The following is a 43,813-nucleotide window of genomic DNA, read 5'->3' on the forward strand; positions in this document are numbered from 1 at the left end:
GAGCGACGAGAAACGCCGCCTCGCGCAAAAACAGGCCCGGCCCTTCGGGTTGCGCGAGAAATGGCCCCCGCTGTTGTTGCAGGACTTGGCAAGGGAATAACCATTACCTGCGTCCTGCGCCTAACCGGGGGCCATTTCTCGTGGCAACGCGGCTCGTGATGAAACGTCAACAGACCCTAGGGATTAATAAAATAATGAGTGTGGTTCTTGGCGTGCGTGCGCGGGCATTTAGCCTGGTGTTGCTCCTGACGGTATTGGCTGGTGATGTTATGGCGGCTACCAGCGAGGTGCGCAGTGTGCGCCTGTGGCGTGCGCCGGATAACACCCGGCTGGTGTTTGACCTGTCCGGGCCGGTGCAGCACAGCGTGTTTACCCTGGCGGCGCCTGATCGGATTGTGATTGATATCGCCGGTGCCCAGTTGGCGACCAAGCTCGAGCAGTTATCGCTGAGCAATACGCCGATCACCAGCATTCGCTCGGCGCAGCGCAGCCCTACCGATTTACGTTTGGTGATCGACCTGTCGGCGTCGGTGTCGCCGAAAAGTTTCAGCCTGGCGCCGAATCAGCAATACGGTAATCGACTGGTTATCGATCTGTACGATCAGGGCGATGCCGCGCCCGCCACCCCGACCGCACCGTCCGACAAGCCTGGCGATAAGCCCGGTACGCCAGTGGCACCGCCCACCACTGCGGTGGTGGTGGCCACGCGCTCTGCGCCAACCCCGATGCCAACTGAGCCGCCACCGGTCAGCCTGCCGCCGATGCCCAGTGGCAAGCGCGCCATTGTCATCGCCATCGATGCCGGTCACGGCGGTGAAGACCCCGGCGCCCTGGGGCCGCAAGGCGCGCGGGAGAAAAATGTAACCTTGTCGATTGCCAAAGAACTGCAACGGCAGATTAATGCCGAGCGCGGCTATCGCGCCGAGCTGGTGCGTACCGGCGATTACTTTATTCCACTGCGCCGACGCACCGAGATTGCCCGCAAGCAGGGCGCCGACCTGTTTGTCTCGATTCATGCGGATGCTGCGCAAAACACCTCGGCGTTCGGTGCCTCGGTGTTTGCCTTGTCTGATCGCGGCGCCACCTCGGAGACCGCGCGCTGGCTGGCCGACAGTGAAAATCAGTCGGACTTGATCGGTGGCGCCGGCAACGTCAGCCTCGATGACAAGGACAAAATGCTCGCCGGTGTGCTGCTCGACTTGTCGATGACCTCCTCGTTGTCATCCAGTTTGAATGTGGGCCAGAAGGTGCTGCAGAACGTCGGCCGGGTCACCCCGCTGCATAAACGGCGGGTCGAGCAGGCCGGCTTTATGGTGCTGAAATCGCCGGATATTCCCTCGATTCTGGTCGAGACCGGATTTATCTCTAATCAGTCTGAGGCGAAGAAGCTCTCTACTGTCAGCCATCAGCAGGCGTTGGCGCGCTCGATCCAGACGGGCGTGCGGCAGTTCTTCCAGCAAAATCCGCCGCCAGGCACCTACATCGCCTGGTTACGTGACTCGGGCAAGATTGCCCCCGGTCCGCGTGAGCATCGTGTGAGCTCGGGTGAGAGCTTGGCGTTGATCGCGCAGCGTTATCAGGTCGGTTTGGCAGCGCTGCGCAGTGCCAATAATCTTAAGGGTGACACCATTAAAGTTGGGCAAAATTTGAGCATTCCGGCCACCGCTTTGGCGGCGCAACCATGAGTGAACAGCAGGCAGTAGCGCTGGCCAGCGGGCGCATTCAGCTGCTGAGCCCGCGCTTGGCGAACCAGATCGCCGCCGGCGAGGTGGTCGAGCGACCGGCGTCGGTGATCAAGGAGCTGCTGGAGAACAGCCTCGACTCTGGCGCCCGACGCATCGACGTCGAGGTCGAGCAGGGCGGCAGTAAGCTGCTGAAGGTTCGTGATGATGGCAGTGGTATCGCCGCCGATGATCTGCCGCTGGCCTTGGCGCGACATGCCACCAGCAAGATTCGCGAGCTGGAAGACCTCGAGCAAGTCATGAGCCTGGGTTTTCGCGGTGAAGCGCTGGCCTCGATCAGCTCGGTGGCGCGCCTGACCCTGACCTCGCGCACCAAGGACGCCGAGCAAGCCTGGCAGGTGGAAACCGAAGGCCGCGACATGGTCACCCTGGTGCAGCCGGCGGCGCACCCGGTCGGCACCTCGGTGGAAGTGCGCGACCTGTTCTTCAATACCCCGGCACGTCGCAAGTTTTTAAAAACCGAGAAAACTGAGTTTGACCACCTGCAAGAGGTGATCAAGCGCCTGGCCTTGGCGCGTTTCGATGTGGCCTTTCACCTGCGCCACAACGGTAAAAGCATTTTAGCGCTGCACGAGGCGGTCGATGACCTGAGCCGCGCGCGAAGAGTGGCGGCGGTCTGCGGTCCGGGGTTTCTGGAGCAGGCGCTGCCGATCGAAATCGAGCGCAATGGCTTGCGGTTGTGGGGCTGGGTGGGCTTGCCGACCTTCTCGCGCAGCCAGGCGGACTTGCAGTATTTCTACGTCAATGGCCGTATGGTCCGCGACAAGTTGGTCAGTCATGCCGTGCGTCAGGCCTATCGGGATGTGTTGTTTAACGGCCGCCATCCAACCTTTTTGCTGTTCCTGGAAATTGACCCGGCGGTGGTCGATGTCAATGTCCATCCGACCAAGCATGAAGTGCGTTTTCGCGACGGGCGCATGGTGCATGACTTTCTCTACGGCACCCTGCACCGCGCCTTGGGCGACGTGCGCCCGGAAGACCACTTGGCAGCGCCGGCGGCCTTGGCCGAGGTGGAGCGCCCGACTGGCCTTGCGGCGGGCGAGTTTGGCCCGCAGTCGGAGATGAGCCTGGCGGGCGCCTTGCTGGAGCGCTCGGCGGGGCTTGAGCGGCCCGTAGGCTCGGTTTGGCAGTCGCCGGGAGCCGGCTATCAGGCGCCGCGTACTCAGTCAGGCTTGCCGACTGCTGAAGCGCAGGGCGTCTATCGCGAGTATTTCGCCCCGTTAAATAGTGCAGCCGAAAGCCTGCCCGAGCAGCAAGGCGACGTGCCGCCGCTGGGCTATGCGCTGGCGCAACTCAAGGGTGTTTATATCCTCGCCGAAAACGCCCAGGGCCTGGTGCTGGTGGACATGCACGCCGCCCACGAGCGGATCATGTATGAGCGGCTGAAGACCGCCATGGCCACCGAGGGGCTGCGCGGCCAGCCGCTGTTGGTGCCGGAATCCTTAGCGGTGAGTCAGCGCGAAGCCGATTGCGCCGAAGAGCACGGCGAATGGTTTCAGCAGCTGGGTTTTGAGTTGCAACGCATGGGCCCGGAAAGTCTGGCGATTCGTCAGACGCCGGCGCTGCTTAAGCAGGCCCAGGCGCCGCAGTTGGTGCGCGATGTGTTGGCTGACTTGCTCGAATACGGTAGCAGCGACCGGATCAAGGCGCATATCAATGAGTTGCTCGGCACCATGGCCTGTCACGGCGCAGTGCGCGCCAATCGGCGCCTGACGTTGCCGGAGATGAATGGCCTGCTGCGCGATATGGAGCAGACCGAGCGCAGCGGCCAATGCAATCACGGCCGGCCGACCTGGACCCAGTTGGGGATGGATGATTTGGACAAATTGTTCCTGCGCGGACGCTAAGGGACGTTTATGTCGAAACACTTACCCCCCGCCATCTTCCTGATGGGCCCGACCGCCGCCGGCAAAACCGATCTGGCCTTGGAGTTGGCGCGCACGCTGCCGTGCGAGCTGATCAGTGTCGACTCGGCGCTGGTCTATCGCGGCATGGATATCGGCACCGCCAAACCGTCCAGGCAGCTGCTGGCCGAGTTCCCCCATCAACTTATTGATATTCGCGACCCGGCCGAAAGCTATTCGGCGGCCGAGTTTCGCAGCGATGCCTTGCAGGCCATGCAGGCGGCTACTGCGCGCGGACGTATCCCGCTGCTGGTCGGCGGCACCATGCTTTATTACAAGGCGTTGCTGGAGGGCTTGGCCGAGATGCCGGCGGCCGACGCTGGGGTGCGCGCCGAGCTGGAGGCGCAGGCCGCCCGCGACGGCTGGGAGGCCTTGCACCGCGAGCTGGCTGCGGTCGACCCCGAATCGGCGGCGCGTATCCATCCCAATGACCCGCAGCGGCTGACTCGCGCGCTGGAGGTCTATCGTGTCAGCGGCCGGAGCATGAGCGCTCATCGGCAACGCCAGCAGGCGCAAAGCCTTGAATTGGCGGCCGCTGGCATGGGGCCGCTGCCTTATAACGTGGTGCAGCTGGCCATAGCGCCAGCGGACCGGCAAGTACTGCATGCGCGGATTGCCCAGCGCTTCGAGCAGATGCTGGCGCAGGGATTTATCGAAGAAGTTGAACTGTTGCACGGTCGTGGTGACTTGCAGGCGTCGATGTCGTCTATAAGAGCAGTTGGCTATCGACAGGTCTGGGATTATTTGGACGGTCGCTTGAGTCGTAGCGAGATGCAGGAGCGCGGGGTGATTGCTACTCGGCAATTGGCCAAGCGGCAGTTTACTTGGCTGCGCAGTTGGGCGGATTTGCATTGGTTGGATAGCCTGGCCTGTGACAATCTGCCGCATGCCTTGAAATACCTGCAGGCGAACGCCATATTTGACTGAGAGTTTATCGCGTTGCCGTCTATCCTTGTGGGTGATGGCAACTGGCCGTTTTTTGTTTGCAATAATTATTGGATCTTTGATCCTCACAGGAGTGCGGCACATGTCAAAAGGGCATTCGCTACAAGACCCTTATCTCAACACCTTGCGTAAAGAACGCGTCCCGGTGTCGATTTACTTGGTTAACGGGATCAAGTTGCAGGGGCAGATTGAGTCATTCGACCAGTTTGTAATTTTGCTGAAGAACACCGTCAGCCAAATGGTTTACAAACACGCCATCTCCACTGTGGTGCCAAGTCGTCCGGTGCGTTTGCCGAGCACTGAGACCGATGCTGAAGAGTCGGGTGATGCTGAACTCGGCAACGCCTGATAGGAGTCTGTTTTGTTCTTCGAGCGTCATGAAGGTGGTGAACGGGCCATTCTGGTTCATTTGGATGGCCAAGATCCCGAGGCGCGTGAAGATCCTCAGGAATTTCAAGAGCTGGCCCTTTCGGCAGGTGCCGAGACGGCCTGCTTCGTCGTGGTGCCGCGGCAGCGGCCGACAGCCAAATACCTGATAGGTAGCGGCAAGGTCGCCGAACTGCGTGAGTTAGTGCAGGCCGAGCAGGCCGATCTGGTGATTTTCAATCACGTCCTCACCCCCAGCCAAGAGCGCAATCTGGAGCGTGCTTTTGAGTGCCGGGTGCTGGATCGTACCGGTCTGATTCTCGATATTTTTGCCCAGCGCGCCCGCACCCATGAAGGCAAGTTGCAGGTCGAGCTTGCCCAGCTCGGGCATATGAGCACGCGGCTGGTGCGTGGCTGGACTCACCTTGAGCGGCAGAAGGGCGGTATTGGTCTGCGCGGGCCGGGTGAGACTCAGCTGGAAACCGACCGCCGTCTGTTGCGGGTGCGCATCAGCCAGATCCAGCAAAAGCTCGAAAAAGTCCGCAGTCAGCGCGAGCAGGCCCGTCGTGGGCGTAAGCGCGCCGATATTCCGGCGGTGTCTTTGGTTGGCTATACCAATGCCGGCAAGTCGACGCTGTTCAATGCGCTGACCGACTCGGACGTGTTTGCCGCCGATCAGCTATTTGCCACCCTCGACCCCACGTTGCGCCGGCTTGAATTGGCCGACTTGGGGCCGATAGTGCTGGCCGATACCGTCGGTTTTATTCGGCACTTGCCGCATAAGCTGGTGGAGGCCTTTCGGGCCACGCTCGAGGAGTCGAGTAATTCGGACTTGTTGCTGCACGTGATCGACGCCCATGAGCCTGAGCGCTTGGCGCAGATTGAGCAGGTGCTGGTGGTGCTCGGCGAAATCGGTGCGCAAAACCTGCCGATACTCGAGGTCTACAACAAGGTCGACTTGCTTGAAGGGGTTGAGCCGCAAATTCAGCGCGACGCCGAAGGGCGGCCGCAGCGGGTTTGGCTGTCTGCCCGCGATGGTCGTGGCTTGGACCTGTTGCGCCAAGCCCTGGCGGAGTTGCTCGGTCACGATATGTTTGTCGCCACCCTGTGTTTGCCGCAGTCGTTAGCGCGACTGCGGGCGCAGCTGTTTGCCTTGGGTGTGGTGCAGAGTGAAAGCCATGATGAGCACGGCAGCAGTTTGTTAGTGGTCAGTGTGCCGCGCAGCGAGTTAAATCGGTTGGTTAGCCGCGAAGGTTGGCAGCCGGACGAGTTTATTTTGCAACACACTTTGCAATAAAGCCTGTGTTTGCGGCTTTGCCGCAGGCAGCAGGCATTCTGTAGCATTGGTAGACGTACCGCGGGTACGTCTTGGCTTTATTTAGTATGGAGAACGCTATGGCTTGGAATGAGCCGGGTGGCAACTCGAATAATCAGGATCCTTGGGGTGGACGCAAAGGCGGCGACCGCAAGGGGCCGCCGGATCTCGACGAGGCTTTCCGTAAGTTACAAGAAAGTCTTGGCGGGCTTTTTGGTGGCGGCAACAAGCGCGGCGCTGATAGCGACGGCAGCGGTGGCGGCATGCTGCTACTGGGCGTGGGTCTGTTGGTGGGTGCGGTGCTGTGGTTGGTGAGTGCGGTGTACACCGTCGATGCCCAAGAGCAGGCGGTTATTTTGCGTTTAGGCAAATACCAAACCACTGAAGGCAATGGCTTGCATATTTACTTCCCGCCGTTTGAGAAGAAGTATCAAGAAAACGTCACCCGTGAGCGCTCCTACACTCAGCAGGGGCAGATGCTGACGCAGGACGAGAACATCGTCGAGGTGCCGCTGACCGTGCAGTACAAGATCAGCAACTTGGAAGATTTCGTCCTCAAGGTGGCGAATCCAGAAATCAGCTTGCAGCAGGCCACCGAAAGCGCCTTGCGCCACGTGGTCGGCTCGACGGCGATGGATCAGGTGCTGACCGAAGGCCGTGTGCTGATGGCCAGCGAGATCAAGGAGCGCTTGCAGCGCTATCTGGACAACTACAAGACCGGTATCACTGTGACTCAGGTGAACGTGCAAAGTGCTGCGGCGCCGCGCGAAGTGCAGGAAGCGTTTGATGACGTGATTCGTGCGCGTGAAGATGAGCAGCGCGAGAAGAATCAGGCTGAAACCTATGCCAATGGAGTGGTTCCCGAGGCGCGCGGTCAGGCGCAGCGGATTTTGGAGGATGCCAACGGCTATCGTGAAGAGGTGGTGTCGCGCGCCAAGGGTGAGGCGGATCGCTTTACTAAGTTGGTGACCGAGTACCGCAAGGCGCCAGAGATTACCCGTCAGCGTCTGTATCTGGACACCCTGCAGGAAGTCTTCAGCAATACCAGTAAGGTCTTGGTGACTGGCGATAAGGGGCAGAACAATCTGCTGTATCTGCCGCTGGATAAAATGATCGAAGGCCGCGGGGCTAATGTTTCGCCGGCGGTGCCGGCGGCTAATGCTGGCAGTGATAGTGGCGCGCGGATGCCGGTCGAAGCAGCGGCGCGTGATTTGCGTTCGCGGGAGAGTCGCTGATGAGCAATAAATCGCTGATTTCCCTGATCTTCGGGGCGGTCTTGGCTGTCGTGGCCTGGAATAGCTTTTATGTCGTGTCCGTGACCGAAAAGGCTGTGTTGCTGCAGTTCGGTCGTATCGTTCAGCCGGATGTGCAGCCGGGCTTGCACCTTAAGATTCCGTTTTTCAATCGGGTGAGCAAGTTTGATGCGCGCCTGCAGACCTTGGATGCGCCAACCCAGCGGTTTCTGACCCTGGAGAAAAAAGCGGTAATGGTCGATGCCTTCGCCAAGTGGCGCATCGCCGATGCTGAGCGCTTCTATACCTCCATTTCCGGGCTTAAGCAGATCGCCGATGACCGCTTGTCGCAACGGCTGGAGTCGGGGCTGCGCGATGAGTTTGGCAAGCGCACCCTGCATGAAGTGGTGTCGGGTGAGCGCGATGCCCTGATGGCGGATATCACTGCCTCGCTGAACAAGCTGGCGATGAAGGAGTTGGGTATTGAGGTGGTCGATGTTCGCGTCAAAACCATCGATCTGCCCAAGGAGGTCAATCGCAGCGTGTTTGAACGCATGAGCACCGAGCGTGAGCGTGAAGCGCGTGAGCATCGGGCTAAGGGTAAGGAGTTGGCGGAAGGTATTCGTGCGGACGCCGATCGCCAGCGCCGGGTGTTGTTGGCTGAAGCTTATCGTGGCTCAGAAGAGGCGCGCGGTGATGGCGATGCCTTGGCAGCGGCTATTTATGCCAAGGCGTACGGCATGGATCAGGAGTTCTACGCGTTCTACCGCAGCTTGCGGGCGTACCGTGAGAGTTTTGCCAGCAAGAGCGATGTGCTGGTACTTGACCCTAGTAGCGAGTTCTTTCGCTACCTGCAAAAGTCCAAACCGTAAGCTCGGTCCCGGTGGACGCACGTCGTCCGCCGGGGTGACCGTCGAATAAAACGTGTTATCATGAATCAGCCGGGATATTCCCGGCTTTTTTGCGTCTGCGACACGCATGTGGCGAGGTTTTGCGGCTTTTTTTGTGCTGCTTTACAGTGCTTGCTCATGCTCTGGGGCGTGACGTTTGTTCAGGCAAGACCGGCATATTGCCGGGAACCACCACCTTTACTGCTTGACTGTTGGCTTGTCGCCCAGTTCAAGAGGGAATGGCGAAATGGCTACGCTAGACCGCTGGCTGCTGCCAGATGGCATTGAGGAAATACTGCCGCAAGAGGCTGCGCTGATCGAAGCGGCGCGCCGTCAGATGCTGGATCTGTTCCAGCGCTGGGGCTATGAACTCGTTGTTACCCCGCATATTGAATACCTTGAGTCGCTGCTCACGGGCGCGGGTCAAGATTTAGACCTGCGCACCTTTAAGGTTATCGACCCTAATTCCGGTCGGCTGATGGGCTTTCGGGCCGACATCACGCCGCAGGTTGCGCGCATAGATGCTCACAGCTTGCACCGCGAAGGCCCGAGTCGGTTGTGTTATGCCGGCAGCGTGCTGCACGCGCAGCCGCGGGCTTTGACCACGTCGCGCAGCCCGATTCAGTTGGGCGCCGAGCTGTACGGCGATGCCAGTCCAGCCAGCGATGTTGAAGTGATCAGCTTAATGCTGGATACCCTGGCACTGGCCGATGTGCCTGATGTGCACATGGACCTTGGCCATGTCGGCATCTACCGTGGCTTGGCGCGTGCCGCCGGGTTGTCGGGCGATTTGGAGCAGCAGTTGTTTGATGCGCTGCAGCGCAAGGCGATTGATGAGATTGACACGCTGACCGCTGATCTGCCGGCCGGCCCGCGCAAAATGTTGCAGGCGTTGGCTGAGTTGTGTGGTGATCGTGATGTGCTGGACTTGGCTCAGGCTTGTTTGGTCGAGGCCCCCGATGATGTGCACGAGGCGCTGGATGAGCTGATGGCGATCGCCGACACGCTGAGTCTGCGTTATCCCGAGTTGCCGCTGTATTTCGACCTTGGCGAGTTGCGCGGCTATCACTATCACACGGGTGTGGTATTCGCCGCGTTCGTGCCGGGTGTTGGTCAGTCGATTGCCCAGGGCGGTCGCTATGATGATATAGGTGCGGACTTTGGTCGTGCCCGTCCGGCCACCGGTTTCTCTACCGATTTAAAAAGCCTCGTCAGTCTTGGTCGCCTGCCGGCCATTGAGCAGCCGCTCGGAGTTTGGGCTAGCGATAGCCATGATGTTTATCTGTGGCAGGCCGTGCAGCGGTTGCGCGCCGAGGGCGTGCGCGTGGTGCAGGCGTTGCCAGGGCAGGAGTTGTCGGCGGCGCGCGCGGCGGGTTGTGATCGCCAATTGCAGTTGCTCGACGGACGTTGGCAGGTAGCGCCGCTGGCGCTCTAGCTGTTGGCGCAATGAATTGTTTCCGCCGGCCTGCGCCGGCATCTAGCTTTCGCAAAGAGGACAAGTGTTATGGGTAAGAATGTCGTAGTCCTGGGCACTCAATGGGGTGATGAGGGCAAAGGCAAGATCGTTGATCTGCTGACCGAACAGGCTGCTGCTGTGGTGCGCTATCAAGGTGGCCATAACGCCGGTCATACCCTGGTGATCAATGGCGAGAAGACCGTTCTGCATTTGATCCCGTCGGGCATTCTGCGCGAAGGCGTGCAGTGCCTGATCGGCAATGGTGTGGTCGTTGCGCCGGATGCCTTGATGCGCGAAATCATCAAGCTCGAAGAGAAGGGTGTGCCGGTGCGTGAGCGTCTGCGTATCAGCCCGTCTTGCCCGCTGATTTTGTCTTATCACGTGGCGCTCGATCAGGCGCGTGAGAAGGCTCGTGGCGATGCCAAAATCGGCACCACGGGGCGCGGCATCGGGCCGGCCTATGAAGACAAGGTGGCCCGTCGCGGTCTGCGCATCGGCGATCTGTTTCATCCAGAGCGCTTTGCTACCAAGCTTGCCGAGCTGCTCAAGTATCACAACTTTGTCTTGGTTAATTATCACCAGGAGCCGGCCGTCGACTTTCAGCAGACCTTCGATGAGTGCATGGAGTACGCCGAGCTGCTCAAGCCGTTGATGGTTGATGTCACCGCAGTGCTGCACGACATGCGTCGTGATGGCAGAGATATCATGTTCGAGGGTGCGCAAGGCTCGCTGCTGGACATCGATCACGGTACCTATCCGTACGTGACCAGCTCCAGCACCACGGCCGGCGGCATTGCGACCGGTTCGGGTTTTGGTCCTATGTACCTGGACTACATTCTCGGGATTACCAAGGCCTACACCACGCGCGTTGGTGCGGGGCCGTTTCCGACCGAGTTGTTTGATGAGGTTGGCGCCTTCTTGGCTAAGCGCGGCCACGAGTTCGGTTCAACTACTGGGCGTGCGCGTCGTTGCGGCTGGTTTGATGCGGTCATCCTGCGTCGTGCCATCGAAATCAACAGCATCTCGGGCCTGTGCCTGACCAAGCTCGACGTGCTGGATGGTCTGGAGACTATCCGCATCTGTGTCGGCTATCAGGATGCTAATGGCGCGGTCATTGACGCGCCTACCGATGCCGACAGCTATATCGGCTTGCAGCCGGTGTACGAGGAGATGTCAGGCTGGACTGAGTCGACCCTGGGCGCCAAGACTCTGGAAGAGTTGCCGGCCAATGCTCGCGCTTACATCGCGCGCATTGAAGAGCTGGTCGGTGCGCCGATCGATATCGTTTCGACGGGCCCGGATCGCAACGAAACCATCGTGTTGCGCCATCCGTTTGCCTGAGTAACAGCTGCTGCGCAGAAGAGGGTCGCCATTGGCGGCCCTTTTTTTGTTGTGCTCGAGGGTGTGGATGATGCGTGGTTGCGGTGCTGATTTGACGCTGCTAAGTCGCGGGCACAAAAAAACCGGCCTAAGCCGGTTTTTTTGTCGCTAAGCAATGGTAGTTGCTTAGCTTGTAATTGGTGCCCAGAAGAAGACTCGAACTTCCACGATGTTGCCACCGCATGGACCTGAACCATGTGCGTCTACCAATTCCGCCATCTGGGCGCTGAGTTTGATGATCGCTCATCGGTCTCAACTACAACAACGTTTGCCGTTGTTGTGGGGCCGCACTATACGTATCAGGTTTTTACTTGTAAACACTTCAGGTAAAATAAATCTTATTGAGTCGGTTAAGCTAACCTAAGCCGACGATTCGCGCTTCAATAGGCGCAAGGCAAATACTATTTATGCAAAATAAGGTGAACTCTTTCTAATGGCCGATTGGCAATCCCTCGATCCAGAGGCCGCGCGTGAAGCGGAAAAATACGACAACCCGATCCCTAGCCGTGAGCTGATCCTAAAGCAGCTCGATGATCGTGGCTCGGCAGCCAATCGTGAGCAGTTGGTGGAAGAGTTCGGTCTGACTACCGAAGAGCAGGTTGAGGCGCTGCGGCGTCGACTGCGCGCCATGGAGCGCGACGGTCAGCTGATCTATACCCGTCGCGGTACTTACGCGCCGGTGGACAAGCTGGATCTGATCCTCGGTCGGGTGAGTGGCCATCGTGATGGCTTTGGCTTTCTTGTCCCCGACGATGGCAGTGATGATCTGTTTCTGAGCCCGGCGCAGATGCGCCTGGTGTTTGATGGTGATCGTGGTTTGGCGCGGGTTTCCGGGCTGGACCGTCGCGGTCGTCGTGAGGGTGCGATTGTTGAGGTGCTGACGCGCGCCCACGAAAGCATCGTTGGCCGCTACTACGAGGAAGGCGGCATCGGCTTCGTGCTGGCCGACAACCCGAAAATTCAGCAAGAGGTGCTGGTAACGCCGGGCCGTGCGGCCAATGCCAAAATTGGTCAGTTCGTTGAAGTGAAAATCACCCATTGGCCGACTGCGCGCTTCCAGCCGCAAGGCGACATCGTTGAGGTGGTTGGTAATTACATGGCGCCGGGCATGGAAATTGACGTCGCCCTGCGCAGCTATGACATTCCCCACGTTTGGCCGGAGGCGGTGCTCAAAGAAGCCGCCAAGCTCAAGCCGGAAGTCGAAGAAAAAGACAAAGAGAAACGCGTTGATTTGCGGCATCTGCCGTTCGTGACCATCGACGGTGAAGATGCGCGCGACTTCGACGACGCTGTGCTTTGTGAAAAAGCTGGCGGCAAGTGGAATCTGTTCGCCGGTGGCTGGAAGCTCTATGTGGCCATCGCCGACGTGTCCCATTACGTCAAAATCGATTCGGCGCTGGATGTCGAGGCGACCGTGCGCGGTAACTCGGTGTACTTCCCTGAGCGCGTGATACCGATGCTGCCGGAGGAATTGTCCAACGGCCTGTGCTCGCTGAATCCGCATGTCGATCGGCTGGCCATGGTCTGCGAGATGACCATCTCGAAAACCGGCAAGATGACCGACTACCAGTTCTACGAGGCGGTGATTCACTCCCATGCACGGCTGACCTATAACAAGGTCAGCTCCATGCTGGAGCATCCGAAAACTGCTGAGGCGAAAAAATTAAGCGGCGAATACGCCAATGTGGTGCCGCACCTCAAGCAGCTGTACTCGCTGTATCAGGTGCTGTTGGCAGCGCGCCAAGAGCGTGGCGCTATTGATTTCGAAACCCAGGAAACTCGGATTATCTTCGGCGCCGATCGCAAGATCGCCGAAATCCGCCCGACCATCCGTAACGATGCTCACAAGCTGATCGAGGAGTGCATGCTGGCCGCCAACGTGGCCACTGCGGAGTTTCTCAAGAAGCACGAAATCCCGGCACTGTATCGCGTGCACGACGGCCCGCCGCCAGAGCGCGTAGAGAAGCTCAAGGCATTTTTGACCGAGTTGGGTTTGTCGCTGCATCGCGGCAAGGCCAAAGAGGGCCCGTCGCCAAAAGACTATCAAGCCTTGCTGGCGAGTATTCGCAATCGCCCGGACTTTAATCTGATCCAGACGGTGATGCTGCGTTCGCTGAGTCAGGCGGTGTACAGCGCCGATAATCAGGGTCACTTCGGCCTGAATTATGAGGCCTATACCCACTTCACCTCGCCGATTCGGCGTTACCCGGACTTGCTCACCCATCGAGCTATCCGCAGCGTGATTCGCTCCAAGATAGATACACCGCACGTTAAGCGTGCCGGCGCCATGACGATTCCCAAGGCGCGTATCTATCCCTATGACGAGCCGGCACTGAGCCAGTTGGGCGAGCAGTGTTCGCTGTCTGAGCGGCGTGCCGATGAGGCCACCCGTGATGTGGTGAACTGGCTTAAGTGCGAGTTTATGAAGGATCGTGTTGGCGAGACCTTCACCGGGGTGATCACCGCAGTAACAGGTTTCGGTTTGTTTGTTGAGCTGAAAGATATCTACGTCGAAGGCCTGGTGCATGTCACCGCGTTGCCGGGCGATTACTACCACTTCGATCCGGTCCATCACCGCTTGGCGGGTGAGCGCACCGGGCGCAGCTTCCGCCTCGGCGATAGCGTCGATGTGCGAGTGATGCGGGTTGACTTGGACGAGCGCAAGATCGATTTCGAGATGGCGCAAAGTGTGTTGGACGCGCCTATCGGCCGCAAGGGGCGTGACTCGGCCGCAGCTCCGCGTCCGCGTGCGGCAAAGGGCGCGGCAGCCAAGGCTGATCTGTCGTTTGGCAATACCGATGTGAAGCGCAGTCGCGAAGTTAAGCAGTCGCTGCAATCCGACGCTAAGGGTGCCGGTCGCTCCAAGGCTGGCGCTGCGGCGCCGGCTAAGCCGGCAGATAAAGCCGGTAAGCCAGGCAGTCATCGCAAAGGGCCGGCCAAGTCTGGCGCGGCGCGTAAACCTAAGGCTAAGCCATGAGTGCCCTGGAGAAGATCTACGGCGTGCACGCCGTAGAGGCCTTGCTGCGTCATCACCCGAAACGAGTCAAGCAAGTCTGGCTGGCGGAAAACCGCAGCGATCCGCGCGTTAAGGTGCTGGTTGAGCTGGCCGCGCAATCGCGCGTGCCGGTCGGTCAGGCTGAGCGCCGTGAGTTGGATGCATGGGTGGATGGCGTGCATCAGGGGGTAGTGGCTGAAGTCAGCCCGAGCCAGGTGTGGGGCGAGGCGATGCTCGAGGAGTTGCTTGATCGCGCCGAAGGCCCGCCCTTGCTGTTGGTGTTGGATGGTGTGACCGATCCGCATAACCTCGGTGCCTGCTTGCGTAGCGCCGATGCGGCCGGTGCACTGGCGGTGATTGTGCCCAAAGACAAGTCGGCCACCCTGACGCCGGCCGTGCGTAAGGTTGCCTGCGGCGCTGCCGAGGTTATTCCCCTGGTGGCGGTAACCAACTTGGCACGCACCCTGGAGAAACTTCAGCAGCGCGGTCTGTGGATAGTCGGCACGGCCGGTGAGGCCGAGGTGGAAATTTATCAGCAGGACATGACTGGGCCAACCGTGCTGGTGATGGGCGCCGAAGGCAAGGGCATGCGTCGGCTGACCCGCGAGCACTGCGATTATCTGGTGCATCTGCCGATGGCGGGTAGCGTCAGCAGCCTCAATGTCTCGGTGGCCACTGGTGTTTGTCTGTTTGAGGTGCTGCGTCAGCGCCGCGCCAAAGCCCTGAAGTAACCCCTCAAGTGGCCGGGTCGGCGCCTTGGGGCGTTTCGAACCGGCCAGTCGCTATTGATCAAATAATCACCAATTTCCTTGCGCATGGTCGGCGGCTTCTCTAGAATTGCCGGCCTTGTTGTCAGCCGAGGTGCTTTTGCACCTTGCTGATGGGCAAGACACACAGTGTTATTCACTCCTTGTCTGACCGCTCTGGTGGCAGGCTAAACCCGTAAGGAGCATTTATGCGTCATTACGAAATCATCTTTTTGGTTCACCCGGACCAAAGCGAGCAAGTCGGCGGCATGGTTGAGCGTTACACCAAGCTGATCGAAGAAGACGGCGGCAAAATTCACCGCCTGGAAGATTGGGGCCGTCGTCAACTGGCCTATGCAATCAACAATGTTCACAAGGCTCACTACGTGATGCTGAACGTTGAATGCACTGGCAAAGCCTTGGCTGAGCTGGAAGACAACTTCCGTTACAACGATGCCGTGATCCGTAACCTGGTCATCCGTCGCGACGAGGCCGTTATCGACCAGTCCGAGATGCTCAAGGCTGAGGAAAATCGTAGCGAGCGCCGCGAACGTCGTGACCGTCCTGAAGGCTCTGAATCCGCCCATGGCGATGACAGTGATGACAGCGACAGCGACCACGCTGACGAGTAATCCACGGATCTATTGAGGAGCCACTCTCATGGCACGTTTCTTCCGTCGTCGTAAGTTCTGCCGTTTCACCGCTGAAGAAGTGAAGGAGATCGATTACAAAGATCTCAACACTCTGAAAGCTTATGTATCTGAAACCGGCAAAATCGTTCCTAGCCGTATCACCGGTACTAAGGCTCGTTATCAGCGTCAGCTGGCTACCGCTATCAAGCGCGCCCGCTTCCTGGCCCTGTTGCCTTACACCGACAGCCACGGCCGCTAAGACCAGGCAGTTGACAAGCAGTAAAGGATAGATCGCATGCGTGCCTTAGCAGAGTTCATTATGCGCGGTCGCATGCAGGCCACCTTAACGGTGGTGGGTTCGGCGGCATTGCCGCTGTTGTTCTGGTTAAGTGCCGCAGCGGGCAGCCTAGTGCTGCTCAGGCGTGGCATGAATGACGCTTTCCCGATTGTTATCTGGGCGTTGTTGCCGGCGGTGTTTTGGTGGTTTCTCGGTGATCCGAGCATTCTGCTGATCATGCTGGGCACATTGATACTGGCGCAGGTGTTGCGCGTCAGTGATTCCTGGACTTGGGTGTTGTTGGCCAGTGTTGTACTGGGCGTGCTGTTTGCGCTGGTGCTCTGGGCTACTTCTGCGGAACTGATTGCGGCATTGGCGGACGCTGTTCGCCAAGTACTCCAGCAGTTTGCAGCTGAGGCTAAGGTGCCGGCTGAGCAAATGGCCAGTTTGCAAGAATCGTTGAATGCAACCGTGACGGGTTTGCTCGCTTCCTCATTGCAGGTGACGAGCGTGCTTTGTTTGGTGCTGGCGCGATACTGGCAAGCGGCGTTGTACAACCCTGGTGGCTTCGGCCAAGAGTTTCGGGCGGTGCGTTTACCGTCGACAGTGGCGTTACCCCTGCTGGCAGGTGTCCTGGTGACACCGCAGCTGGGAGTGCCGGCCGCAGTATTGGCACCGATCTGCATGGTGCCGCTGTTTTTCGCCGGATTAGCCTTAGGGCACGGTCTGATCGAAATGAAGCGGCTTTCCAGTTTCTGGAAAATCGGCCTGTATATCGCTGTGTTGCTACTCGGGAACTTGATCTGTCTTTTGGCTGTGGTTGACAGTCTGTTTGATTTTCGTGGTCGTCTGGCGCGCAAAAATGGCGCCGGCCCTGCGAACGGTGAAGGTTAAAAGTTAAAGAGGTTTGAACCAAATGGAAATTATCCTGCTGGAAAAAATCGCCAACCTGGGCAACCTGGGCGATAAAGTGAATGTTAAGGCCGGTTACGGTCGTAACTACTTGCTGCCACAACGCAAGGCTACCGCTGCAACCGCCGCCAATGTGGCTGCGTTTGAAGTGCGCCGCGCCGAGTTGGAAAAAGCTGCTGCTGAGAAGAAGGCTTGCGCCGAATCTCGCGCCGCTCAACTGGCTGAGCTAGAAGTCACCATCACCGCTACCGCGGGTGATGAAGGCAAGCTGTTCGGTTCCATCGGTACTCACGACATTGCTGACGCCCTGACCGCCTCTGGCGTGGAAGTGGCTAAGAGTGAAGTGCGTCTGCCGAATGGCACTATTCGCGCTACTGGCGAATACGACGTTGCTGTGCACTTGCACACCGACGTTGAAGCTACCGTCCGTGTGATCGTAGTAGCCGGCTAAGCGTCGCCGTGAGCTTGCGTGCAAACGCAGGCTCGCTAACATTGGGCACGTCATTGTGAAAACGATGACGTGCCTTTTGTCTTTGTGCAGCACCAGAATTTGCGGGAACCCATGAACACTATCGCCGCCCCAGAGCAGTACGATCTGCAAACAGCCGCACTCAAGGTGCCGCCGCACTCCATCGAGGCCGAACAGGCCGTGCTGGGCGGCTTGATGCTGGATAACGATGCCTGGGAGCGGGTGCTGGATCAGGTTTCCGATGGCGATTTTTATCGCCATGACCATCGCCTGATCTTCCGGGCGATTGCCAAGCTGGCCGACCATAACCAGCCGTTTGACGTGGTGACCCTGTCGGAGATGCTCGACAAGGAAGGCCAGACGGCGCAGACCGGCGGCCTGGCCTATCTCGGCGAGTTGGCCAAGAACACCCCGTCGGTGGCCAACATCAAGGCGTATGCGCAGATAGTCCGTGAGCGCGCCACCTTGCGCCAGTTGATCGGCATCAGCAGTGAAGTGGCCGACAGCGCCTTCAATCCGCAAGGCCGTAATGCTGCCGAGATTCTCGATGAGGCCGAACGCAAGATCTTCCAGATCGCCGAGGCACGGCCGAAAACCGGCGGCCCGGTGTCGGTGAATGCCTTGCTGACCAAGGCCATTGATCGTATCGACACGCTGTTTAATACCGGCGGCGGGATTACCGGGCTGTCCACCGGTTATACCGACTTGGATGAAATGACCAGCGGCCTGCAGCCGGCCGACTTGATTATCGTCGCCGGCCGTCCGTCGATGGGTAAAACCACCTTCGCCATGAACCTGGTGGAGAACGCGGTGCTGCGCAGCGACAAGGCGGTGCTGGTCTACTCGCTGGAAATGCCCGGTGACTCGCTGATCATGCGGATGCTCTCGTCTCTGGGGCGCATCGACCAAACCAAGGTGCGCGCCGGTCGCTTGGACGACGATGATTGGCCGCGCCTGACCTCGGCGGTCAATCTGCTCAACGACCGCAAGCTGTTTATCGACGATACCGCCGGCATTAGCCCCTCGGAAATGCGCGCCCGTACTCGCCGCCTAGTGCGCGAGCACGGCGAGCTGGCGTTGATCATGATCGACTACCTGCAGCTGATGCAGATCGCCGGCTCCAGCGGCGACAACCGCACCAATGAGATTTCGGAAATTTCCCGTTCCTTGAAGGCCCTGGCCAAAGAGTTCAACTGCCCGGTGGTGGCGTTGTCCCAGCTCAACCGCTCGCTGGAGCAGCGGCCAAACAAGCGCCCGATCAACTCCGACTTGCGTGAATCCGGCGCCATCGAGCAGGACGCCGACGTGATCATGTTCGTCTACCGCGACGAGGTGTATCACCCAGAGACCGAGTACAAAGGCATCGCCGAAATCATCATCGGCAAGCAGCGGAACGGCCCGATTGGTACCACGCGGCTGGCCTTCCTGGGCAAGTACACCCGCTTCGAAAACCTGGCACCGGGCAGTTATCAGTTCGACGACGAGTAATCGCGTCGCAACATTACAGGCCTTTGTAGGATGGGTGGAGCGTAGCGATACCCATCGATCATCCCGCTGCGATTAGTCCCACTTTCAGCTTCTCGCCTTTGGTGTGATGGGTATCGCTGCGCTCAACCGCATCCTACGGCCTCGCTACGGTTTGCCAGGCAACGACGCGCCGATTTAGATCAATAATAAAAACGGGCGCCCAGCGGTTAAGATGGGCGCCCGTTTTGTTTTAGGGCTGTGTCCATGCGTCCTCTTGTTGCCACTATCGATCTTGCCGCCATCCGCCATAACTATGCTTTCTCCCAGCGTTGTGCGCCGGGCCGCTATGCCTTTGCGGTGGTCAAGGCGAATGCCTACGGCCACGGCGTGCGTGAAGTAGTCGAGGCATTGGCGGCGCAGGCCGATGGTTTTGCCGTGGCCTGTCTGGAAGAGGCACTGGTGGTGCGCGAGGTAAATGCCAGCGCGCGGATTCTGTTACTGGAAGGCTGCTTCGAAGCCAGCGAATACCAGCTTGCGGCGCAGCTGGGGCTGGATGTGGTGGTGCAGGACGCCGCGCAGGCCGAGGCGTTGCTGGCCTGTGCGCTGACAGCTCCGCTGCGGGTCTGGCTCAAACTCGACAGCGGTATGCATCGCCTAGGTTTCAGTCCCGAGCAGTTGCGCGAAGCGCATGAGCGCTTGCAGGGCGCGCCGCAGGTGGCGGAGCTGAACTTGCTCAGCCATTTTGCCTGCGCCGATGAGCGTGGCCATCCCTTGACCGAGCAGCAGGTCGAGGTGTTTCTCGATCTGCTCGACTTGGATTTCGCCCAGCGTTCCCTAGCCAACTCGGCGGCCATCCTGTGCATTCCGGCTGCGCATATGGACTGGCTGCGCCCCGGTATCATGCTCTACGGCGCCACGCCCTTTGCTGACTTAAGCGTCGCCGAGTTGGGCTTGCAGGCGGCGATGAGCCTGACCGCGCAAATCATCGGCGTGCATGAAGTGCCGGCCGGCGACACCGTCGGTTATGGCGCCAGTTGGACGGCGCCCCGTGATTCGCGCATCGCCACCGTCAGCTGCGGCTATGCCGATGGCTATCCGCGCCACGCGCCGAGCGGCACGCCGGTGCTGATTGCCGGGCAGCGCGCGCCGTTGGTCGGGCGGGTTTCCATGGATATGTTGAGCGTGGACGTCACCGACCTGCCGCAGGCGCAATTGGGCGACGCGGTGGAGTTATGGGGCGCGCAGTTGCCGGTCGATGAAGTGGCCCAGGCCTGCGGCACCATTGGTTATGAGCTGCTGAGCAAGGTTACGGCGCGGGTGCCGCGGCGTTATCGGCAATCCTGAGCGGGCGCCGCACGGCTATTCGGTCGGGCTGGCGCGACAGGGGTTAAACCCAGCGCTATAGTCGGGATTGATCATTTTTTGTGCTATATTGCGCGCCGCCAAATTCTTTAAGAACCAACCGGTTCTCTTAACTTCTATCGGTCATCGCCATGCAAGCAGCCAAGCCGTTATTTGACTATCCCAAGTACTGGGCCGAGTGTTTCGGTCCCGCACCTTTCCTGCCCATGAGCCGGGAAGAGATGGATCAGCTGGGCTGGGACTCGTGCGACATCATCATCGTCACCGGTGATGCCTATGTCGATCACCCATCGTTTGGCATGGCGATCATTGGCCGGCTGCTGGAGTCGCAAGGCTTTCGCGTCGGCATCATCGCCCAGCCGAACTGGCAGTCGAAAGACGACTTTATGCAGCTCGGTGAGCCGAACCTGTTCTTCGGCGTTGCGGCCGGCAACATGGATTCGATGATCAACCGCTACACCGCCGACAAGAAAATTCGCTCGGATGACGCCTACACCCCCGGCGGTTTGGCCGGCAAGCGCCCGGATCGGGCCAGCCTGGTCTATACCCAGCGCTGCAAAGAAGCCTACAAGAATGTGCCGATCGTGCTCGGTGGCATCGAGGCCTCATTGCGCCGCATCGCCCATTACGACTACTGGCAGGACCGGGTACGCAACTCGATCCTGATCGACTCTTGCGCCGACATCCTGCTCTACGGCAACGCCGAGCGGGCGATTGTCGAAGTGGCGCAGCGCTTGTCTTACGGGCACAAGATCGAAGACATCACCGATGTGCGCGGCACTGCTTTTGTGCGCCGCGATACACCGAAAGACTGGTTCGAGATCGATTCCACCCGCATCGACCGGCCGGGCAAGATCGACAAGATCATCAACCCCTACGTGAACACTCAGGACACCCAGGCCTGCGCCATCGAGCAGGAAAAAGGCCCACAGGACGATCCGAACGAGGCCAAGGTGGTGCAGTTGTTGCCGCACCCCAAGCTGACTCGCGACAAGACCGTGATCCGCCTGCCGTCGTTCGAAAAAGTCCGTGGCGACTCGGTGCTCTATGCCCACGCTAACCGCGTTCTGCACCTGGAGACCAACCCGGGCAATGCCCGCGCCCTAGTGCAGAAGCATGCCGACGTGGATGTGTGGTTCACGCCGCCGCCGATTCCCATGACCACCGAAGAAATGGACTACGTGTTCGGCATGCCCTACGCGCGCATTCCGCATCCAGCGTATGGCAAGGAGAAAATCCCAGCCTACGAGATGATCCGTTTCTCGGTGAATATCATGCGTGGCTGCTTCGGCGGCTGCACCTTCTGCTCGATCACCGAGCACGAAGGGCGGATCATCCAGAACCGCTCGGAAGAGTCGATCATTCGCGAGATCGAAGAAATTCGCGACAAGGTGCCGGGCTTCACCGGGGTGATTTCCGACCTCGGCGGGCCGACCGCCAACATGTACCGCATCGCCTGCAAAACCCCGGAAATCGAGTCGGCTTGCCGCAAGCCGTCCTGCGTGTTCCCGGGTATCTGCGAGAACCTCAACACCGATCACTCGGCGCTGATTCAGCTGTACCGCAGCGCCCGCGCCTTGCCGGGGGTGAAGAAGATCCTGATCGCCTCGGGCCTGCGCTATGACCTGGCGGTCGAGTCGCCGGAGTACGTCAAGGAGCTGGTCACCCACCACGTCGGTGGCTACCTGAAGATCGCCCCTGAGCACACCGAAGAAGGCCCGCTGACCAAGATGATGAAGCCGGGCATCGGCAGCTATGACAAGTTCAAGCGCATGTTCGAGAAGTACAGCAAGGAGGCGGGCAAGGAGCAGTACCTGATCCCGTACTTTATCGCCGCCCACCCGGGCACCACCGATGAAGACATGATGAATCTGGCCCTGTGGCTGAAAAGCAGCGGTTTCCGCGCCGATCAGGTGCAGGCGTTTTATCCCTCGCCGATGGCCACCGCCACCGCCATGTACCACTCGGGCAAAAACCCGCTGCGCAAGGTGAGCTACAAGAGCGATAACGTCGAAATCGTCAAGAGCGAGGAGCAGCGCCGGCTGCACAAAGCTTTCTTGCGCTATCACGACCCCAAGGGCTGGCCGATGCTGCGCGAAGCCCTGACCCGCATGGGCCGCGCCGATTTGATCGGGCCGGGCAAGAACCAGCTGATCCCGCTGCATCAGCCGGCCACCGAAGGCTACCAAAGCGCGCGGCGCAAAAACTCTACCCCGGCCGGCAGCCCTAAAGCCGGCAAACCCATGTTGACCCAGCACACCGGCTTGCCGCCGCGGGCCACCGAGGCCACGGGCAATCCGTGGGACAAGCGCGAGCAAGCCAAGGCCGCCGCCATGCAGCGCAACAAGGAGGCCAGCAAGGCGCGCCTGGATGCCAGCAAAGGCAAAGGCCCGAAGTTTGTTAAGCCGCCGGCCGTGCCGCGTTAAACATCCCGCAGTACGCGCAAACGCCAGCCATCGAGCTGGCGTTTTGCATTCTGGCCGAAGGCTCAAGAGGGGTGGTTGCAGGCCGGCGCAAATTTAGTCTTGACGCCCGGGTCGAAGGTTAGTAACAATCAGTTACGTTACTTGTACTATCGTGCCATATCGCGGGGCGATAGATGTTCTACCGCGCGCCACAAGTGCGCCCTTAGCAAGACTTCAAAGGTTGTGGTCGACGGCTAATCGCCAGGCTCGCAACCGTTGCAAACAAGAGATAACAACAATAGGCCGGCCGCCAGCGCTGGCTAGATCTTGGGCGTTAAAAAGGTAAGCCGCGATGAGTGTGCACGTTCGTTCTATGCCGTTGTGTTTCCGCCCCTTGCAAGCCGGTGCAACCATGGGGCTGTTGGCCCTGTTGGTGGCGGGCGCTGCGCAGGCAGTCGATATCAGCTTGGCTGATGATCAAGTCAGCGGTTCGCTGGATACCACGCTGTCCTATGGCAGTGTGTGGCGGGTCAGCGGACGGGATGATGTTTCCGACATCAACACCGATGACGGCAACCGCAACTTTGACACCGGCCAGGTTTCGCAGGTGTTTAAGGTGACCTCGGAGCTGCTGCTCAACTATGAAAACTACGGCGCCTTTGTGCGCGGTACGGCGGCCTATGACACCCAGATCATGGACCAGCACAACGACTATTACGCCACCACCGGTGGAGTCGAGCGGCCCAGCCAGGCCTTCCCGCAGGATAATCACTTCACCCAAGATACCCGCGATGCCGCCAGCAACGCCGAGATTCTTGACGCCTATGTGTTCGGCAATTGGGATGTGCTCGATCATCCCCTGAGCGCCCGGGCCGGTAATCAGGTGTTCAACTGGGGCGAGGGGGTGTTCTATCGTGGCGGCATCAACACCACCAACCCAGTGGACGCGGCCAAGTTCCATATCCCAGGGTCCGAGTTGAAAGAAGTATTGGTGCCGCTGCAGGCCCTGAGCTTCAACCTGGGCCTGACCGACAACCTGTCGATGGATGCCTATTACCAGTGGAACTGGAAGGAAACCACCCTGGATGCGGTGGGCAGCTATTACGCAACTACCGACTTGTTTGGGCCGGGCGGAAATGCGGCCTACACCATTGAGCCGCTCTTGGCGCCCGCCATAGCAGGCTATCAGGGGGTTGCAGCGGGCTTTCCGGGGTTCCTAGGCAACGGCGCTTATGGTCTTAACTCTTACTTGGATCCGGCGACCGGCACGTTCAAGGTGGCCAATATCGGTAACGACATTGCTGCTCGTGACGGCGGCCAGTGGGGCGCGGCGTTCCACTATATTGCCGAGGAACTGAACTCAACCGAGTTCGGCTTCTACTTCGTCAACTACCACACCAAAGAGCCAACGGTTGCTATCGATCTGAGCGGCTACCAAGGGGTTGATACAACCACGCTCGGCGGGGTCGTTGGGCAGCAGGCCGCCTATGCCATCGCCACTCTGGACATGGCTGGTAACGCGGTTGCCAAGCGTGACTATGTGGAAGACGTGCGTATGTTCGGCACCAGCTTTAACACCACAGTAGGCAATGCGTCGGTATCGGGTGAAGTGTCCTACCGGCCGAATGCCCCCATCAGTATTTCGGCGACCGATGACCTGCTCAGTGATGTATTGCTGCAAGGTCTTGGTGGCAGCTCCATCACCGATAGCTCCGTCGCGGCCTCGCAAGCTTGCGCCGATCTCTCGGGCAAGCAACTCTGCCGTGCAGGGCTGTTCGAGAACTACCGGCGGGTAGAGATGTTCAACACCTCAGTGTCGACCATCTACAACTTCGGGCAGGTGCTCAGTTTCGATTCGCTGTTCGGCATTGCCGAAGTAGCATCTCAGCATCTGCGTGGAGACAGCCTTAAATACACTGCCTATGACGGTTCTACCCGCAAACTGGTCAGCACCCGCGACAAGGCCTACAGCGGCGCCAACAGCAAGGGCAACCAGATCAGCGCCGACAGCTACGGCGCCACTGTGATGCTGGGCGGCAGTTGGAATAACGTCTATGCCGGGGTCAAGCTCTCGCCCTATGTCGCCTATCAGAATGACTTCAAGGGCAACTCGGACCTGACCGGCAATTTCAGTGAAGGCAGCAAGGCTTACACCCTGGGGATGGACGCCAGCTACCTGAACAGCTTTGAAGTGGGCCTGGCTTATACCGACTACCTGGGGATTAACAGCCTCTATGATCGCGATATTGTCTCGTTGACCGGTAAGTACGCATTCTGATGCCGCAGTCCTGGCCGGCGCGAGCGGGCCAGGGCATTGCGCTTATGGAGATTCATTGCATGACCAAGACTCTTTCCCTGCTGGCCCTGGCCATTTCCATCAGCCTCGGCGCGAGCCCGGCCCAGGCCGCCGTGTCGGCCGCCCAGGCCGGCGCGCTGAAAACCACCCTCACCCCGCTCGGTGCGGAACAAGCCGCCAATGCCGGCGGCAGTATCCCGGCCTGGACCGGTGGCCTGAGCAAGCCGCCGGCGAACTATCAAGGTGCTGGCAGCCACCAACCGGACCCATTTGCCGCCGATAAGCCGCTGTACAGCATCAGCAAAGCCAATCTGGCGCAATATCAGGCGCATCTGACACCGGGGCAAATTGCCTTGCTGAATGCCTATCCAAGCAGCTTTCGTATGCCGGTTTATACCTCCCGACGCACTGGCGCGGCCCCGCAGTGGGTGTATGACAACACCTTCGCCAATGCCACCAGTGCCAAGTTGCTCGAGGGCGGTAACGGCTTTAGTGATGCCTATGGCGGCACGCCTTTCCCTATTCCGCAAAGCGGCGTCGAGGCGTTGTGGAACCACATTGCCCGCTATCGCGGCAGCTATCTGGTGCGCCGTTCCAGCGAAGCCGGGGTACAGAGCAATGGCAATAAATCCATCGTCACCTCCCAGGACGAAGCGCTGTTTCACTTCTACGACCCCAAGGGTAATTACGCCGGGTTAAACAACAGCCTGTTTGATTACATGGGTTTCAGCACTTCGCCGGCGCGCCTGGCCGGTGGTGGACTGCTGGTGCATGAGACCCTCGATCAGGTCAAAGAACCGCGCCAGGCTTGGGCTTACAACGCCGGTCAGCGGCGGGTGCGGCGCGCGCCAACGGTCGCTTATGAAACCCCGGTAGAGGCGGTGGATGGCCTGCGCACCGTGGATGACACCGACATGTTCAATGGCTCACCGGATCGCTACAACTGGAAGCTGCTGGGCAAGAAAGAGATCTACATCCCCTACAATAACTACCGCATCGGCAACCCCGAGGTGAAGTACGACGATCTGCTGACCCCCGGCCATATCAACCCCGATTACACCCGCTACGAGCTGCATCGGGTCTGGGTGGTTGAGGGCACTTTGAAGCCGGGTATGCGTCACGTCTATTCCAAGCGTGTGCTCTACCTCGATGAAGACAGTTGGGGCGCGGCGGTGGTTGATCAGTACGATGGTCGTGGCGAATTGTGGCGGGTGTCCCAGGCGTACCTGAAAAACTACTACGAGCTGCCGACCACCTGGAGCGCTCTGGATACCTATCACGACCTGCAGGCGCACACCTACAGCGTGCAAGGCCTGGACAGCGAGGAGCGTGGCTCGGTCGATTTCAGCCAGCCATCCCCCGGTGATGGCGGCTTTACCCCTGCCGCGATGCGCCGCAAGGCCAGCCGCTAACTAGGCTCAAGGACCGCTGCGGTAAATGCCCAGGCCCCGTTTATCCGGGGCCTGGGCATTTAGGGTGATTAGTAAGGCGCTGTCCCAGTTATGTGTTGATCCCCGCCAAGTTGTTAACTGCCTGAGACCGGGCATTCGTAGGTTGGGTTAGCGGCAGGTGGTGTGACCTAAGCGGCGCAACGGTTTAAGCCGCCGCGTAACCCAACATGGGCCTATGCAGCGCTAATTCAGTAAAGAGTCTGAAATCGCTCGGTGGGTTACGCGGCGCACTGACTGCGAGCTGAGGCTTTGAGCCTGCGTGGCGCCGCTAACCCACCCTACGAAAGTTGCCTTAATACTCGCCACCATAGTGGAAGGTGTAGGTGTTGCGGCCGCTGTTTTTCGCGCTGTACATGGCGCTGTCGGCGAATTGCAGCAGTTGCTCGGCGCTGATGCCGTCGCGCGGGTAGAGGCTGACGCCGATACTGGCGCGGATGTTTAGCTCATGGCCATCAATCAGCAGGCTGCTTTGGAAGCGTTCATGGAGTTTTTGCACGATCTGCAGGATGTCTTTGGTCTGCTCAAAATGCTCCAGCAAGATTACAAACTCATCACCGCCCAGGCGTGCCACGGTATCCACCTCGCGGGTGATGGAGCTCAGTTGGCGGGCGATGGTTTGTAGCACTTGGTCGCCAATCCCGTGGCCGAGATGGTCGTTGATCTGTTTGAAGTGGTCCAGGTCAACGAACAGCACGGCCAGCGGTTTGCCGCTGCGGCGGGCATTGGCGATGGCGTGCTCCAGGCGCTCAAAGAAGCAGCGGCGATTGGGCAGGCCGGTCAGGGGGTCATGCTGGGCCAGGTGGACGAGGGCGTTGCGGCTGGCTTGCAGTTCGTTGAGCTGCTCAAGGATTTTCAGCTGCATGTCATGAAAGCTACGCGCCAGCTGGCCGAGTTCATCGCTGCGCAACACCGGCAGCTCAAGGACGCTGCGATCACGGGCGAAACCCTTGATTGAGACCATCATCTGGTGCAGTGGGCGGGTAATTGCGCGCGCGGTCAACGCCGCCAGCAATACCGTTAGCAGGCTCAGGATGGCGACAACCTTGGCGATGCCCCAGCCCAGTTGGTGCGCATCGCTGACGATAAATGCCGCGGGTTGCGCCAGGCCCAGGATCACGAAACGCTGAGTGTCGTGTTCATCCAGCTGCAGGCGCACAAAGCTGGCCACTAGGCTTTGGTCCTGGGTTGATCGACTCTTGATGGCCAGCTGGCTGCCGAGCAGTAAGTCGGCGACGGCCGGAAAGCTGTCTTGCAGCAAGATGCGCCGGCCACCGTCGAAGCCAAAGGTTTGGCTGGCATCCGGGTGAATCAAGATATCGCCCAGTTCGTTGCTTAAAAACACCTGATAGTGCGGCGGCAAGTCACTTTGCAGCTGTTGAAATAGCTGGTTAAGACCGATGTTTAACACCATCAGGTCGCTGGTGCTGTTGGGGTTGGCACTGCTGGCGAGTGGGCTGGAGAGGGTGATGGTCGGCTGATTAAGACCTGAGTGGGCACCGAGCTCATGGTTGATGGTGATCGGCGATAAATACACGCTGCCAGGCGGCAGTGTTCGCGCTTGAAAGACGTAAGGTAGGTGGGCTTTCTCTTGCAGTTGCGCGGCGCTGCTGCGCACTAACTGCTGGCCATCGCGCTCCACCCGCACGCGCTCCAGCCCATGCTCAGCGGTGCCGATCAGGCGAATCTGCAAGTACTGCGGATGCAGCTTGAGCAGGTTGCTAAAGGTCTCGGCTAGCTCGCTAGCCTCTTCGGCTGCCCGGTTTTTGCCGGCGCGTTCAACCAGGTTACGGGTCTGCGGCAGGCTGTAGAGCAGGCGCAAGTCTTGGGTGGCGTTGGCCAGGCTTGACTGCAGGTTGCGCCCCAGCACTTGGGTGGCGGTCAGCAGATCCCGTTCGGCAGCGCTCAGCAGCATGCTGCGGCTGGTGGCATAGGCGTAGTAGCCGATCAGCACCGTGAGCAAAATGCCGAACAGGGTAAAGGCGCAGCTGAGCTTAAAACGGATGCTGTAGTTCATGGCTGGCTGTTCATCGGGGCCGACTCTGGGCCGGAGAGTGTTGGCAGCCGCTCGCCGGAGCGAATGCGGCTCCAGAGTTGCGCGCGGCGGGCGTCATCTTCGGCCGGCTCCAGCCAGATTATTTTGTCCAGATTGCTGTTTTCAGTGCCCGCTTCGAGGGTGTTGGAGAGCCCTTGACGGCGGCTCAGCTCCTGACTGATGCGCGGCTCGAGGGTGAAGTTGATCCAGTCTGCGGCCAGGCGTGGATTTTTGGCGCCGCGACTGACGGCCCAGCAATCGAGCCAAGACAGGGCGCCTTCTTGGGGGATGACATAGCCCGCGTCGACGCCGGCCTCCAGCAGGAGTTTGAGTTGCTGACGACCATAGTTGGCGTACAGCAGGGCGATCTTGTGCTGGCGAAAGAGTTCTACCGACTCTTGTGGCAGGGTGTAGAAGGTCAGCACGTTACGGCGCAGTTCAAGCAGCTTGGCACTGACGGCGGCAAACTCGGCGTCCTTGATTTGAAACGGCGCGCCGCCGAGCAGCAGGTTGGTGATGGAAAAATTATGGGTGGCGCCATCGTAGGCCAGTACCCGGCCCTGGTACTGAGGGTCCCACATACTGGCCAACGAGCTGGGCGGGCTACTGAACTGGGCGCGATCATAGATCAGGCCCATCTCGGCGAAGGTGTAAGGCACGGCGTAAATAGTGCCGTCGCGGCTAATGCCGGGAATGCTTTGCAGGTTGCGAAAGCGCCAGAGTTGGCGTTTGGTGTTGGGGATGTCGGCCAGCTGTAGCGGTTGCACTAACTGTTGGTCGATGTAGTGCTGCATCTCGGCGGTGTTGGCGGCAAATACATCGTAATCGCCACCCTGATGGCGGCTTATCTTGGCCCGCAGTACTTCGTCGGTGTCGATAAATGTCACCTCGACCTTGACTCCGTAGCGGCTGGCAAACTCCTCGACCAGATCGCTGTCGGCATAGCCTGGCCAGGTCAGGATGCGCAAGGTTTCCTGAGCGTGCAGCGCGGCGACCGGCAGCGCGGCAAGCAGGCTAATCAGCAGCAAACCAGTCAGGTGGCGCAAGTGCATGGGGCGGTACCAAAAACGCAGCGGTTAATTGGAGTGTATACGCTGTTGGCATAGGCGCTGGCCGCCGGCCAAGTGGTCGCACGGCGGGGTAGTTGTTTGCCTTATGTAATTGTAGTGGCCTAGCGCCAGTGGTGCGCGGCGCGATAGAGGCAAAGCCTGCAGCATGCTAGTTTTGCCCGCTACTTTACCCACTAAGGAATCTGTTATGGATCAAACAACGCTGGTGAATGCAGGGACTGAAAAAGCCAATGCCTTGATGATGCTGGTCACTCAGTACGGCGCAGAGTTTGGCGTCAAGGTATTAGCTTCGCTGGCTTTTTGGCTGATCGGCCGCTGGCTTATTCGGTTTTCCGTGGGGTTGGTACAGAGCTCGTTAGGTCGGCAGAACGTTGATCCGACAGTGCTGCGTTATGTCGGCTCGTTTATTACCGTGACCCTGAATATCCTGCTGGTTATTGGTGTGCTCGGTTATCTCGGTGTGCAGACCACCACTTTTGCCGCCTTGCTGGCCGCCGTAGGCCTGGCGATTGGTCTGGCGTGGTCGGGGTTGTTGGCCAACCTGGCGGCTGGCGGTTTTATTATCGTGTTGCGCCCGTTCAAGGTAGGCGATGTGATTTGCGCGGGAGGGGTTACCGGCACAGTGACCGAAATTGGCTTGTTTGTGACCGCGATTAATACCGCCGACAACATCCTGACGCTGGTGGGCAACAATAAGATTTTTGCCGACAATATCCAGAACTTAAGCCACAACGCCTATCGCCGGGTTGATCTGCTGGCCCAGTTATCCAACGCTGCTGATTACCAGGCCGCCATTGACTTGCTCAAAGCCCGCCTTAGCGCGGTGCCGAATGTCTTGGCAGAGCCTGCCGTGGATGTCGAGATTCTCGAGTTTAATCTGCTCGGACCGGTGCTGGCGGTGCGTCCCTATTGCCAGCCAAGTAACTATGGCCAGGTGTTTTTTGCCAGCAACAAGGTGATTAAAGATACCTTGGGCAGCGCTGACTTTCCGGCGCCGATGGCCACGCAAACGCTGATCATGCAGCAGCCCTAAGAACCTGCGGCGCCTAGGGCTATTGCACTGCGTGCCGCTAATAGCTGCGGCAGTTACTGCTCGGTTAGCTGTTGGCGCATGCGCTTGTTCTCGCGATGCAGCTCGCGCAGCTGGAAGGCCTCGCGCAGCTGGTTGCGCAAATCGTCCTGCTCCCAGGGTTTGGTGAAGAAGCGATACATAAGGCCCTCATTGATCGCCCTGAGGATGATGCCGATTTCGCTGGAGCCACTGAGCACCATGCGGACGACGTCGGGGTGAATGATTTTGATCTGGCGCAAGAAATCCAGGCCGTTCACATCGGCCAGACGCACGTCGCTCAACACCACATCAATGGCGTGGGTGGCCAGCAGCTTGAGCGCCTCGTGACTGCTGCTGGCGGAGATGATCCGGTAGTTCTCCAGCCGCAGTGCCCGCTGCAAGGCGCTGAGAATGGCGGGTTCGTCGTCGACGATAAGCAGATAGCGCGGGCTGTCGTCGAGAATATTGGTGGGCAGCGTGAGCAACGAACCCTCCTGTTGCAGAAACTGCAGGCACGCCTGGGGCGGCAGCGGTGGCGAATAAAAATAACCCTGCAGCTCATCGCAACCGGCGGTGCGCAGAAAGCCCAGTTGTTCGGCGTTTTCCACCCCTTCGGCAATCACCTGGATGCCCAGGTTATGGCCGATGGCGATCATCGAGCGGGTCAGCGAGGCGCTGTCGGGGTCGGTGATGATGTCGGTGATAAAGCTGCGGTCGATCTTTAGCTGGCTGAAGGGGAAGCGCTTCAGATAGCCCAGCGACGAATAGCCGGTGCCGAAGTCGTCGATGGAGAAACGAATGCCCTGAGCGCAGAGCTGCTGCATCTTGTGCAGAACGTCGTCGGCATTGGTCATCAGAATGCTTTCGGTCAGTTCGATCTTGATCCAGCGCGGTGAAATTCCATGGGTCTGCAAGATCGCCAAAATCCGCTCGACGTAGTCAGGCTCGGCGAAACTGATGGCCGAGAAGTTAACCGCGATACTCAGGTCCTGGTTGAACAGTTCACGCCAGATCGTCAGCTGCTGGCAGACCGCCGCGAAGACATAGAAATCAATGGCGACTATCCAGCCGCTCTCCTCGGCGAGCGGGATAAAGTCGTTGGGTTGCACCATTTTGCCCTGCCGGTTCCAGCGCACCAGCGCTTCGAAACCGCAGAGACGGCCGTTGTGCAGATCGAGTTGCGGTTGATAGACCACCAGGTATTCATGGTTCTGCAGGGCGTGGCGCGTCTCGCGCTCGATCAATAAGCGCTTCTGCACCTGTTCGTTCATGGCCGGCATAAAGGCGCAGATACGGTTACGTCCTTGATGCTTGGCCTGGTACAGCGCCGTGTCGGCATTGCGCAGCAGGGTGCCAGCGTCGCGGCCATCGCTGGGGAAGCAGCAAAAACCAATGCTGCAACTAACGGCCACTTCCTGCTCGTCGAGCATCAGCGGGGTGGCAATACTCTGCTTGAGTCGTTCGAGCCAAGCGAGCTGTTCACCGAGCTGATCGGAGTTGGCCAGCAGAATGATGAACTCATCGCCGCTCAACCGCGCCACAGTGTCGATCTTGCGCGCGCAGTCGCGCAGGCGCGCCGCGATCTGGATCAGCAATTGGTCGCCGGCGTTGTGGCCGAGGCTATCGTTGATCACCTTGAAGTTATCGATATCCATAAAGGCCAGGGTGAACTGGCGGTTGGTGTTAGTGGCAAAGGCGATGGCCTGGCTGATGCGGTCATTGAGCAGGTTGCGGTTCGGTAGCCCGGTCAGGCTGTCATGGTTGGCCTGGTGTTCGAGTTCTTCCTGGTAGCGTTTGCCTTCGGTGATGTCGTGCAGGATGCCGACGAAGTGGCTGACCTTGCCGCGGTCATTGATCACCGGGGCGACCTTGAGGTCGTTCCAGAACGGCGAGCCATCCTGGCGATAATTGCGCAGCAGCGCGCCACCTTCTTCCTGGGCCTGCAGCGCCCGGCGGATATGGCTGAGCCCGGCTTGGTCGTGATTGTCACCCTGCAGAAAGCGGCAGTTACGGCCGAGCACCTCGCAGGCGGCGTAGCCGGTGATGCGCTCGAAGGCTGGGTTAACGTAAACAATGGGTTGGTCGGGCTGCTCATTGTCGGTGATTACCACCGCATTGACGCTGGCCTCCACCGCCCGCGTGCGGGTGCGCATTTCCAGGTCGCGGCGGCGCTGTTCGGTGATGTCCTGGATCACCACTATGGCACCCTGGATCACCTCATGGGTGTCGAGGAAGGGCACCGCCGAGTTAAGGATGGTCTTGCGCACGCCCTCGAACGTCTCGATATCGATGACTTCGTTGCGCGACACTTGGCCATGCTGCACGGCGCGCATCATCGCCCAGTCTTGTCCGGCAAGCGGCTCGCCGCTTTCCGCCCACCAGCCGCGGTACTGGTTGTAGCCCTCGCTGCCGACCGGGTGTGGCCCGCCCCAGATCAAGCTGCTTTCGGGGTTGCTCATGATCAGCCGGCCCTGTGGGTCGGTGACCAGTACGCCGACCGGCAGGCTGTCGAGCACTTTGCGCAGCAGCGCCTCGCTCTTGGCCAAGGCCGCGGTGCGCTGCTCCACCAGTTGCTCCATGCTCTCGAACAGCCGGGCCCGGCCCAGGGCCATGGCCAACTGGCGGCCGATCGAGGCCAGGGCCAGCAGGGCTTCGTTAGACCAGGCCCGCGCATGGTTCTGCACCACATTCAATAGGCCGATGGTTTCACCGCCGAGCAGCAGTGGTATGCAAGCGTGCACAGACTCCCCAGCTTGCTCGGTCAAGGCCGGACACTCAGCGATATTGCAGGGCATGCTCAGCTTGTCGCTCAACCAGGCGTGCCGGCAGGGGCAGTTCTTTGCGCAGTTGCTCAGTTGTTCGAGGCCGTAGGCGCGGCCACGTCCGCGCGCACCGACCACCTGGGCCGGCTCACTCGGGTCGTCGGCGTCGGCCATCAATAACCAGGCGCCCTGGGTGTCGGGGAACTCCAGGATGCGCTGTAGCGCGGCATCGATGACATGCCGTTCGCTCTTGGCATCGCTCAGGCCGCTGGTGAAGTGAAACAAGCAATTGAGCAGCGTGTTGCTGCGGGTCAGTTCGTCATGCTTGGCCTGTAGCTGGTGATTGAGGTGCACGCCCTGCTCATAGGTGGAGATCAGCAGATCGAGAATCTGCTGGCGGCCGGCGGTAATGAAGTGCCGCTCGCCCTCGAGCACCACCTCGACGCCCATCTGCACACGTTCGTGACCGCGCAATTCGAGATTGACCAGGAAGTAGCGGATGCGCGACATCAGGTACTTCTCATCGTAAGGTTTAACGATGAAGTTATCGGCGCCGCACGCCAGCCCGTGCACCACGTCCCGCGCATCGGCCAGGGAAGTCACCAGAATCACCGGAATGCCTTGGGTCGCGGGGGTGTTTTTCAGTTGGCGGCACAGCTCATAGCCATCCATTTCGGGCATCACAATATCGCTGATGATGATGGTCGGCCGCTGCTCGGCGAGCATCGCCAGCGCTTCGATGCCGTTGCGCGCGACGCGCACTTTGCAACCGGCTGACTCGAGTATGTATTGCAGCTCGGTGGCCTGGGTCGGACTGTCCTCGACGATCAAAATCTCGGCGTCGGTGTACATGGCTTATTCCCTCTTGCCTAGCGAATTTGGTGGCACTAGTTGTGTGGCTATCAGGTTCAGCAATAATCCTATGTCTTCCGGCGGCAACACCTGTCGCGCCGCCTGCAGGTCGATGGCAGCTCTGGGCATGGAGTCGATCACCGCGCTGCTGGGCTCCTGGACCAGGGTCAAGGCGCCGGTTTTGTACAGTTCGGCCAGCCCTTGGGCGCCGTCGCGGCCCATGCCTGATAGCTGGATGCCGATCGCCTGTTTACCAAACTGCTGCGCCACCGAGCGAAACAGGTAGTTGGCCGAGGGGCGCAGATGTTCCTCCGGCGGCCCCGTGTGCAGGCGCACGCGGCGCTCTGCGGAAAAACCCAGGTGCACGCCGTCAGGGGCGAGATAGAGCACCCCTGGCGTGAGTATCTGGCCCTCTTCGGCCACCGCGACCGGCAGGGCCGACAGGCTGGCTAACCAGTCACGAAAGCTCAGCAGAAAGCCGTTGGCGATGTGCTGGACCAAGATCAGTGCCCAGGGTTGTGGCAGCAGCAGGGTCTGCAGCAAGGTTTTGAGGGCCACCGGTCCGCCGGCTGAGGCGGCGATGGCGACCAGTTGAGGCGTGTTGTTAACGGTGTTGTTAACGGTGTTGTTAATCAGTTGCGGGACGCTATGCTGCTTGCCGGATGCGCCCTCAAGCTTGCGCGGGCGCCGGACTATTTTGACCTGGGCCATGTTGCGCAGCACTTGCAGCACTTGCAGCACTTCGTGCATACGCTGGCTAAAGTCTGCTGCCGCGGGACCAGAGGGTTTTTCCAGCACCGCCAGCGCGCCCGCCTCCAGGGCGCGCATGGCGGTTGCGGTGGCATAGGGGTCGGCGCTGGCAGTTATTACCACCACCGGCAGAGCGTGCTTTTCGAGTATCCGTGCGGTGGTTTCATAGCCATCCATGTCGGGCATATGCACGTCCATGGTGACTATGTCAGGGGTGTAATCTTCCAGTATTTTTAGGGCCTGCGCCCCGCTGCTGGCCTCGCGTACCTGGTAGCCCTCGGCCTCGAAGACGCTGCGCAGCAGCAGGCGCGTGACCCCCGAGTCGTCGACTATTAGTATGCGCATGCCGTTACTCCTCAGTTAGAGCCGGCTCATGATCGACTGCGCGCGCCACGATCTTGAGCCGGGTTTTAGATTAGTCGGCGGATGGCATCCAGCAGACTCTCCTGCTCGAAACCACTTTTCACCAGATAAGCATTGGCGCCGGCCTCCAGCCCGCGCGCGCGGTCTTCGGCCGAATGCAAGGCGGTCACCAACACCACGGGTAGATTGGCCAGGTCGCGGTCGGCGCGAATCCGGCTGGTCAGGGTGAAACCATCCAGGCGCGGCATCTCGACGTCGGAGACCAGCAGATCGAATTGCCCCTGCTTCAGTGCATTCCAGGCCTCCAGCCCGTCGTTGGCGGTGGCCACTTGATAGCCGGCGGTCTCGAGAATCGCCTTCAGCAGGCCCCGCGAGGTGAAGGAGTCTTCGGCAATCAGTAGTCGCTGTTGCGCCACGGCACTGCGCTGCTGATTTTGTTGGCTGAGGCTGGAGCCGGAGGTTTCCAGGGCGCTGCGATAAAGGTCGGTGGGATGCAGAATAGGCACCAGCTGACCATCGCCGAGTACGGTCGCCCCCAGCAGATTGCGCACCCGCAATAGTTGCCGGCCAAGGCTCTTGACGGTGATTTCCTGGTCGCCCAGCAACTCCTCCACCAGCAATGCGAAGCGCTCGCCACGCACCTTGAGGACCAGCAGGGTTAATTCGCTGGCGCTCTGCTCGAGGCTGGCCAGGCCGAGCACATCGGCCAACGGCCAGACCGGCAATACGTCGCCGGCGAGCACCACCGACGGGCGGTTCTCCAGATTTTTCATCGCGCTGCTGGGCAGCCGCAGGCAACGTTCGACCGCCAGCGCCGGGATCGCAAACACCCGTTCGGCGTTGCGCACTATCACCGCGCGAAAGGTCGATAGGCTCAGCGGCAGATGCAGATGAAAGCAGGTGCCCTGGGCCGTGGACTCCAGCTCGATACGTCCGCCGAGGCGCTCGACCACCTCCAGCACTATGGCCATGCCCAGGCCGCGGCCGGAGAGGTCGGTGATGATGGCGCTGGTGGATAAGCCCGAGCAGTAGATCAGCGCCAAGACTTCGTTATCGGCGAGCTCCGCAGCTTGTTCGGTGGTTTGCAGGCCGCTGGCGACGGCGCGGTTTTTCAGCTGGTTAAGGTCGATACCGCGACCATCGTCGCTGACCCGTAACTCGAAGCGATCCGCCGACTCTTGCAGCAGTTCTACTTGCAACAGGCCGACCGGCGCTTTGCCGGCCTGGCTGCGCTGCTGCGGGGTTTCCAGGCCATGGTCGATGGCATTGCGCAGCAGGTGGGTGAGCACCGTGCGCAACTCGTCGAGAATACGTTTGTCGACTTGCAGGCTGTCACCGCTGATCTGCAGTTCGACCCGCTTGCCGGCTTGGCTGGCGAGGTCTTGCACCATGTCCGGCAAGCCTTCCATCAGGCTGCTGCCAGAGAGCAGCAGCACCGCTTGCAGCTCGCTGAACAAAGACTCTGAGAGCTGCGTCAGGCCTTGGGCCAAATGCTTGCCGGTTTTTTCCAGGCGGGTGGCGCTGAAGTGCAGGCGGTCGAGTTGCGCCAGGCTCCAGTCGAGGTAATCGAGCACGGTTTTCAGGCCGTCGTGGGCATTTTGTGGCAGTTCATCGAGGCCCTCGCGTAACTGTTTGAGGGCTCCACTACTGAGCAGGCGTTTGCTGCGCAGCGGCTCAAAGGCTGCCGCATGGGCCTTGAGATTAAGCAGGTGGGCCTGGGCCTCGAGCTTGTGTTGCAACAACGCCTCGCTCTGAAACAGCAGTGAGTCCAGGCGCTGGGTCGAGACCCGTACCGTGCTCGGGTCCAGCGCTATTGCCGGCCCGCTCGGTGCAGTCGGTGGCAGGCTCACCGCCTCGCCGAGCGCGGCGGCCTCCAGGTTGTCGATCAAACGGGCTTGCTCATCGTCATCCAACGCTTGCCCGGCGTGCAGTTTTTGCACGGCCTTCAGGGCATGCCGGCACAGTTCAACCCGCTCCGCGGTCAGGCTCAACTGCCCACGGCGCACCACCCCCAACAGGCTCTCCCAGGCATGGCAGAGCTGCTCGATGGGCAGCAATCCCGCCGCCCTGGATGCCCCTTTAAGGCTGTGCACCTCGCGAAACAGCGATTCGATCGATTCGCTGCTGGCGCTGGTCTCGCGCCAATTGGCCAGGCCGTCGGCCAATATGCCCAGGCGCTCCTCGGCCTCGACCCGGAAACTGGCCAGTAAGCGTTGCCTGAGCGCCTCGCGATCTAGACTCATGGTCGGCTCACAGTTTGAACTGGGCCGCCAGGCCCTTAAGCTTCAGGCCCAGCTGATGCAGATTGCGCGCCGCCAAGTCGACCTGGCGGGTGCCGCCTACGTTGTCCTGGCTGGCCTGGTGAATGCTCTCCATGGCGCTGCCGATCTGGTCCATGCCGATCATCTGCTGCTGGCTGGTGGCGGCGATCTGCAGGGCCATTTCGCTGGACTCCTCGATGCTGCTGCTCAGGGTGCGGATCGCCTCGCCGCTGACTTCGGCGCGTTGGTAGCCGCTTTCCACGGTTTTGCTGCCTTGTTCGGCCTGCAGCACCGCCTTGCTCATGGCCTTCTGGATTTCACTGAGAATGCCGCGCACCTGGGCGGTGGCCTGCTTGGATTGCTCGGCCAGGGTCTTGACCTCCTGGGCCACCACCGAGAAGCCTTTACCGACCTCGCCGGCCTTGACCGCCTCGATTGAGGCATTGACCCCCAAGAGGTTGGACTGCTCGGCCAGGTCGTTGACCGAGGCGACTATCTCGCCGATGGACTGGCTCTGCTCGCCCAGGCGCATGATGCTTTCGGCCACCGCCTGCATCTGCTCACGAATCTGGCGCATGCCTTTGAGCGTCTCGTCCAGTGCCTGGCGTCCGCCCAGGGCAACTTGGCGGCTGCGTCCCGTGCTCTCGACTACCGACTGCGATTTGCCGCCGGCGAGAATGGCGGTCTGTTTGACTTCCGCCACGGTGGTGGCGATCTCGCTGATGGCAGTGGCGGTTTCCTGGGTGCTGGCGGCCACCTGGGTGGTGACTGCGAGTATCTCTTCGCTGGAGGCCGCCAGCACAGCGATCCCCTCGTTTAGCTCCAGCACCAGCCGGCGCAGGTTGCCGACCATGGTGGCAAAAGCGCGGCCCAACACATCTTGCTCCGCTACCTGCTGGCTATCTTCATGCAACTGGCCCTGCGCCATGGCCTCGGCTTTGGCGGCTAAGGCTTGTAGATAGCGGCCCATGCAGGTGAAGGCTTGACCCAAACGACCGACTTCATCCTGGCGGGCGTTGTCGGTCATTTCCCGCGGGATTTCGCCGCCGCTGATCTGTTCGGCCCAGCCGGTCAGGCGCGCTAACGGTTGGGCAATATGGCGGCTGAGCAGCCAGGCCAGCACGGCCGCCGCGACGATTAGCAGCAGACCGAGTTGCAAGATTCGCTGGTGCACTACCGCCAGGGCCTGGCGTGACTGCTCCAAACCATCGGTGACGCGCTGGTTGGTGCGCTCGGCCAACTGCTGGCCGAGTGCGCGCAGCCGCGCTAATTGCTCGCTGTGCTCGCCGGCGATCAAGCCGCGTGCCTCCTCCAGCCGTTCGCTGCGCAGCAGCGGCAACACCTTGCTGTCGCGGGTATGCAGGTAGGCGGCACGGGTGCTTTGCAGTTGATCAAGCAGCTCGATAGTCGCCGGGTCCTCCTTTACCCCAGCCCGCAGCTGCTCCAGCAGTTGGCTGTTGGTTTCGGTGCGCTGGCGAATTTCCTGTTCATGGCTCTTCAGGTTCCCCGTGGGCCCCTCGGCGACGATCTCCAGCAGTTCGGTGCGCTGCAAATTGAGGTTGGACAGCAGCTCTTTGACGTCGGACATCCGCTCGTAGCGGCGTTTGAATTGCAGCTCTTCGGCTTCCTGCAGGCCAGTAAAGTGCTCCAAGCTGGTGAGCAGCAGGGCGCCAAAGCCTAGAATCAAACCGCCGAAAGCCAGCATCAATTTGCTGCCGATGCTGAGGTTTGTGATCTTACCCATCATGCTGCGTCTCCTTGGGTGCATGCCTTGGTGCGCGACTGGGGGGGCGCTGCTCACAGCTTGAATTGACCGGCCAGGCCCTTGAGTTTCAGGCCCAGCTGGTGCAGGTTGCGCGCCGCCAGATCGACCTGCCGGGTGCCGCCGACATTGTCCTGGCTGGCCTGGCGAATGTTCTCCATGGCGCTGCCGATCTGGTCCATGCCAATCATCTGTTGCTGGCTGGTGGCGGCGATCTGCAGGGCCATTTCACTGGACTCCTCGATGCTGCTGCTCAGGGTGCGGATCGCCTCGCCGCTGACTTCGGCGCGTTGGTAGCCGCTTTCCACGGTTTTGCTGCCTTGCTCGGCCTGCAGCACCGCTTTGCTCATGGCCTTCTGGATTTCGCCGAGAATGCCGCGCACCTGGGCGGTGGCCAGCTTGGATTGCTCGGCCAGGGTCTTGACCTCCTGAGCCACCACCGAGAAGCCCTTGCCGGCTTCACCGGCTTTGACCGCCTCGATTGAGGCATTAACCCCGAGTAAATTGGACTGCTCGGCCAGGTCGTTGACCGAGGCGACTATTTCGCCGATGGTCTGGCTCTGTTCGCCCAGGCGCATAATACTTTCGGCCACCGCCTGCATCTGCTCACGAATCTGGCGCATGCCTTTGAGTGTCTCGTCCAGTGCCTGGCGCCCGCCCTCGGCGACCAGGCGGGTACGTTCGGTGCTTGCGGCCACAGATTGCGATTTGCTACCGGCGAGAATCGCGGTCTGTTTGACTTCCGCCACGGTGGTGGCGATCTCGCTGATGGCAGTGGCGGTTTCCTGGGTGCTGGCGGCCACCTGGGTGGTGACCGCGAGTATTTCTTCGCTGGAGGCGGCCAGTACCGCGATGCTCTCATTCAACTCCTGTACCAGCTCGCGTAAATAACCGCTCATATTGACGAATGCCTGTGCCAGGCGCCCGACCTCATCCTGGCGGGCGCTGGCGGCGACCTCTCTGGGGATTTCCCCGCGGCCGATTTGTTCGGCCCAGCCGGTCAGGCGCGCCAGCGGTTGGGCGATGTGCCGGCTTAAGAGCCAGGCCAGCAGGGCCGCGGCGGTCACCAGCGCCAAGCCGAGTTTGAACAGCAGGTCGCGCTGGGTCTGCAGCGCCAGACGGGAGTTCTCCTGCCCCTGTGCGACCCGCTGCTCAGCCAGTTCGCTCAGCTGTAGGCCTAATTCCTCGATCTTGTTCGCCCGTTCGCTCTGGGCGCCCCGATACAGGTCGCGTGCCTCCTGAAGTTGGTCGGCGCGGATTAACGGCAGCAACTGCGTGTCACGAACCTGGGCGAAGGCGGTGCGGGTCTCTACCAGGGGATCGATGATGGCCTTGGCCTCAGCGTCGCTTCCCATCGTCTCGCGCAGGCGTTTGACTAGCTCGTCGTTGAGTTTGGCGCGGCGGCGGATCTCAGCCTCATGTTGCTCCAGTTCGACCCCAGGGCCAGCGCTCATGGCCAGCAGCACGCTGGCGCGCGAGGCGGCGATATTGACGCGCAGCTCCTTGATCGCGGAGGCCCGCGCGTAACTCTGCTGAAACAGCAGCGCCTCGGCTTGCTGCAAGGCGACGAAGCGCTCCTGGCTGATATACAGCAGGCTGCCGAAGCCCAGAATCAGCACGCCGAAGGCCAGCATCAATTTGCTGCCGATTCGTAGGCTCATCACATTGCCAGTCATGGGTGTCTCTCCTTGTGCTTATTCATCGGACGCGATGCGCAAACTGGGATCGCCCAGCAAGCGTGCGCCATCCAGTACCGTCCATTGTTCGGCTGTGACGCCAAGCAGGTAACTGGCGCGCAGCCCGGAAAGATTGGCCAACCCGCTCTGCAGGCTGTCGCGTTTGATTCGTGCTATCCCCTGCACCCGGTCGATCAGCAGGCCAAATTCCATTTCTGAGCTCTGCAAAATAGCCAGGAAGTTTTTGTCCGACAGTCCGCTGATGGGCAGCTCGAAAAACACCCGCAGGTCGAGCACCGAGACGATATGCCCGCGCACATTGACTATTCCCAGCACAAAGGGCGGGGTATTAGGCAGCGGGGTGAACTGCGGCAACGGCAGGACACTGGCAATATGTTCGGTTTCGATGGCGTAGACCTCGTCGCTGAGGTTGAAGCACAGCACCTCGAGCCAGGCATCCGGGTCTTCTTGTGGCACGCTTTGGGCCCACTCGCGGGTGCGTGCTTGCAGACGTGCCTCGCGCTCTTGGGGGGCGATGGCAAAGCCCGCGTCGATACGCCGCTCGAACTCGGCGAGCCGTTCGTGGATCAAGTCCCAGCGTTGGTCGTTGGCGTTCACTGGCTCGGGCATGCGGCGTGGTCCTCGATTAATTGTTCACAGAGCCTGAGTAATTGGCCGCAACTGAGGCCGTCGCCCTCTGGCAGCAAAGCCTCCTGGGGGTGCTGCTGGAGTAATTGCCGGCAGATCTGCAAGGCCTTGTTACTGGCACTCAGGCGGCCTTCGGTGCGCAGCAGCCGGGCTTGGTGAAAGTGCGCCAGGATAAAGTCCGGCTTCAGGTAAAGGCTCTTTTGCAGCGCCACCAAGGCGGCCTTGGGTATGCCGTTTTGTTGCGCCAGCAGGGCCATCAGCCAGTACGCGCTGGCTGAATTGGGCTCGAGCAGCAGGGCGCGCTGTAACCAGTCTTCGGCCTCTGCGCTGCGCTGTTGATCGGCCCAGCTACGGGCCATCAGCAGGCAGGCGTGGTGCTTTTGCGCCTGACCCAGGCCGGCGCAGGCCAGGTACTCGAGCAGGGCTTGTTGGGCTTGGGCGTGCTGGCCGCCGGCCTGGGCTTGCCGCGCCAGTTGCCAGAGTTGCGCGTGGACGGGTTCAGCGCTGAGTGGCGACTCGGCAGCCATGCAGTTGCTGGTTACCGGCGCCTGGGCTGCCGGGCTTGGCGCATGGTCTACGGCCGCCGTAGCGCTGGCCGGCACCTGCTTGCGCAGCTGCGACCCGAGCAATGGCGGGGCCGTACTCGGTAAATTTGCCGGCCGTGGGGCGGGCAGGTGGCTGCTGGCACTCAGCGCGTAGTTGCAGCCGGCCCAGAAACCGCTAAGGCCGGCTTGGGTGGCGATACCGGCTTCGACGGCGCTGAGCAACAGCAAGCCGTCGCGGGTCAGGCAGCTGAGCAGGCGGCGCAGGGTGACTGCCGCCCGTTCCGGGGAGAAGTACATCAACACGTTGCGGCAGAGAATCAGGTCGACCTCGCTCAGCCCCCGCGCGGGATCGGGCAGCGGGCCGGTGGCCAGGTTGTGCTGGAAAAAATGGATGCGCTCACGCCACTGCGGCCGCACTTGCCAGAGTCGGCCCTTGGCTTGGAAGTAGTGCTGGCGAAACACCTCTTCGTTGCTGCGGAAGGCATTTTGACCATAGTCGGCCTGTTTGGCGCGGGCCAGAGAGTCGCTATTGAGATCGCTGGCCAGCACCGTCAGTGACCAGCTGGGCCGCTCTGCGCCGAGCAGTTGGTCGAGTAAAAACAGCAGGCTGTAGGCCTCTTCGCCGGTGCAGCAGGCAGCGCTCCAGATGCGCAAATGGCGCTGTCCCGCGAGGCGTCGGTGTTTCAGTAGCGGGGGGAAGTAGTTGTTGGCCAGCCAGTCGAGCGCTTCGGCATCACGGCGGAAATAGGTTTCGCCGACGGTAAACGCTGGGGTCAGCGCTTGGATCAAGGCCGCGTCCCAGTCGGCGAAGGCTTGGGCCTCCAGCCACACCGGCAGGTCGGTTACCGCCTGTTCGGCAGCCAGCAGTTTGAAGCGGCGCAGCAGGTCTGCGCTGCGCTCGCCGGAGAAATCCGCGCCCAGGTGCTGGTGGACCTTGCTGATCAGCACCTCGAGCACGCGAGGCGAGCACAGCGCCTCAGCCACGTTCATCGGTGCTTCCGTGGGCTGCTAGTGCGGCGGCCAGATGCTCTTCATCCGCGTCGCTGAGCACTTGTTCGACATCCTGGATCAGTAAGAGGCCCTCGGCGGTACGTACCACGCCTTTGAGAAAACTCGATGGCACCTGTGGATGGGGGGCTGGAACGAAGTCTTGGGCGGCGCAGCTGTGCACGGTTTCCACCGATTCGACCGGGATTAGCAGCTCGCGGCGCGGGGTCTTGAGCCAGAGAAACGGTTGCCACAAGGCCGCTGGCGCCGCTGGCCAGGCGAAGCGCTGAGCCAAGTTGACCACCGGCAGCAGCCGTCCATGCACATTAACCAGGCCGAGCACTGTGTTTGGCGCCCCCGGCAAGGGCGTGCAAATCAGCGCCGGCAGCACCCGCACGACCGTCTCGAGCGCTACCGCAAGGTGTTGCCCGGCCAGCCAAAAGGGCAGCACTAGATGGCTATCCATAGATGTTTCCAGTTGCTGCGAGTTATTAGCGTTTACCTTAGTTCAGTGCTCGCTCGCGTCCAGTATTGCCTTACGTTGGCTCTGGGATTCCAGCGCGCAACTGCGGCACAAATTACCGGCATGGCGTTGCCGCAGCAGGCCAGGTTTTGGGCGGCTTGCGGGTGTGTGAGGGCTGGAATTGACGGCAAAACGTAGGGCGGGCTTCAGCCCACCCTTGTATGTTGAGGTCATCGTTAAACAGTAGGCTCAAACACGCTGTTGACGATAATCAGTAAGGTTCCGGGGAGGCCGTCCCACCCTAGAGACGCATTGCGATCTCGTTTGTAGAGAGGCCCCCCGCCTCATT

At 60.4% G+C, this 43,813-nt stretch carries 31 protein-coding genes and 1 tRNA gene; 21 read left to right on the forward strand and 11 right to left on the reverse strand.

All coding sequences use genetic code 11. The annotated features are described in order from the left end of the window. Positions 1-194: 194 nt before the first annotated feature. The 9 genes from Q8R10_RS17950 to Q8R10_RS17990 all read left to right on the forward strand — a co-directional run bounded on the left by Q8R10_RS17950 (position 195) and on the right by Q8R10_RS17990 (position 11,191). Entirely contained in the window at positions 195-1,685 is a 1,491-nt protein-coding gene (locus tag Q8R10_RS17950) for an N-acetylmuramoyl-L-alanine amidase (RefSeq protein WP_371133367.1), read from the forward strand. After that, complete coding sequence (gene mutL / locus Q8R10_RS17955) at positions 1,682-3,589, forward strand: DNA mismatch repair endonuclease MutL (protein WP_305655233.1); 1,908 nt, start codon at positions 1,682-1,684, stop codon at positions 3,587-3,589. Before Q8R10_RS17950 ends, mutL begins: the two co-directional genes overlap by 4 nt. Before the next feature lie 9 nt (positions 3,590-3,598). Further along, entirely contained in the window at positions 3,599-4,573 is a 975-nt protein-coding gene (gene miaA, locus Q8R10_RS17960) for a tRNA (adenosine(37)-N6)-dimethylallyltransferase MiaA (RefSeq protein ID WP_305655235.1), read from the forward strand. 100 nt (positions 4,574-4,673) lie between these two features. Then, positions 4,674-4,940 carry an RNA chaperone Hfq gene (hfq, locus tag Q8R10_RS17965; RefSeq protein WP_305655237.1) on the forward strand — a complete coding sequence of 89 codons (267 nt, stop codon included), beginning with the start codon at positions 4,674-4,676 and terminating at the stop codon, positions 4,938-4,940. A 12-nt stretch (positions 4,941-4,952) separates the two neighbouring features. Continuing rightward, the gene (hflX, locus tag Q8R10_RS17970; RefSeq protein ID WP_305655239.1) at positions 4,953-6,254 is read left to right on the forward strand and encodes a ribosome rescue GTPase HflX; all 1,302 of its coding nucleotides are present in this window, start codon (positions 4,953-4,955) and stop codon (positions 6,252-6,254) included. 98 nt (positions 6,255-6,352) lie between these two features. After that, complete coding sequence (gene hflK / locus Q8R10_RS17975) at positions 6,353-7,507, forward strand: FtsH protease activity modulator HflK (RefSeq protein ID WP_305655240.1); 1,155 nt, start codon at positions 6,353-6,355, stop codon at positions 7,505-7,507. Next, entirely contained in the window at positions 7,507-8,376 is an 870-nt protein-coding gene (gene hflC / locus Q8R10_RS17980; protein WP_305655241.1) for a protease modulator HflC, read from the forward strand. The genes hflK and hflC overlap by 1 nt, the downstream gene beginning before the upstream one ends. A gap of 265 nt (positions 8,377-8,641) precedes the next feature. Next, a complete protein-coding gene (locus Q8R10_RS17985) occupies positions 8,642-9,829 on the forward strand; it encodes an ATP phosphoribosyltransferase regulatory subunit (protein ID WP_305655242.1) in 1,188 nt (395 codons plus the stop codon). 69 nt (positions 9,830-9,898) lie between these two features. Continuing rightward, the gene (locus Q8R10_RS17990; RefSeq protein ID WP_305655244.1) at positions 9,899-11,191 is read left to right on the forward strand and encodes an adenylosuccinate synthase; all 1,293 of its coding nucleotides are present in this window, start codon (positions 9,899-9,901) and stop codon (positions 11,189-11,191) included. Positions 11,192-11,368: 177 nt separating this feature from the next. Here the strand turns inward: Q8R10_RS17990 and Q8R10_RS17995 are convergent. Then, positions 11,369-11,455 (reverse strand) — tRNA-Leu (locus Q8R10_RS17995). Between the two features lie 208 nt (positions 11,456-11,663). On the opposite strand from Q8R10_RS17995, the gene rnr reads away from it, so the two are divergent. The 11 genes from rnr to Q8R10_RS18050 all read left to right on the forward strand — a co-directional run bounded on the left by rnr (position 11,664) and on the right by Q8R10_RS18050 (position 26,203). Then, the gene (rnr, locus tag Q8R10_RS18000) at positions 11,664-14,207 is read left to right on the forward strand and encodes a ribonuclease R (RefSeq protein ID WP_305655246.1); all 2,544 of its coding nucleotides are present in this window, start codon (positions 11,664-11,666) and stop codon (positions 14,205-14,207) included. Then, positions 14,204-14,956, forward strand: coding sequence for a 23S rRNA (guanosine(2251)-2'-O)-methyltransferase RlmB (gene rlmB, locus Q8R10_RS18005; RefSeq protein WP_305655248.1), 753 nt, complete (start codon positions 14,204-14,206; stop codon positions 14,954-14,956). Before rnr ends, rlmB begins: the two co-directional genes overlap by 4 nt. A gap of 224 nt (positions 14,957-15,180) precedes the next feature. Then, complete coding sequence (gene rpsF / locus Q8R10_RS18010; RefSeq protein WP_305655249.1) at positions 15,181-15,603, forward strand: 30S ribosomal protein S6; 423 nt, start codon at positions 15,181-15,183, stop codon at positions 15,601-15,603. Positions 15,604-15,631: 28 nt separating this feature from the next. Continuing rightward, positions 15,632-15,862, forward strand: a complete 231-nt coding sequence (gene rpsR, locus Q8R10_RS18015) for a 30S ribosomal protein S18 (protein WP_065757892.1) — start codon at positions 15,632-15,634, stop codon at positions 15,860-15,862. Positions 15,863-15,898: 36 nt separating this feature from the next. Beyond that, the gene (locus tag Q8R10_RS18020) at positions 15,899-16,774 is read left to right on the forward strand and encodes a hypothetical protein (RefSeq protein WP_305655250.1); all 876 of its coding nucleotides are present in this window, start codon (positions 15,899-15,901) and stop codon (positions 16,772-16,774) included. Between the two features lie 22 nt (positions 16,775-16,796). Further along, a complete protein-coding gene (gene rplI / locus Q8R10_RS18025) occupies positions 16,797-17,243 on the forward strand; it encodes a 50S ribosomal protein L9 (protein WP_305655251.1) in 447 nt (148 codons plus the stop codon). A 111-nt stretch (positions 17,244-17,354) separates the two neighbouring features. Continuing rightward, on the forward strand, positions 17,355-18,749 hold the full coding sequence (gene dnaB / locus Q8R10_RS18030; protein ID WP_305655252.1) for a replicative DNA helicase: 1,395 nt from the start codon (positions 17,355-17,357) through the stop codon (positions 18,747-18,749). 243 nt (positions 18,750-18,992) lie between these two features. After that, the gene (alr, locus tag Q8R10_RS18035) at positions 18,993-20,072 is read left to right on the forward strand and encodes an alanine racemase (RefSeq protein ID WP_305655253.1); all 1,080 of its coding nucleotides are present in this window, start codon (positions 18,993-18,995) and stop codon (positions 20,070-20,072) included. A 149-nt stretch (positions 20,073-20,221) separates the two neighbouring features. Continuing rightward, positions 20,222-22,516: a YgiQ family radical SAM protein gene (locus Q8R10_RS18040; protein ID WP_305655254.1), complete on the forward strand. Its 2,295-nt coding sequence runs from the start codon at positions 20,222-20,224 to the stop codon at positions 22,514-22,516. Between the two features lie 331 nt (positions 22,517-22,847). Next, on the forward strand, positions 22,848-24,773 hold the full coding sequence (locus Q8R10_RS18045; RefSeq protein ID WP_305655255.1) for a DUF1302 domain-containing protein: 1,926 nt from the start codon (positions 22,848-22,850) through the stop codon (positions 24,771-24,773). A 59-nt stretch (positions 24,774-24,832) separates the two neighbouring features. Next, positions 24,833-26,203 carry a DUF1329 domain-containing protein gene (locus Q8R10_RS18050; RefSeq protein ID WP_305655257.1) on the forward strand — a complete coding sequence of 457 codons (1,371 nt, stop codon included), beginning with the start codon at positions 24,833-24,835 and terminating at the stop codon, positions 26,201-26,203. A gap of 331 nt (positions 26,204-26,534) precedes the next feature. Here the strand turns inward: Q8R10_RS18050 and Q8R10_RS18055 are convergent, their stop codons facing one another. Both Q8R10_RS18055 and Q8R10_RS18060 read right to left on the reverse strand, forming a co-directional pair. Next, positions 26,535-28,256 (reverse strand): diguanylate cyclase domain-containing protein, encoded by a 1,722-nt coding sequence (locus tag Q8R10_RS18055; protein ID WP_305655259.1) that lies wholly within the window; start codon positions 28,254-28,256, stop codon positions 26,535-26,537. Continuing rightward, entirely contained in the window at positions 28,253-29,326 is a 1,074-nt protein-coding gene (locus Q8R10_RS18060) for an extracellular solute-binding protein (RefSeq protein ID WP_305655261.1), read from the reverse strand. The genes Q8R10_RS18055 and Q8R10_RS18060 overlap by 4 nt, the downstream gene beginning before the upstream one ends. Positions 29,327-29,531: 205 nt before the next feature. Between Q8R10_RS18060 and Q8R10_RS18065 the strand changes: the two genes are divergently transcribed. Next, entirely contained in the window at positions 29,532-30,377 is an 846-nt protein-coding gene (locus tag Q8R10_RS18065; protein WP_305655263.1) for a mechanosensitive ion channel family protein, read from the forward strand. Between the two features lie 53 nt (positions 30,378-30,430). On the opposite strand, the gene Q8R10_RS18070 is transcribed toward Q8R10_RS18065, so the two are convergent. The 8 genes from Q8R10_RS18070 to Q8R10_RS18105 all read right to left on the reverse strand — a co-directional run bounded on the left by Q8R10_RS18070 (position 30,431) and on the right by Q8R10_RS18105 (position 43,467). Beyond that, the gene (locus tag Q8R10_RS18070) at positions 30,431-34,009 is read right to left on the reverse strand and encodes an EAL domain-containing protein (RefSeq protein WP_305655265.1); all 3,579 of its coding nucleotides are present in this window, start codon (positions 34,007-34,009) and stop codon (positions 30,431-30,433) included. Between the two features lie 3 nt (positions 34,010-34,012). Next, positions 34,013-35,104: a chemotaxis protein CheB gene (locus Q8R10_RS18075; protein WP_305655267.1), complete on the reverse strand. Its 1,092-nt coding sequence runs from the start codon at positions 35,102-35,104 to the stop codon at positions 34,013-34,015. Positions 35,105-35,169: 65 nt separating this feature from the next. Next, positions 35,170-37,365, reverse strand: coding sequence for a response regulator (locus Q8R10_RS18080; RefSeq protein ID WP_305655269.1), 2,196 nt, complete (start codon positions 37,363-37,365; stop codon positions 35,170-35,172). Between the two features lie 7 nt (positions 37,366-37,372). Next, positions 37,373-39,130, reverse strand: a complete 1,758-nt coding sequence (locus Q8R10_RS18085) for a methyl-accepting chemotaxis protein (RefSeq protein WP_305655271.1) — start codon at positions 39,128-39,130, stop codon at positions 37,373-37,375. 50 nt (positions 39,131-39,180) lie between these two features. Further along, complete coding sequence (locus Q8R10_RS18090; RefSeq protein WP_305655272.1) at positions 39,181-40,821, reverse strand: methyl-accepting chemotaxis protein; 1,641 nt, start codon at positions 40,819-40,821, stop codon at positions 39,181-39,183. A gap of 18 nt (positions 40,822-40,839) precedes the next feature. Then, on the reverse strand, positions 40,840-41,451 hold the full coding sequence (locus Q8R10_RS18095; RefSeq protein WP_305655273.1) for a chemotaxis protein CheW: 612 nt from the start codon (positions 41,449-41,451) through the stop codon (positions 40,840-40,842). Then, positions 41,436-43,004 carry a CheR family methyltransferase gene (locus Q8R10_RS18100; protein WP_305655274.1) on the reverse strand — a complete coding sequence of 523 codons (1,569 nt, stop codon included), beginning with the start codon at positions 43,002-43,004 and terminating at the stop codon, positions 41,436-41,438. Before Q8R10_RS18100 ends, Q8R10_RS18095 begins: the two co-directional genes overlap by 16 nt. Next, positions 42,991-43,467 carry a chemotaxis protein CheW gene (locus tag Q8R10_RS18105; RefSeq protein WP_305655275.1) on the reverse strand — a complete coding sequence of 159 codons (477 nt, stop codon included), beginning with the start codon at positions 43,465-43,467 and terminating at the stop codon, positions 42,991-42,993. Before Q8R10_RS18105 ends, Q8R10_RS18100 begins: the two co-directional genes overlap by 14 nt. Positions 43,468-43,813: the final 346 nt, after the last annotated feature.

The sequence above is a fragment of the Pseudomonas sp. genome (genome assembly GCF_030698175.1).
Lineage (GTDB): Bacteria > Pseudomonadota > Gammaproteobacteria > Pseudomonadales > Pseudomonadaceae > Aquipseudomonas.

Excerpts from the sequence above, each read along its gene's own strand:
- Q8R10_RS17990 (WP_305655244.1), top strand. The coding sequence starts at position 9,899 with ATGGGTAAGAATGTCGTAGTCCTGGGCACTCAATGGGGTGATGAGGGC.
- rplI (WP_305655251.1), top strand. The coding sequence starts at position 16,797 with ATGGAAATTATCCTGCTGGAAAAAATCGCCAACCTGGGCAACCTGGGC.
- hflK (WP_305655240.1), top strand. The coding sequence starts at position 6,353 with ATGGCTTGGAATGAGCCGGGTGGCAACTCGAATAATCAGGATCCTTGG.
- Q8R10_RS18105 (WP_305655275.1), bottom strand. The coding sequence starts at position 43,467 with ATGGATAGCCATCTAGTGCTGCCCTTTTGGCTGGCCGGGCAACACCTT.
- Q8R10_RS18075 (WP_305655267.1), bottom strand. The coding sequence starts at position 35,104 with ATGCGCATACTAATAGTCGACGACTCGGGGGTCACGCGCCTGCTGCTG.
- Q8R10_RS18080 (WP_305655269.1), bottom strand. The coding sequence starts at position 37,365 with ATGAGTCTAGATCGCGAGGCGCTCAGGCAACGCTTACTGGCCAGTTTC.
- Q8R10_RS17950 (WP_371133367.1), top strand. The coding sequence starts at position 195 with ATGAGTGTGGTTCTTGGCGTGCGTGCGCGGGCATTTAGCCTGGTGTTG.
- Q8R10_RS18020 (WP_305655250.1), top strand. The coding sequence starts at position 15,899 with ATGCGTGCCTTAGCAGAGTTCATTATGCGCGGTCGCATGCAGGCCACC.
- rpsF (WP_305655249.1), top strand. The coding sequence starts at position 15,181 with ATGCGTCATTACGAAATCATCTTTTTGGTTCACCCGGACCAAAGCGAG.
- Q8R10_RS18085 (WP_305655271.1), bottom strand. The coding sequence starts at position 39,130 with ATGATGGGTAAGATCACAAACCTCAGCATCGGCAGCAAATTGATGCTG.
- Q8R10_RS18050 (WP_305655257.1), top strand. The coding sequence starts at position 24,833 with ATGACCAAGACTCTTTCCCTGCTGGCCCTGGCCATTTCCATCAGCCTC.
- mutL (WP_305655233.1), top strand. The coding sequence starts at position 1,682 with ATGAGTGAACAGCAGGCAGTAGCGCTGGCCAGCGGGCGCATTCAGCTG.
- rlmB (WP_305655248.1), top strand. The coding sequence starts at position 14,204 with ATGAGTGCCCTGGAGAAGATCTACGGCGTGCACGCCGTAGAGGCCTTG.
- Q8R10_RS17985 (WP_305655242.1), top strand. The coding sequence starts at position 8,642 with ATGGCTACGCTAGACCGCTGGCTGCTGCCAGATGGCATTGAGGAAATA.
- rnr (WP_305655246.1), top strand. The coding sequence starts at position 11,664 with ATGGCCGATTGGCAATCCCTCGATCCAGAGGCCGCGCGTGAAGCGGAA.
- Q8R10_RS18065 (WP_305655263.1), top strand. The coding sequence starts at position 29,532 with ATGGATCAAACAACGCTGGTGAATGCAGGGACTGAAAAAGCCAATGCC.
- hfq (WP_305655237.1), top strand. The coding sequence starts at position 4,674 with ATGTCAAAAGGGCATTCGCTACAAGACCCTTATCTCAACACCTTGCGT.
- Q8R10_RS18090 (WP_305655272.1), bottom strand. The coding sequence starts at position 40,821 with ATGACTGGCAATGTGATGAGCCTACGAATCGGCAGCAAATTGATGCTG.
- Q8R10_RS18095 (WP_305655273.1), bottom strand. The coding sequence starts at position 41,451 with ATGCCCGAGCCAGTGAACGCCAACGACCAACGCTGGGACTTGATCCAC.
- Q8R10_RS18045 (WP_305655255.1), top strand. The coding sequence starts at position 22,848 with ATGAGTGTGCACGTTCGTTCTATGCCGTTGTGTTTCCGCCCCTTGCAA.
- hflC (WP_305655241.1), top strand. The coding sequence starts at position 7,507 with ATGAGCAATAAATCGCTGATTTCCCTGATCTTCGGGGCGGTCTTGGCT.
- dnaB (WP_305655252.1), top strand. The coding sequence starts at position 17,355 with ATGAACACTATCGCCGCCCCAGAGCAGTACGATCTGCAAACAGCCGCA.
- miaA (WP_305655235.1), top strand. The coding sequence starts at position 3,599 with ATGTCGAAACACTTACCCCCCGCCATCTTCCTGATGGGCCCGACCGCC.
- Q8R10_RS18060 (WP_305655261.1), bottom strand. The coding sequence starts at position 29,326 with ATGCACTTGCGCCACCTGACTGGTTTGCTGCTGATTAGCCTGCTTGCC.
- Q8R10_RS18070 (WP_305655265.1), bottom strand. The coding sequence starts at position 34,009 with ATGTACACCGACGCCGAGATTTTGATCGTCGAGGACAGTCCGACCCAG.
- Q8R10_RS18055 (WP_305655259.1), bottom strand. The coding sequence starts at position 28,256 with ATGAACTACAGCATCCGTTTTAAGCTCAGCTGCGCCTTTACCCTGTTC.
- rpsR (WP_065757892.1), top strand. The coding sequence starts at position 15,632 with ATGGCACGTTTCTTCCGTCGTCGTAAGTTCTGCCGTTTCACCGCTGAA.
- Q8R10_RS18040 (WP_305655254.1), top strand. The coding sequence starts at position 20,222 with ATGCAAGCAGCCAAGCCGTTATTTGACTATCCCAAGTACTGGGCCGAG.
- alr (WP_305655253.1), top strand. The coding sequence starts at position 18,993 with ATGCGTCCTCTTGTTGCCACTATCGATCTTGCCGCCATCCGCCATAAC.
- Q8R10_RS18100 (WP_305655274.1), bottom strand. The coding sequence starts at position 43,004 with ATGAACGTGGCTGAGGCGCTGTGCTCGCCTCGCGTGCTCGAGGTGCTG.